A 54586-nucleotide genomic window follows, 5' to 3' on the forward strand; every position below is an offset into this window, starting at 1 on the left:
CGTCCATCGTTGTCCGCCTCCGTGTCCGTCGTGCTGGTGGTGCCGGTCGCGCCGGTCGTGTCCGTCATGTCCGTCGCGTTCCCGCCATCCGTCGGCCAGTGTCGCATTCGCACTGGTGGGGGCGTGTGCGCGGGCTCTTGACGGGGCACGGCGCCTTCACGAGCATGACCAGGCCCGTACCGGCAGCGCAAAGGGGCTGATTACGTGACATCGGTGACCGAGCCGAGAAAGCCGGCGCGCCACGCGCCCGGCACGGACCGGCCGCGGCGCGGCCCCGACCACGGCGCCTGGTTCCTGGTGCTGCCCGCGCTGATCCCCATCCTGGTGCTCAGCGTCGGACCGCTGCTCTACGGCATCCTGCTGGCCTTCACCGACGCCCAGTCCGGCCGGACGGAGCCCACCCGGTGGATCGGCACCCTGAACTTCCAGGACCTGCTGCACGACACCCTGTTCTGGGACTCGTTCCGCATCGGGCTGGTGTGGGCCGTCGGGGTGACGGTGCCGCAGTTCCTGCTCGCGCTCGGCCTCGCCCTGCTGCTCAACCAGAACCTGCGTATGCGTTGGCTGGCCCGCGGGCTGGCGATCATTCCCTGGGCGATGCCCGAGGTCGTGGTCGGCATCATGTGGCGGCTGGTCTACAACCCGGACGCCGGCGTCCTCAACGAGACCCTGCGCGACCTCGGCCTCGGCGACGGCCGCGACTGGCTCAGCGGTCTCGCCACCGCCCTGCCCGCCGTCATCGTCGTCGGCGTCTGGGCCGGCATGCCGCAGACGACGGTCGCCCTGCTCGCCGGACTGCAGAACACCCCGCGCGAGCTGCACGAGGCCGCCGCGGTCGACGGCGCCGGAGCCTGGCGCCGCTTCCGCACGGTCACCTGGCCCGCCCTCAGACCGGTCGCGCTCGCCATCACCGCGCTCAATCTCATCTGGAACTTCAACTCCTTCGCCCTGGTCTACGTGCTGACCAACGGAGGACCCGGCGGCCGGACCCGGCTGCCCATGCTCTTCGCCTACGAAGAGGCCTTCCGATACGGGCAGTTCGGCTACGCGGCCGCGATGGGCTGCGTCATGGTCGCCGTCATCTCGATCCTGCTGGCCGTCTTCCTCGCCGGCCGGCTCAGGGGCGGACTCAAGGGAGGTGTCGAGGCATGAGGACCTCGAAAGGGGCCCGCGTGGGCCAGTACGCCGCGCTGCTCGCGTATCTCGTCTTCCTGGCCTTCCCGTTCCTCTGGCTGATCTCCACCGCGTTCAAGCCGCCGCAGGAGCTGGCCAGTCTCCACCCCACCTGGATCCCGGAGAACCCCACCCTCGACAACTTCCGGCAGGCCTTCGACGAACAGCCGCTGCTGCGGGCCGCCCTGAACTCCCTCCTCGCCGCGCTCGGCGCCGCGGTGATCGCCGTGGTGATCGCGACGCCGATGGCGTACGTCATGGCCCGGCACCGCGGCCGGCTCAGCAGGGCGGCCACCGGGTGGGTCGTGGTCAGCCAGGCCTTCCCCTTCGTACTGCTGATCATCCCGCTGTTCCTGGTCCTGAAGAACCTCCGGCTGATCAACTCCGTGCCGGGCCTGGTGATGGTCTACGTCGTGTGGTCGCTGCCGTTCGCGCTGTGGATGCTCGCCGGGTACGTCCGGGCCGTGCCGGCCGAGCTGGAGGAGGCGGCGGCGGTCGACGGAGCCGGGCGGCTGCGGACACTGGTGTCGGTGACCGCGCCGCTGCTCGCGCCGGGGATCGTGGCGACGGCGCTGTTCGCGTTCATCACCGCGTGGAACGAGTTCTTCTTCGCGCTCGTGCTGCTGAAGACACCGGAGAAACAGACCCTGCCGGTGATCCTCACCCACTTCATCGGCGCCGAGGGCGTCGCGGACCTCGGCCCGCTCGCGGCGGCGGCCTTCCTCGCGACGCTGCCCTCGCTGGTGGTCTTCGCACTCATCCAGCGGCGGATCACGGGCGGCATGCTCGCCGGGGCGGTGAAGAGCTGATGCGCACGAGAATCACGACCCTGGTCGTCTCCCTCACCCTCCTGCTCGCGGGCTGCTCGGGCGGGGGCGACGACGGGGACGGCCGGATCACCCTGCGCTTCCAGTCCCTGGCCTGGCAGGAGGAGTCCGTGACGGCCAACAGGGAACTGGTCCGGGAGTGGAACGCCACCCACCCGGACGTGCGCGTCGAGTACGTCCAGGGAAGCTGGGACAGCGTCCACGACCAGCTCCTCACCTCCTTCGAGGGCGGTGAGGCGCCCGACATCATCCACGACGCCTCCGACGACCTCGCGGACTTCGCCTACGGCGGCTACCTCGCCGATCTGACCGGCCTGCTGTCCGAGCGGCTGAAGTCGGACATCCCGGAGCGCAGCTGGGAGACGGTCACCTTCGGCGACGGCGTCTACGGGGTGCCGTTCCTCCAGGAACCGCGTGTACTGATCGCCAACGCCGACCTGCTGGAGAAGTCGGGCGTCCGGATTCCGACGCCCGAACGGCCGTGGTCGTGGGGCGAGTTCCGGCAGGTGACGAAGCGGCTGAGCGGGGACGGGAAGTACGGGGTGGCCTGGCCACTGAAGGAGCCCGTGTCCGCCACGCTCAACCTGTCGCTGTCCACGGGAGGGAAGCTCTTCCATCGAGGGGCGGACGGGAAGGTCACCGTCCGGTTCGAGGCGGGCGACCAGACGGTGCCCCGCACCATCCGCGACCAGGTCAACACGGACCACAGCGCATCCTCGAGCACGCTCGGCAGCGGCGGATCCGACACCCTGCCCGGCTTCTTCGCGGGCAAGTACGCGATGGTGCCGCTCGGCTTCTCCTACCGCCAGCAGATCGAACAGCAGGCACCCGAGGGCTTCGACTGGCAGGTGCTGCCCGCCCCGGCCGGTGCCGAAGGCCCCGCCCAGGGCGTCAGCCCGCAGACGCTGTCGATCGCCGAGGACAGCCCGCACAAGGAGGAGGCCGCCGCGTTCGTCGACTTCCTCCTCCAGCCGGACAACATGGTGCGCCTCGCTCTCGGCGACTGGATGCTGCCGACCGGCGGCGAGGCGCTGAAGGACCCGGCCCTGCGCACGGCCGAGCACGGCTGGGCCACGGGTACCGCCCTCGCCGGCCATCTGCGCCCGGCGCCCGCGCAGTCCGTCCGGGGCTACCCCGAGTGGAAGGACAAGGTGGCCACCCCCGCCCTCCAGGAGTACTACAGCGGAGCGATCGACACGGAGGAGCTGCGCAGCCGCCTGGAGAAGGACGGAAACCTCGTCCTCGCCCGTTACCAGCGCTGACGGCAGCCGACGACGGCCCGCCGCGCACGTCCCTGCGGCGGGCCGGCTCCGGCCGCGCGAGGAGCCGGCGGCATGAGGAGGAACCTGCGGGAATTAAGTTGCACGAGACGTCTCGTCTCGCATACATTGTTTCGCATGACCAGTCCCGCTCACATCGCCATGTTCTCCATCGCCGCGCACGGCCACGTGAACCCCAGCCTGGAGGTGATCCGAGAGCTCGTAGCACGGGGGCACCGGGTGACGTACGCGATCCCGCCGCTCTTCGCGGAGAAGGTCGCCGAGACGGGCGCCGAACCCAAGCTGTGGAACAGCACGCTGCCCGGCCCTGACGCCGACCCCGAGGCGTGGGGGGCCACGCTGCTGGACAACGTCGAGCCTTTCCTCGCCGACGCGATCCAGGCGCTTCCGCAGCTCATCGAGGCCTACGAGGGCGACGAGCCGGACCTGATCCTGCACGACATCACCTCCTACCCGGCCCGCGTCCTCGGCCACCGCTGGAACGTGCCCGTGATCTCCCTCTCGCCGAACCTGGTCGCCTGGGAGGGCTACGAGCAGGAGGTCGGCGAGCCGATGTGGGAGGAGCCGCTGAAGACCGAGCGCGGCCAGGCGTACTACGCCCGTTTCCACGCCTGGCTGGAGGAGAACGGGATCACCCAGCACCCCGACCCGTTCTCCGGCCGCCCCGACCGGTCCCTGGTGCTGATCCCCAAGGCGCTCCAGCCCAACGCCGACCGGGTCGACGAGAAGACGTACACCTTCGTCGGCGCCTGCCAGGGCGACCGCTCCGCCGAGGGGGAGTGGCAGCGGCCCGTCGGTGCCGAGAAGGTCGTCCTCGTCTCCCTGGGGTCGTCCTTCACCAAGCAGCCGGCCTTCTACCGGGAGTGCGTCGATGCCTTCCGCGAGCTGCCCGGCTGGCACGTGGTGCTGCAGGTCGGCAAGCACGTCGACGCCGCCGAGCTGGGCGACGTACCGGACAACGTGGAAGTGCGCTCGTGGGTGCCGCAGCTGGCGATCCTCAAGCAGGCCGACCTGTTCGTCACCCACGCGGGCGCGGGCGGCAGTCAGGAGGGCCTGGCCACCGCCACGCCGATGATCGCCGTGCCGCAGGCCGTGGACCAGTTCGGCAACGCGGACATGCTGCAGGCGCTCGGCGTCGCACGCCACCTCCCCACCGAGGAGGCCACCGCCGAGGCGCTGCGCACCGCCGCCCTCGCGCTGGTCGACGACCCGGAGGTGGCAGGGCGCCTGGAGGAGCTCCAGGCGCAGATGGCCAAGGAGGGCGGCACCCGGCGGGCCGCCGACCTGATCGAGGCGGAGCTGCCCGCGGCGCGGGCCTGACCGCGCCGAAGCGGAGGACGCGGACGTGACCGCGCCGAAGCGGACGCCGCGGAGCTGACCGCGCCGAAGCGGCAGACGCCGAAGGGCCCGCCGGTTCCCGGAGGACTTCCCGGAACCGACGGGCCCTTCGGCTCTCAGCCGTGGCGGCTTCCGCTCACACCCCGACCCGCTCGCCCTCGTCGTCCCGGGCCGCCGGCGCTACCGCCTCGGGCGACTCGTCGTGGGTGAGGTCGGGCAGCCGGTGCAGCCACTTCGGCAGATACCAGTTGCGCTCGCCGAGCAGCGACATCACGGCCGGCAGCAGCACGCCCCGGATGACCGTCGCGTCGATCAGCACCGCCGCCGCCAGGCCCACGCCCATCTGCTTCATGGACTGCATGGACAGTGTGCCGAAGATGGCGAAGACAGCGACCATGATGACGGCGGCGCTCGTGACGACACCCGCCGTGGTGACCACGCCGTGCTGGATCGCGTCCCTCGTGGACCGCCCCCGAAGCCGCGCCTCGCGGATCCGCGAGACCACGAACACGTGGTAGTCCATGGACAGGCCGAACAGGATCACGAAGAGGAACAGCGGCAGCCAGGTGATGATGGCGCCCACACCCTCGGCGCCCACCAGCGAGGCACCCCAGCCGTGCTGGAAGACGGCGACCAGGATGCCGTACGCCGCACCCACCGACAGCAGGTTCAGCACGATCGAGGTGAGCGCGATCGTCACCGAGCGGAACGACAGCAGCATCAGCAGGAAGGCGAAGACCACCACGAACACGAAGACCGGGAGCACCGACCCGACGAGCTGGTCGTTGAAGTCCTTCGAACCGGCGACCTGCCCGGTGATCGGGGCCTCGACGCCGTCGACCTTGCCCAGCGTCGCCGGCCGCACGTCGTCGCGCAGCTTGTCCAGGCTCTCGCCCGCCTTGTCCTGGTCGGAGCCGCCGACCAGCGGGACGTAGACCAGGGCGATGTTCTGCTCGTCGTGCATCGTGATGTCGACGGGCCCGTGCGAGGCACCGGAGCTGACCGCCCGCTCCCGGAAGTCGGCGAGCGCGGCCCGCACCTCGGGGGCGTTGATGTCGTCGGCCCTCACGACCACCTCGGCCGGGTCGGAGCCGCCCGGGAAGGCCTCGTTGACCCGGTTGTACGTCTGCACGATCGGCAGCGAGTCGCCGAACTCCTTGTCCAGCGTGAGGTTCTCCGTCTTCATGCCGATGGCGGGCGCGGCGACGGCCAGCAGCGCGCCGGTCGCCACCGCGGCGGCGAGCAGCGGCTTGGCGAGCACCCGCCGAAGGACGGCCGTCCAGAACCGGCTGCCCTCGGAGCCGCCGCTCTTCCCGCGCCGGCGCAGGAACGGCAGTCGGCCCTTCTCGACCCGCTCGCCCAGCAGGGACAGCAGCGCGGGCAGCACCGTCACGGAGCCGACCATGGCGACCGCGACCACCATCAGCGAGGCCAGGCCCATCGCCTCGAACTCGGCGATGCCGGTGAACAGCATGCCCGCCATCGCCACGCACACGGTGACACCCGAGACGACGATCGCCCGGCCACTGGTGGCGGCGGCGATCCGGAGCGCCGTCTGGGCGTCCCGACCGGCGGCGCGCTCCTCGCGCTCGCGGCGCAGGTAGAACAGGCAGTAGTCGACGCCGACGGCCAGACCGACCAGCAGCATCACGGAGTTGGCGGTCTCGCTCATCGGCTGGAAGTGGCTGACCAGGCCCATCAGGCCCATCGTCGCCATGATCGCGGTGATCGCCAGGGCCACCGGAACCAGCGCCGCCACCAGCGCGCCGAACGCGACGAGCAGGATGCCGAGGGCCACCGGCACCGCGGAGTACTCGGCCTTCTTGAAGTCGTCGCCGAACGCGTCGTCGAACGTCTTCATCATGCTGGCGCCGCCGATCTCCTCGATCCGCAGCGACTCGTGCTTCTCCTGGACGCCCTCGACGGCCTTCAGCACCGGCCCGACCCGCTCGCCCGCGGTGTCCGCCTCGCCGCGCATGTCGAACTGCACCAGCGCGCTGCGGCCGTCCTCGGAGATGGTCCGGGCCTCGTACGGCGTGGTCACCCCCGTGACCTCCCCGGTCCCCTCCACCGCCGTGACGACCGCGGCGACGGCGGCGCGGAACTCGGCGTCCGTGGCCTTCAGGGAACCGTCCTTCGCCTGGATCAGGACGGTCTCACTGGCCGGCTCGTCGATCCCGGCGTCCTCGACGATCCTGGCGGCGGTGTGCGTCTCGCCCCCCATCTGGTCGCTGTCCTTGACGTCGACCCGGCCGGCCGCGGAGCCGAGCCCCATCGCCAGGACGACGAACAGTACCCAGATGCCGACGGCAGCCCATCGGTGCCGGGCACTCCAGCCGCCGGCCCGGGCGGCTATGCCCCGCACCCGTATGTCTCCGTTCCCCATGACGGGCTTGCCCCCTCGAAAACGGTGGCAGCCCCCTGCCGCCACCTTTCGTAACTGAAGGTATGGCCCGGATAAAGCCATCTCGTCGGCCTCTCCGGTGACCTGGGGCGGCGTCGGCTCATCCCCCCGTATCGCCGCTTCTCACCGCTGAGGAGGACCCGGGCCCCTTACATCTACCGGGGTTACTCACGGGTAATGATCGGAGTGCGGATCCCGTACGGAACCCTTCCGCAGAGTTGTTGAATAAGTCACAGGTGTGCGTAGTGGTTGAACCGCGCACACCGCATCCGCGAGAGTGGCGCGCACGTCCGCCGGGCGCGCGGACGCGGCCGTCGTGCCCACCCCCACGGGGCACGACGGCCGCCCTATGGTGTGGGCATGACGACGATGTACGCGGCGCTGCTGCGCGGGATCAACGTGGGCGGCGCGAGGAAGCTCCCGATGGCCGACCTGCGGGCGCTCCTGGAGGGCCTCGGCCACGACGCCGTACGCACCCATCTCCAGAGCGGTCAGGCCGTGTTCGCGTCCGGCCACGGGGACGAGGACTCCCTGGCCGCCGAGTTGACGGGCGCGATCGAGAAGCGGTTCGGTTTCGCGGTGGACGTGATCGTGCGCGACCACGCCTATCTGAAGGCGGTCGCCGAGCAGTGCCCGTTCCCGGCCGCCGACCTGGAGGCCAAGCAGTTGCACGTCACCTACTTCTCCGCGCCGGTCGACGCGGAGCGCTTCGAGACGGTCGACCGATCGGCCTGCCTCCCGGAGGAGTTCCGCCTCGGCGACCGGTCCCTCTACCTCTACGCACCGGACGGCCTCGGCCGCTCGAAGCTCGCCGAGGCCCTGGCCAGGCCGCGCGTGACCAAGGGCCTGATCGCCACCACCCGCAACTGGAACACCGTCACCAAGCTCGTGGAGCTGACCGCCCCCTGACCACGCACGCCAGGGACCGGAGCAGTGACCGGACTCCGGCGGCCGACGTCAGGCCCCGACCGCCGCCAGCACCGGCACCCGCGCCTCGTCGTACCGCTCCAGCAGCACCCGGGCCACCTCCGGCGAGGCACCGAGGACGTCCGCCAGTACGTCCGCCTCGGCCGCACCCCGCGCGATACGGTCCGGCAGGAAGCCCGGGGCCAGGACGTACGGCGCCACGGCGACGCGTGCGCAGCCCAGCTCCCGCAGCTCGCGCACCGCGTCCTCGGTGCGCGGAAGGGATGCGGAGGCGAACGCGGGCCGCACGGCGCACCAACCGGTGTGCCGCCACTCCCGCGCGATTTCTGCGATCACCGCGATCGCCTCCGGGTCGGTGGACCCCGCCGAGGCCAGTACGACCCCGGTCGAGGACTTGTCGGCGAGCGCCAGACCCGCCTCGTACAGGCGCCGTTCCAGCGCGGAGCGCAGCAGCGGGGAGGGGCCGAGCACCTCTGCCTGCCGGATCCGCAGCCGCGGGGGCGCGTCCGCGAGGACCGCCGGGATGTCCGCCTTGGCGTGGAAGGCACGGGTCAGCAGCAGCGGCAGCGCCACGACGTCCCGCACTCCCTCCGTCTCCAGGGATTCCAGTACCCCCTGCACCGAGGGGACGTTGAAGTCCAGGAAGCCGGTCTCCACCCGTACGTCAGGGCGCAGCGACCTGACCCGGCGGACCAGGGCGTGCACGGTGGCGGCGTGCCGCGGGTCGCGGCTGCCGTGGGCGATGACCAGGAGGACCGGCGCGGACATGATGGCTGTCAGCTCCTCACCAGCAGACCGCGGCTGCGCAGCACCCACCGCTCCAGCGGACTGAAGATCAGCAGGTCGATGGCGATGCCGACGAACAGGATCAGCAGGATGGCCTCGAACACCATGGCCATGTCGCTGGCGTTGCGGCCGTTCTCCAGCAGCTGGCCGAGGCCCACCCCGAGGTCGGGGAAGGAGGCGATGATCTCGGCGGCCATCAGGGACCGCCAGGAGAACGCCCAGCCCTGCTTCAGACCCGCCACGTAGCCGGGCAGCGCGGCCGGCAGCACGATGTGCCAGGTGCCCTTCAGCCCCGTCGCGCCCAGCGTGCGGCCCGCGCGGAGGAAGATCGGGGACACCTGGTCGACGCCGGAGACCAGGCCGTTGGCGATGGACGGCACCGCGCCGAGCAGGATGACGGCGTACATCATGGAGTTGTTCAGGCCGAGCCAGATCACGGCCGGCGGCACCCAGGCCACCGACGGCAGCGACTGGAGGCCGGACAGGATCGGGCCGATCGCCGCGCGCACGAACTTCACCCGCGCCACCAGCAGCCCGAGCGGGGTGCCGATCAGCAGGGCGAAGCAGAAGCCGAGCAGGCCGCGCGAGACGCTGGTCCAGATGTAGCCGAGCAGTTCGCCCTGGAGCCAGGCCTGGCGGACCACGTCCCACACGTCGGACGGGGCGGGCAGCTTGGTCGGGTCGTCGACTATCCCGAAGGAGACGAGCCCCTGCCACACCGCGATCACCAGGAGAACGGCGACGGTGGGCGGCAGGATCTTCTCCACGAACGTCTGCCGGAAGGGCCTGCGGCTCTGCTGCACCGTCTCCAGTGCGTCCAGGCCCGCCTCCAGACCGGCGAGATCGCCGCCGTCCTTCGCGGCGCGCGTCGTGTCAGTGCTGGCCATGGCGGCGGATCTCCCCACGCAGTTCTTCGGTGATCTCGACGGACAGCTCCGCCACGGCGGTGTCCTCGATGCGGCGCGGCTGCGGGATGCCGACCGTCCACTCGCGCGCCACGCGCCCGGGACGGGAGGACAGCAGCACCACGCGCTCGGCGAGCCGGACGGCCTCGCGCACGTTGTGCGTGACGAACAGGACGGACAGCTTCGTCTCGCGCCAGATCCGCGTCAGCTCGTCGTGCAGCACGTCCCGCGTGATGGCGTCCAGCGCCGCGAACGGCTCGTCCATCAGCAGCAGCCTGCTCTCCTGGGCGAGCGCCCGGGCCATCGCGACCCGCTGGCGCATACCGCCCGACAGCTCGTGCACCCGCTTGCCGTACGCGCCCTTCAGGCGTACGAGCTCCAGCAGCTCCTCGGCCTTGTCGCGGCGCTCGGACTTGGGCACGCCCCGCAGCTTCAGGGCGAGTTCGATGTTCTTGCCCGCCGTCAGCCACGGGAACAGGGCGTGCTCCTGGAACATCAGGGCCGGCCGCCCGTCCGTGGTGATCGTGCCGGCGCTCGGCCTGTCCAGGCCCGCAACTAGGTTGAGCAGCGTGGACTTGCCGCAGCCGGAGGCACCCAGGAGGGTGACGAACTCGCCGGGCGCCACATCGAGGGTGATGTCGTCCAGTACGAGTTGCTGCCCGGCGGGGCCCGTGAACGACTTCGAGACGTGCTCGATCCGGGCGGCGTGCGTGACCGCCTCGGTGCCCTCGTCGGCCTTGGCGAGGGTCGTGGTCGTGGCCATGGTCGTCACCTCCTGGGAAATGGGTCGGGGCCCGCGCCTACTTGACGCCGAGACCGGCGTCGTCGACCGCGGGTTCACCCTTGGCCTTGAGGACCTTGTTGAGCAGCGTGAGGTCGTAGATGCCCTCGAGATCGGGCTGTTCCAGCAGGCCCGCCTCGACGGCGTGCTCCGCCTGCGCGTCGAGGGTGGCGGCCAGCGGGTCGTCGGTGAGCCGGATCGACTCCCACGCCGGGTCCAGGACGTCGGCCGGCAGCGCCTTGCCGGTGTCCTTCTCCAGCTGCCTGTTCGCCGCGGCTCTGGCTTCGTCGGGGTTGGCCCCGATCCACTCGTTGGTGTCGACGGAGGCCCTCAGGACCGCCTCGACAGCCTCGGGGTGCTCCTCGAGGAACTCCTGCCGCACGATGATGTTCGTGATCACGAACCTCTCGTCCGGCCACAGCGTCGACTCGTCCAGCAGCACCTTGCCGCCCTGGGCGACCAGCCGGGACGCGGTGGGCTCCGGCACCCAGGCGCCGTCGACGGACCCGGACCCGAACGCGTTCGGGGTCACCTTGTTGTCGCTGCGGACGACCGTCACGTCGCCCTTGCCGCTCTGCGCGTCGACCTTCCAGCCCTGCTCGGCGATCCAGTTGAGGAACGCCACGTCCTGCGTGTTGCCCAGCTGCGGCGTGGCGATGCGCTTGCCCTTGACGTCCCTCAGCGACTTGACCTTGTCCGGGTTCACCACCAGCTTCACCCCGCCGGAGGCCGAACCGCCGATGATCCGCAGGTTCTTGCCGTCCGACTTGGCGTAGCCGTTGATCGCGGGGGACGGGCCGATCCAGCCGATGTCGATGGAGCCGGAGTTCAGCGCCTCGATCTCGGACGGGCCCGCGTTGAAGACCGCGTACTTCGCCTCGGTGCCGCCCAGCTCCTTCTGGAAGAAGCCCTTCTGGTTGCCGACCAGGGGAGTGGCGTGCGTGACGTTGCCGAAGTAGCCGATCCGGACGGAGTCGAGCCCGTCGATCTTCTCGGCGCCCGCCGCGACCTTCGCGGTGTCGTCGTCCTTGGCCTGCGAGCCGTACCCGCAGCCGGCGAGGGCCAGCAGCGGGAGGGCGGCGAGGGCCGCGAGGGTGCGGCGCAGGGCGGTGGTGGCAGGCACGGGAGGTGTTCCTCTCGTTGGTCCGGCTCGCACGCCTGTCGGTTCGTCCGATGCGTCAGGTCGTGGCCGGGAAGGCGGCAGGTCTTCGGCTGTGCGGGTGGGGGGTGTGGGCGCGCGTGCGGTGCGCGTACGTCAGCGCGTACATCGCGCCACTCCGCCCTGCCCGCTCCCGAGGGCGCCTCCCCCGGACTTCGTCCGGGGGGACCCCCAGCCGACGCGGCCGCCCTCCTTCGCGAACGTGGAGCAGAAGTCGGGGGAGCCCATGCTCAGAAGTCCCACCCGTCGTCGTCCGCCTCGCCCTTGACCGGCTCCGGCGTGGCGAAGGACTCGCCGGCCATGCCGGCGGTGAGCGTGGTGCCGTCGCTCGGGTCGATCAGGATGAACGAACCCGTGCGCCGCGAGTCGGCGTAGGAGTCCGCGGGCAGCGGTTCCGCCGTACGGATCTTCACCCGGCCGATGTCGTTGGCGGCGAGCTGCCCCGGGTGCGGGTGCAGGGACAGGTCGTCCAGCGTGAGCCGGGCCGGGATGTCCTTGACGATCGCCTTGACCGTGCGGGTGCCGTGCTTGAGCAGGACCCGGTGGCCGACGGTGAGCGGGGCGTCCGCGACGTGGCAGACCGTGGCCTCCACGTCCTGGGTGGTGGCCGGCGCGTCCTTGCTGGGCACGATCAGGTCGCCGCGCGAGACGTCGATGTCGTCCTCCAGCAGCAGCGTCACCGACTGCGGCGTCCAGGCGACGTCGACCGGTTCGCCCAGCAGGTCGATGCCGGCCACCAGCGTCGTGCGACCGGACGGCAGGACCTTCACCTCGTCCCCGACCCGGAAGGTGCCGGCGGCGATCTGGCCCGCGTAGCCGCGGTAGTCGGGGTGCTCGGCGGACTGCGGCCGGATCACGTACTGCACGGGCAGCCGGGCGTGGCAGTGGGCCAGGTCGTGGCTGACCGGGACGGTCTCCAGGTGCTCCAGCACGGTCGGCCCGCCGTACCAGTCCATCGTCGCGGACGGCTCCACCACGTTGTCCCCGGCGAGCGCCGAGATCGGGATCGCGGTGACCTCCGGGACGCCCAGCTCGGTGGCGTACGCCGTGAACTCCTCGGCGATGGCCGCGAACACGGGCTCCGCGTAGTCGACCAGGTCCATCTTGTTGACGGCGAGGACGACGTGCGGGACCCGCAGCAGGGCGGCGATCGCGGCGTGCCTGCGGGTCTGCTCGACGACGCCGTTGCGGGCGTCGACCAGGATCACCGTGAGTTCGGCCGTGGAGGCGCCGGTGACCATGTTCCGGGTGTACTGCACGTGCCCGGGGGTGTCGGCCAGGATGAACCGGCGGCGCGGGGTGGCGAAGTAGCGGTAGGCCACGTCGATGGTGATGCCCTGCTCGCGCTCGGCCCGCAGGCCGTCGGTGAGCAGCGCGAGGTCCGGGGCCTCCTGGCCGCGGCTCGCGGAGGCGCGCTCCACGGCTTCCAGCTGGTCGACGAGGACCGACTTGGAGTCGTGCAGCAGACGGCCGACCAGGGTGGACTTGCCGTCGTCGACGGACCCGGCGGTGGCGAACCGCAGCAGGGTGGTCTCCGACAGCTGCCAGGCCGCCGGCGGCTCGGTGGGTTCGGTGGTGCTGGTCATCTCTAGAAGTACCCCTCGCGCTTGCGGTCTTCCATCGCGGCCTCGGACATCTTGTCGTCGGCACGCGTCGCGCCGCGCTCGGTGAGCCGGGAGGCGGCGATCTCGGCGATCACCTTCTCGATGCTGTCGGCGTCCGAGTCGACGGCGCCGGTGCAGGACATGTCGCCGACGGTGCGGTAGCGGACCCGCCGCTTGACCACCGTCTCGTCGTCCTTCGGTCCGCCCCACTCGCCGGCGGTCAGCCACATCCCGCCGCGCCCGAAGACCTCGCGCTCGTGGGCGTAGTAGATCGCCGGCAGTTCGATGCCCTCACGGGCGATGTACTGCCACACGTCCAGCTCGGTCCAGTTGGAGAGCGGGAAGACCCGGACGTGCTCGCCCGGGGCGTGCCGGCCGTTGTACAGGTTCCACAGTTCGGGGCGCTGGCGGCGCGGGTCCCACTGGGAGAACTCGTCCCGCAGCGAGAACACCCGCTCCTTCGCCCGAGCCTTCTCCTCGTCGCGGCGCCCGCCGCCGAAGACGGCGTCGAACTTCTCCGCCTGGATCTTCTCGGTCAGCGGAAGCGTCTGCAGCGGGTTGCGGGTGCCGTCCGGGCGCTCCTTGAGCACTCCCCGGTCGATGTAGTCCTGCACGGAGGCGACGTGCAGGCGCAGCCCGTGCTTCTCGACCGTGCGGTCGCGGTAGTCGAGGACCTCGGGGAAGTTGTGCCCGGTGTCGACGTGCAGCAGGGAGAACGGTACCGCCGCGGGGGCGAACGCCTTCAGCGCCAGGTGCAGCATGAGGATGGAGTCCTTGCCGCCGGAGAAGAGGATCACCGGCCGCTCGAACTCGCCCGCCACCTCGCGGAAGATGTGCACCGCCTCGGACTCGAGGGCGTCGAGGTGAGAGAGGGCGTACGGACCGGCCGTACCCTCCTCCACCGTGGCCACGGACGTCGTCATGCCAGTCCCCTTTCGGTGAGCAGGGCGTGGACCGCCGCGGCGGACTCCTGAACGGTCTGGTCCTGCGACTCGATGCGCAGGTCGGGCTTGACGGGCTCCTCGTACGGGTCGTCCACCCCGGTGAGCCCCGTCAGTTCACCCGCGGCCTGCTTGGCGTACAGGCCCTTCACGTCGCGCACCGAGCACACGTCGACCGGGGTGGCCACGTGCACCTCCACGTACGCCGTGCCGTTCGCCTCGTGCCGCTCGCGCACCGCGTCCCGGCTGTCCGCGTACGGCGCGATCACCGGGACCAGCGCGGTGACGCCGTTGCGGGCGAGCAGTTCGGCGACGAAGCCGATGCGCTGCACGTTGGTGTGCCGGTCCGCGCGGCCGAAGCCGAGGCCCGCCGAGAGGAACTCGCGGATCTCGTCGCCGTCGAGCAGCTCGACGCGCCGGCCCTCCTCGCGCAGCCGGCCGGCCAGTTCGCGGGCGATGGTGGTCTTGCCGGCACTGGGCAGACCCGTGAGCCAGACGGTGGCTCCGGTCGTCACGTGGTTCTCCCTGTTTCTCGATGGTCCGGTGGTCGTCGTCATGTCAGCCGTGCAGTCCGCACTCGGTCTTGGAGCGGCCCGCCCAGCGGCCGGCGCGGGCGTCCTCGCCCTCCAGCACACGGCGGGTGCAGGGCGCACAGCCCACGGAGGCATAGCCGTCCATCAGCAGCGGGTTGGTGAGGACACCGTGCTCGGCGACGTACGTTTGCACATCTTCCTGTGACCACCGTGCGATGGGGGAGATCTTCACCTTCTGCCGCTTCTCGTCCCAGCCGACCACGGGGGTGTTCGCCCGGGTCTCGGACTCGTCGCGGCGCAGACCGGTCGCCCAGGCCTGATAGCCCTTCAGGCCCTCCTCCAGCGGCCTCACCTTGCGCAGCGCGCAGCACAGGTCGGGGTCGCGGTCGTGCAGCCTCGGGCCGTACTCGGCGTCCTGCTCGGCGACGGTCTGGCGCGGGGTGAGCGTGATGACGTTCACGTCCATCACGGCCTCGACCGCGTCCCGGGTGCCGATGGTCTCCGGGAAGTGGTAGCCGGTGTCGAGGAACACCACGTCCACGCCGGGCAGGGCGCGGGAGGCGAGGTGGGCGACGACCGCGTCCTCCATGGAGGACGTCACGCAGAAGCGGCTGCCGAACGTCTCGGCGGCCCACCGGAGGATCTCCAGCGCGGAGGCGTCCTCCAGCTCGCGGCCCGCCCGCTCGGCAAGCGCCTTGAGCTCCTCGGCCGTACGTGCTTCCTGAAGCGCCGTCATATCGGTTCGCCTCCCGTGGAGTCGGTCTGAAGACCCCGGGCGAGAAGCCCGAGGAACTTCAACTGGAATGCGCGGTTGCACGCCCCGCATTCCCAGGCCCCGTGACCCTGCTCGCCCGGACGCAGGTCCTCGTCGCCGCAGTAGGGGCAGTAGAAGGGGGCGGCGCGCTCGCTCACGACAGGGCCTCCTCGGAGGCACGGGCCGCCCAGGTCGCGAAGCGCTCGCCGTCCTCGCGCTCGGCCTGGTAGCGCTTCAGCACGCGCTCCACGTAGTCCGGCAGCTCCTCGGCCGTGACCTTCAGGCCGCGTACCTTGCGGCCGAAGCCGGGCTCCAGGCCGAGCGCGCCGCCCAGGTGCACCTGGTAGCCCTCGACCTGCTCGCCCCGGTCGTCGAGGACCAGCTGGCCCTTGAGGCCGATGTCCGCGGTCTGGATGCGGGCGCAGGCGTTCGGGCAGCCGTTGAGGTTGATGGTGAGGGGCTCGTCGAACTCCGGGAGCCGGCGCTCCAGCTCGTCGATGAGCGAGGCGCCGCGCGCCTTCGTCTCGACGATGGCGAGCTTGCAGAACTCGATGCCGGTGCAGGCCATGGTGCCGCGCCGGAAGGTGGAGGGCCGCGCGGTGAGGTCCAGCGCCTCCAGGGACTCGACCAGGGAGTCGACCTGCCCCTCCTCGACGTCGAGGACGATCATCTTCTGCTCGACCGTGGTGCGCACCCGGCCCGAGCCGTGCGACTCCGCCAGGTCGGCGACCTTGGTCAGGATCGTGCCGTCGACGCGGCCGACGCGGGGGGCGAAGCCGACGTAGAAGCGGCCGTCCTTCTGCCGGTGCACGCCGATGTGGTCGCGCCAGCGGCTGGTCGGGTCGGCGGGCGCCGGGCCGTCGGTCAGCTTCCGCTTCAGGTACTCGTCCTCCAGCACCTGGCGGAACTTCTCCGCGCCCCAGTCGGCGACCAGGAACTTCAGGCGGGCGCGGTTGCGCAGCCGACGGTAGCCGTAGTCGCGGAAGATGGAGATGACGCCTTCGTAGACGTCGGGGACGTCCTCGATCGGCACCCAGGCGCCGAGGCGCACGCCCAGCTTGGGGTTGGTGGACAGGCCGCCGCCGACCCACAGGTCGAAGCCCGGCCCGTGCTCGGGGTGCTCCACGCCGACGAAGGCCACGTCGTTGATCTCGTGCACCACGTCCAGCACCGGCGACCCGGAGATCGCGGTCTTGAACTTCCGCGGGAGGTTCGAGTACGCCGGGTTGTTCAGGACCCGGCGCTTCATCTCCTCCAGGGCGGGCGTGCCGTCGATGATCTCGTCCTCGGCGATGCCCGCGACCGGGGATCCGATCATCACGCGGGGCGTGTCGCCGCAGGCGGTGACCGTGGACAGGCCGACGGCCTCCAGGCGGTTCCAGATCTCGGGCACGTCCTCGATCCGGATCCAGTGGTACTGGACGTTCTGCCGGTCGGTGATGTCGGCCGTGCCGCGCGCGAACTCCTGCGAGATCTCGCCGATGACCCGCAGCTGGGCCGTGGTCAGCGCACCGCCGTCGATGCGGACGCGCAGCATGAAGTAGCTGTCGTCCAGCTCCTCCGGCTCCAGGATGGCCGTTTTTCCACCGTCGATGCCCTGCTTGCGCTGGGTGTAGAGCCCCCACCAGCGCATCCGTCCGCGCAGGTCACTGGGGTCGATCGAGTCGAAACCCCTCTTGGAGTAGATCGTCTCAATACGTGTCCGTACGTTGAGACCGTCGTCGTCCTTCTTGACTTGCTCGTTGCCGTTGAGCGGGGTGAAGTGACCCACGGCCCACTGGCCCTCGCCACGGTGACGGCTCACCTTGCGGCGGGGGGTCGCGGCAGCAGGCTTCGGCGGGGTGGCGGTCATGGCGTGACACGTCCTTCGGGACAGGCGGAAAGCGGCTCTTACCTGCGCGTACGGGCGCATGGGCAGGCATGCGCGTCATTGCGCGGGGGGAGGCGAATGCGGGGAATCCGGTAGTGCTGGAGGGGACTCTCAGCGGACCGGACAGATGGCGCTGGACATGCGGCCGAGGTCGACGTGCCGCCGACTCACCAAGGCAATTCCAGTTCCAGGCATGGCGGAAGCCTGGCACGGAGATCTGGACACAGTCCAGCTTCTTCCGGAATGTGGACACCCCTGTCTCGTGAAGTGAGACAGGGGTGGGGCAGGGGTGTCGCGGACCGCCGGGCCGCCCCCCGCTGGAGAGGTGTCCGGTCAGGCGGGGAACGCTCCGGGCCAGGGTCCTGGAGTGGCCACCTCCGCTTCCTCCTCGACCTTGGTGTCGAACAGGCGGAAGCCGCGGCGCTGGTAGTTGTCCATCGCGTATGCGCCATCCTTGCTGCACGTGTGCAGCCACACCCGCTTGGTCGTGGCCAGCCCCGGCCACCGGTCCGCCAGGTCCCAGGCGCGGGCGGTGCCGTGCGAGAGCAGGTGGCCGCCGATGCGCCGGCCCCGGAAGGCCGGGATCAGGCCGAAGTACTCGATCTCCACGACCCCGTCGTCCCCCGGTGTCAGCTCCACGTATCCGGCCGGCGTGCCGTGATCGTAGGCGACCCAGGTCTCCACGCCGGGCCGCTCCAGGTGCTCCCGCCAGCGGGCGTGGCTCCAGCCGAGCCGGTCCGTCCAGCGGATGTCGCCGCCGACCGAGGCGTACAGGAAGCGGCTGAACTCGGGGGAGGGCACCTCGGCGCGGCCGATCCGGACGTCCCCTTCCGGTGCGGCGGCCGGCAGCAGATCGGTCGGCGCCGTCTGCTCCAGGGACCAGGTGGTCACGGCGATGTTGGTCATGCCGGTCAGGGAATCATCCGGTCCGCGGATCTGTCGATCCCCGCCCGCGCACGGCCCGCGTGCCCCGGGGCACCGTGGCCGTCAGCCGAGGGCGTCCTCGACCGAGGTCAGCGGCAGCGCGAAGAGCATGCGGTCCGACTGCGACCAGATCTCACCGGTCTGCGCCCAGTAGGACAGGGAGCCCACCTGCCCGCTCCAGCACTGCTGGGAGCGGTCCGCTCCGCACTCCGAGGTCCGGGCGCCCTCCGAGTCCTGGTGCCACAGGGTCCCGCGCCCGTCCTGTCCGCCGGCCGCGCGCCCCAGGTACCAGTCGGTCCGTGCCGCGCCGGCCGGGCGGTACGACAGCACACCTCTCACCTCGGCCGCCCCGGTCTCGTACGCCTCCACCGCGTCGACGTGTCCGGCGGAGTCGGCGGCCGGCAGCCCGGTGCGGGCCGGGTCCGTGCTGAACGCGTAGCGCCACAGCCGGGTGGGGCGGTCACTGTCCGCGGGCACCCGCTCGCTCGCCACCAGGCTGGCCGGGGACGTGCCGGGGTCCAGGGAGATCGCGCCGGGACGCGCCGCCCCGGAGGCGTCGGAGAGCCGGTACGAGGCGACGGCGGGAAGCACGTACGGGTGGCCGTCCGCCGCCCAGCCCCCCGGCACCCGCCCGACGGTGCCCGCGTCGGTGGTGGCGCGCTGGACCCGGTCCACGTCGTACACGTACAGCGCTTCGCGGCCCCCGGACCCGGTGGTGACCAGCAGTTTGTCCTGGTACCAGACCATGCCGGAGACGGGGGAGGCGAGCCCCCGGTAGTCGTGGCCGCCGTCGACCGGGACGGCGAGGAGGGCTGAGGTGTAGCCGAGGCGGTCGGGGTCGTCGGCGTCGACGAAGGAAACCCGGGCGAGACCGCCGTCGGGCGTGCCGTCGTCGCGGCTCCATGCGGAGAGGACGACGCGGTGGGCGCCCCAGCGGCCGTCCTCGTCGGCGCCCGAGGAGGTGGTGACCGCGCCGGGGCGCCAGCCCTCGGTGTCGTGGTCCCAGCAGTAGGCGCGGGTCGCCGCGGGGGAGACCGGCAGGGCCTCCCGCTCCCCGGCTGTGCAGTCGGCGGCTTCGCGCAGCGTGTGGTCGGCGGAGCCGAGGACGGTGTCGACGCCCACCGGTTCGCCCATCGCGGCGGAGAGCCGGTCGAGCCAGGGCCGTGGCACGCGGTGCTCCGTCAGTCGCAGCGCGTCGGTCTCGGCGGCCGAGGTGAGGGGCTTCAGGGCGCCGGGGTCGTCGGCGACCGTGGCCTGGGAGGCGCTGATCAGCGTGGCGGCGCCCGTCAGCGCGAGGGCCGCCCCGGTCAGGGCGGCGCGCAGCGCCCTGCCCCGCCTGCGTCGGCGGTGTCTGCCGCGATGCTTCATCGAACCTCCACGGGCGCCGGGCCAACCTGGCTCGACGGTGGTCACGTTGACCGAGGAGCGGATGGAGCGGTCCGTAGGGGATGCTACGACAGGCGGGCGGGTCAGCGGACGCGGACGATGCAAATATGCGAAAACAAACCGCCTTTCCGGCCATCCGGGAAAGGGTGCTCAGAGTGTCGGCAACGACGCCCTGCGTGCCGCCACCGCCGGTGCCGTCGAGTGGGGGAGCAGGTCGCGCGGGTCTTCCGGGAGGACCACCTCGACCTCCGCGTCCTCGCAGAAACGATACGGCCGGTGTTCCAGGTAAGCCCCGAGGTACCTCCGCACCCGCGACATCTCGGCCCGTACCGTCACCGTGCGGGCCGGGTCGCCGAACATGTCCTCGGCCAGCCCCGCCGCGCTGCGGCCGGCGCGGTGGTCGGCCAGCAGATACAGCAACTCCGCGTGCCGGGGACTCAGTTCCCTGACCCAGGCCTCCGCGCCGCCCAGCACCCGGACCGACCGGCGGCGCGGCTGCCCGAGGTCCAGCACGATCCGGGTGGCGCCCTGCGGTACCGGCGCCTCGGCCGCCCGTACCAGCCAGCCCTCACCCAGCGGCTCCACGGTGCACGCACCGAACGCCGGCAGCCACCTCGGCCCCGCCACGGGAGGCTTGGGCAGTACCACCCGGTCCAGGTACGGCATGCCCGTCACCGCCGCCGTCCAGCCGTCCCGGTCCGTCACGACGGCCCGCCCGCCGAGCCGGGCCAGCACCGGCGCGGCCACCGCCCGCAGCCGCTCCAGCGACAGCACGTGCAGCTCGCGCAGCCGGGCCTCGGCGAGCTTGGCCACCGAGTCGACCCAGGCGAGCGTCGCCGGGTGCATCGTCTCCAGCGGCCCGCTCACGTCGACCACGCCGAGCAGCCGGCCGCTGCGCGGGTCGGTGATGGGCGCACCGGCGCAGGTCCAGGTCGCCTGGGACCGGACGAAGTGCTCGGAGGCGAAGACCTGTACGGGCCGCCGGGTGACCGCCGGCGTGCCCACCCCGTTGGTGCCGACCACCTCCTCGCGCCAGTCCGCCCCCAGTTCGAAGCCGAGGCCGTCGGCCTTGCGCAGCACTCGCGCGCTGCCCTCCCGCCACAGCACCCGGCCCTCCTCGTCGGCGACCACCATGATGTGGTGCGCGACGTCCGCGACCGACAACAGGCCCTCCCGGAGCACCGGCAGCACGTGCCGCAGCGCTGAGGTCTCCCGCCGCCGCCGCACCTCCTCGGGGGCCAGCAGCCCGGCGCGGAAGTCGTGCTCGGGATCGACACCGCTGCGCAGCACCCGGTCCCAGGACTGCTCGATCACCGGCCGCGGCGCCACCGGAGCCCGCCCGCCCGAGAGCCTGGCGGAGCGGACCTCGTTGAGCATCCGCGCCGCACGCGCCGTGTCGACGGCGGCGAACTGCGTCACGTCCATCGGCGAGAGCGCCACTGATCCCCGTCCTCCCGGAAGCCGGATGTTCGGATACTCGGATGTTCGTCTGATGCCGACCGCTTGCCCGGGACACGCGGACACAGTCCGCGCACAGCCCGCAGCAAGTTGCAACCCCCTGCAACCCTGGTGGACGGCCCTGGCCGGTGTCCAAACTTGAACCACGTCGCCCCGAGCGGCGTACGCGGCCTGAACGGGCCAGTGTGGCGGGGGTGGTGCCGTGTCGGCGCAGCACCACCCCCGTACCACCCGGCCGGATCAGGACACCGGCCGGGCCCGCTCCACCACCGACGCCAGATCCAGTGTGGGCGGCAGCGTGCCGAAGGCCGCGCCCCCGTCACCGCCCAGCCGCGCGGCGCAGAACGCGTCGGCGACCTCCGGCGGCGCGTACCGGACCAGCAGCGAACCCTGGAGCACCAGCGCCAGCCGCTCCACCAGCCGCCGCGCCCGCCCCTCGGCGGCCCCCAGATCGGCCAGCTCCGCCAGCAAACCCCTGATCGCCGCGTCGAGACGGTGATCGGCGCCACGCGCCGCGCCCACCTCGGTCAGATACGCGTCCATCGCGAGCGGCTCCCGCCCGAGCGCCCGCAGCACGTCCAGCGCCTGCACGTTGCCGGCGCCCTCCCAGATCGAGTTCAGCGGCGACTCGCGCACCAGCCGGGGCATCCCCGACTCCTCGACGTACCCGTTGCCGCCCAGACACTCGGCGGCCTCCACCGCCACCGGCGCACACCGCTTGGTCACCCAGTACTTGGCCGTCGGCACCGCCAGCCGCAGCAGCGCCCGCTCCCGCTCGTCACCGCCTTCGGCGGCGTCGTAGGCCGCCGCCAGCCGCAGCGCGAGCGTGGTGGCCGCCTCCGACTCGATCGCGAGATCCGCGAGGACGTTGCGCATCAGCGGCTGGTCGACCAGCTTCGCGCCGAACGCCTCCCGGTACGCGCAGTGGTGCACCGCCTGCGCGACGGCCTGCCGCATCAGGCCCGCCGAACCCAGGACGCAGTCGAGCCGGGTCGCCGCGACCATGCCGATGATGGTGCGCACCCCGCGCCCCTCCTCGCCGACCCGGCGCGCCCAGGTCCCGGCGAACTCGACCTCGGCGGAGGCGTTGGACCGGTTGCCCAGCTTGTCCTTCAGCCGCTGGATCAGGAACACGTTGCGGGTGCCGTCCGCCAGCACGCGCGGCACCAGGAAGCAGGTCAGCCCTCCCGGGGCCTGCGCCAGCACCAGGAACCCGTCCGACATCGGCGCCGAGCAGAACCACTTGTGCCCGGTCAGCTCGTACGTGCCCTCCTCGGCGAGCGGTCGCGCCGAGGTGGTGTTCGCCCGTACGTCGCTGCCGCCCTGCTTCTCCGTCATGCCCATCCCGAACAGCGCACCGGCCTTCAGGTGGGCCGGCCGCAGCTCCCGGTCGTACACCCGGGAGGTCAGCCGCGGCTCCCACTCCGCGGCGAGCCGCGGGTCGGCGCGCAGGGCCGGCACCGCCGCGTGGGTCATCGACAGCGGGCAGCCGTTGCCCGCCTCGACCTGGGTCCACATGAGGAAACCGGCGGCGCGCCGCACATGGCCGCCCGGCCGGGACCAGGCCGCGGTCAGGCCCGCCGAGACCCCCTTGCCCAGCAGCCGGTGCCAGGACGGGTGGAAGCCGACCTCGTCGACGCGGTGGCCGTAACGGTCGTGGGTGCGCGGCACCGGCGGGTTCTCGTTGGCCTGCGCGCCCCATTCCTGGGTCTGGGCCGACCCGCAGCTGCGGCCCAGACCCGACAGCTCCGCCACCGCCTCCTCGCGCAGCTCCGGTGCCAGGTGCCGCTCGACCGCGGCCGTCAGGGCCCGGTCGGCGGTGAAGACGTCGTAGCCGACCAGCGGCGGGGCCTGATTCGTCACGGTGTGGGTACTGCCTGCCATGACCGTGAACCTACCGTGCCCGGGACCGGCGGGGGGCCGGCACCGTGCGACAGGCGTCCGCGGATGAGTGCGACCCCCGGCGGCGGATACCTTTAGGTCGTGCAGCCAGCAAGTGAATCCCCCGAACGGCCCTCCGGCCGGCTCCATCGCGCCCGGGTTCTGTACCGGAACGTATCCAAACGCAGGACCACCTGGCTGCTGCTCAAGGACACGGTCAACTCGTGCATGGAGTACCGCATCCTCGGCCTGGCCGCCGAGGCCGCGTTCTTCACCCTGCTGTCGGTGCCGCCCCTGCTGCTGAGCGTCATCGGCCTGCTCGGCTACGTCGACCTGTGGATCGGCGCCGACACCACCGACAGCGTGCGCACCAACATCGTCGACGCCTCCCGCGCGGTGCTCTCCGAGCGGGGGGTCGAGCAGATCACCGAGCCGATCCTGGACGACGTGATGAAGGGCGGCCGGCCCGACGTCATCTCCATCGGCTTCCTGTTCGCCCTGTGGTCGGGCTCCCGCGCGGTGAACGTCTTCATCGACACCATCACCGTGATGTACGGCCTCGACGGGGTCCGGGGGATCGTCAAGACCCGCCTGATGGCCTTCCTGCTGTTCCTCGTGGCCCTGCTGATCGGGTCCGTCGCGCTGCCGCTGATGGTGGCCGGTCCGGACGCCGTGGTGCGCGTCGTGCCGTGGTCGACGACGGTCGTACAGGTGCTGTACTGGCCGGTCGTCATCATCCTGTCCGTCGTGTTCCTGACCACGCTGTACCACGTCTCGGTGCCCGTGCGCTCCCCGTGGATCGAGGACGTGCCGGGCGCGCTGGTCGCCCTCGCCATGTGGGTGCTCGGCAGCTTCCTGCTGCGCATCTACCTCACCAACACCGTCGAGGGCCCCACCATCTACGGCTCGCTCGCCGCGCCCGTCGCCGTGCTGCTGTGGATTGGCGTGTCCGCGTTCGCGGTGCTCGTCGGTGCCGCGGTCAACGCGGCCATCGACCGGGTCTGGCCCGCCGCCGCCACCGCAGCCGCCCGCGAGGCCAACGAGCGGCTGCGCCAGGCCCAGGTCGCCGAGTACGTGGCCCGCACCGCCGCGAACGGCGAGGCGGACCCCGACATGCCCTCCGAGTTCCCGGAACGCTGGTCCCGCTTCCTCCCCCCGGAGGACGTCACGTCCCGCCTGCGCACCCAGGTGAGGAACACGCCGCCCGCGAACCACAACAAGCCGGAGGCCTCGTAGGCCCGGCCGGGACGCTCCGCGCGGCCGGTGCGCCCACCGCCGGGGGCGGCTGCCGCGTGGGGGCGGCCGCTGGGCCGGGGGCGGCTGCCGGGCGCCGCGTGCCGGGCCCGGACGCCGCCCGCGCGGAGCGCCGCCGGACGGGCGGGGCCGCTACGGCAGGTCCCCGGCCCGCCACGTCCCCGCTGTCGCGCCTTCCCGTACGAAGTCACCGAAGTCCCTCGGCGCACGGCCCAGCACCTGCTGGACCCCGTCCGACAGGTGGGCGTTGCGGCCGTCGAGCAGGGCGCCGAACAGCTCCACGAGGAACGCGGCCTCCTCCTCCGGCACCCCGAACCCGGCCAGGTTCTCCCCGTACTCGTGCGGCGTCACGGCCCGGTACGCCAGCGCCCGGCCCGTCTCCTTCGCGATCTCGGCGACCGCCTCCCCGAAGGTCAGCAGCCGCGGCCCCGAGACCTCCAGCACCCGCCCGGCGTACCGGTCGCCGGAGGCCAGCGCCGCCACCACCACGTCCGCGACGTCCCGCAGGTCCACGAACGGCTCCCGGGCCGCCTCACCCGCCGGGAACACCAGCTCCCCGCGCCGGCGCAGCTCCTCCACCAGCGGCCCCTCGCTGAAGTTCTGCGCGAACCACGCGGCCCGTACGACCGTCCAGTCGGCGCCCGCCCCGGCCAGCGCCTCCTCGGTGGGCCGTGCCTGCTCCTCGCCCCGCGCCGACAGCAGCACCAGCCGCCGTACGCCGAGCCCGGCCGCCTCCCGCGCCAGCGCCCCGACCGCCCCGGCGGCGTCGGGGGCGCCGACGTCGGTGGGGTAGGCCAGGTAGGCCGCGTCGGCGCCGCGCAGGACGTCCGCCCAGGTCGACCGGTCCCCCCAGTCGAAACCGGTCGCCCGGGACGCCGCCCGTACGGTCAGTCCGGCCGCCCGCGCCGCCTCGGCCACCCGCCGCCCGGTACGACCGGAGGCCCCCGTCACCACTACCGTCAGGTCCGTCTGTGTGCCCGTGTCAGCGATGTCTGTCATGGCTTCAGTCAACCGCCGGGCGCCGTACGTTCCCATCGTCGAACGACTCGCCGGCATGCGCGTGCGTCTACGCTGTCACGCCATGGACGCACTCGCCGGCCTGCTGGAGGGCCCCCGCGCCCGTGGCGCGTTCCTGATCCGCGCCTGTTTCGACCCGCCGTGGGCGGTGCGCGTCGAGGACCGGGCGCCGCTGACGGTGATGCTGCTGGTCCGCGGCGACGCCTGGATCGTGCCGGACACGGGGGAGCGGCTGCGGCTGCGCGCCGGCGACCTCGCCATCGCGCGCGGCCCCGCCCCGTACACCTGCGCCGACGACCCCGCCACCGAGCCGCAGGCGGTGATCCTGCCGGGTGGCGAGTGCAGCTACCCCGACGGACGCCCCCTCAACGGCTCGATGGACCTCGGCGTGCGCACCTGGGGCGACCGGACCGACGGCGGCGCGGTCCTGCTGATCGGCACCTACCTGGTGCGCGGCGAGATAGGCGGCCGGCTGCTGGACGCCCTGCCGCCGCTGCTGTCCCTCACCTCCGACGGGTGGGACAACCCGCTGACGCCCCTGCTGATGACGGAGGTCACGCGGGACGAACCGGGCCAGGAGGTCGTCCTGGACCGGCTCCTCGACCTGCTCGTCATCGCCGCGCTGCGGGCCTGGTTCGCCGGCCCGCGGGCCGAGCCGCCCGCCTGGTACCGGGCCCTGGGCGACCCGGTCGTCGGCCGGGTGCTGCGGCTGGTCCAGGACGACCCGGCGCACCCCTGGACGGTGGCGTCGCTCGCCGCCGAGGCCGGGGTCTCCCGCGCCGCGCTCGCCCGGCGCTTCACCGACCTGGTGGGCGAACCTCCGATGGCGTACCTCACCGGCTGGCGGCTCGCCGTCGCCGCGGACCGGCTGCGCGACACCGACGACACACTCGGCGCGATCGCCCGCCAGGTCGGCTACGGCAGCGCGTTCGCCCTGTCCACGGCCTTCAAACGGGTGTACGGCGTCAGCCCGCAGGAGTACCGCACACCGGCGTAGCGTGGCAGGCGTGTACGTGGAACGGGCGTCCCGGCTGACCGGCGCGGTGGTGTGGACCAACACCCCGACCGCACCCGGCGGCTCGGGGCGCGTCCTGCCCGACGGCTGCATGGACCTGCTCTGGCACGACGGCCGCCTGCTGGTCGCGGGCCCCGACACCCGCGCCCACCTCACCGAGGGCGCCCCGGGCCCCTGGGCGGGCGTCCGCTTCCTCCCCGGCACCGCGCCCGTCCTCCTCGGCGTCCCCGCCCACGAACTGCGCGACCGGCGCGTCGACCTCACCGACCTCTGGCCGGCCGCCCGGGTGCGGAGCCTGACCGCGCGGGTGAACGCGGCCCCCGACCCGGCGAGCGGCCTGGAGTCGGCGGCGCTGTCCCGGGCGGCCGGCACCGAGCCCCCCGACCCGCTGCTGCGCAGGATCGTGGCCGCCCTCGACGCGGGCCGACCGGTCGCCGCCGTCGCCGACGAACTCGGCGTAAGCGCCCGCCAGTTGCACCGCCGCTCACTGGACGCCTTCGGATACGGACCGAAGACGCTGGCCCGTGTACTGCGGTTGCAGCGCGCCCTCGCCCTTGCCCGCGCCGGCACGCCCCTCGCCGAGACGGCAGCCCGGGCCGGCTACGCGGACCAGGCCCACCTGGCGCGGGATGTGCGGGGCTTGACGGGCATGGCGCCCGGAGAGCTACTGGGCCGGCGCGGATAGCGGCGCGAACAGGTCGACGCCGTGGCCGTCCGGGTCGTTCACGACGGCGTACCGCTGCCCCCACACCGCGTCCCAGGGCTTGCGCTCGCCGTGGCAGCCGGCGCCGGTCAGCTCCTCGTAGAGCGCGTCGACCTCGGCAGGCGAGTCGCACAGCAGGGCGAGCGAGTGCCGTCCGCCACCGGCCGGCGGCTGCCACCCAGGCATGAAGGAGCGGACGGACTCCTCGGTGTCGAGCAGCAGCCGGATCCCGCCCGGCAGCTCGGCCTCGGCGTGCGGCTGGTCCCCGGCGTCCGCGGGGAACGCGAAACCGAGCCGGCGGTAGAAGGTCACGGAGGCGGCCATGTCGGAGACGATGAGACTGATGGCGTTGAATCGTGCGGTCATGGGGCCACCGTAGGCAGGGCGCACGCGACCGGTCTTGAAGGAATCGGACACGCGGGGAACGGGCGTGTGGGAAACGGAGACGCGGGAGACGGGCGTGTGGGAATCGAAGACGCGGGGAACGGGCGTGTGGGAAACGGGCACGCTGGGCTCGCGGGAGGTGGACACGCGGGAAACGGGCGCGGGAGACCGTGGCGCGTTGCGCCCGTGCCTCAGAAGCACCTCAAGGCACTCGAACCGCAAAGGGCCTGCCGTCCCGGCCGCCTCACGGCGGACCGAACGACACCGGGCCCCGCGGTGTGTCCACCGTGCAGCCCAGGCCCGTCGGACCGGTGGTGAGCGGGAGCGCGGTGCCGAGGGCGGACAGCAGCGAGCGGATCCCGGCCGGGTCCGGGGCGGTCGCGGTGAGAGCCCGCAGGGGAGTGGCGGGCAGGCCTGCCGAGGGATGGGGTGTGGTGCCCCAGTCGATGAGGAAGGGCACCACACCGGAAGGGTGGGCGCCGTCGGTCAGCCGCCATTCCAGGAGCGTGCCGTCGGGCCTGCGGCGGCTCATCGGCCGTACCGCGCCGGGGTCGTGACCGCGTGCCCGGGCCGCCGCCACCGCCGCGTCCAGGTCGGGCGGGCGGATCGCCCAGGTCACGATCCGGGGGGCGGTGAGCCGGTCTAGCCGGAAGGGGCGCGGGCCGTCCGGCGGGGGCTGCTCCGGGTCGGGGCCGATGATCTCCAGATAACCGCTGCCGCCCAGCCCCACGAGGTGGTTGCGGGTGCCGAGGCCGAGGTGCCTACCGCCGGGCACGGGGGCGACACCGGTGCGCCGGGTGAAGTCGGCGACCGTCGCCGCGAGATCGGGGGTCGCGAGGACCAGGTGGTCCAGCAGGGCGGGAAGAGCGTTCATCGCGGCCGAGCGTAGGCGGCCCCGCCCCGCTGTGGAACGCCTGTGCGGCAGGATGGCCGCATGACCCGTCCCACGCGCGTCCTGCCGGTGCTGCTGCTGGCCCCGCTGCTGCTCACCGCCTGCGGCTCCGAGAAGGCGGGCGCCGACCCCGCGTCCGGCGCCTCCGCCGGCACTTCCGCCGGCGCGGCCGCGGCCGCCGGCCAGGGCGAACTCGACGCCCGCGCACAGGCTCTGGGCGTCGCGCCCGAGCTGGTGTACGTCACCGAGGCCTCCGGTTTCACCCTGGCCCAGCAGTCCGTCGGCGTCCTCGGCGACGACGGTTTCTCCGCCACCTGGGTCTCCCGCGCGACCGGCGCCCATCTGCGCCTCTCCGTCGACCGGGGCTCGATCACGGCCGCCACCTGCCCCGAGCAGCCGGTCGGCGACATGTCCGGCGAGCGCACGGCCTGCGAGCGCGACGGCGACGCCTGGTACCGCACCGGCGCCGGACGCCACGAGTACGCCGTGCCCGAGAAGGGCCATGTCGTGCGCGTCTCCAGCGAGGCGGACGCCGTACCGCGGGACGCGCTGCGCGAGGCCGCCCTGGCCGCCCACCGCCCCGACGCCGCCGAAGCCACCGCTCTCCTGCCCTCCGCCGAGCCGGCGCCCGGCGCACCGGTGGAGCGCGGCGATCTGCCGCCGGTCGGTGACGGGGCTCCCGACAACAACGTCGGCGTGGGCGGCTGAACCCGCCCCACCGTCCGGCCCGGCGGCCTAGGGTCTGCGGCATGGCACCCCGACTGCTCCTCTACACGCGCACCACCGCCTACCGGCACGACTCCATCCCGGACGCGGTCGACGCCGTCGGCACGCTCGGGGAGTTCGAGGCGGACCACACGGAGGACCCGTCGGTCCTGGAGCGGTCCCTCGACCGGTACGCCGCAGTCGTCTTCCTCTCCACCAGCGGCGAGGTGCTCACCCCGGCCGGGCGCGCGCGGCTCGCCGCGTACGTCGAGGCCGGCGGCGGCTTCGTCGGCGTGCACGCGGCGGCCTGCACCGAGGAGGACTGGCCGTACTACGGCGGACTGCTCGGCGCCCGCTTCGACCGCCACCCCGCGTACCAGCCGGGCCGGGTGGTCGTCGAGGACCGGGACCATCCGGCGACCCGGAACCTGCCCGCCGTCTGGGAGTTCACGGACGAGTGGTACGACTTCCGCGCCAACCCGCGCGGCGCGGTCCGCGTCCTCGCCCGCGCCGACGAGTCGTCGTACGAGGGCGGCGGCATGGGCGACGACCATCCGCTGGTCTGGTGCCGGGACCAGGGCGCGGGCCGCGTCTTCTACACGGCCCTCGGCCACGCCGCCGACGCCTACGCCGACCCGGACTTCCGTGCCCATCTGCGGGGCGGCATCGCGTGGGCGGCACGCCTCGTCGATTCCCCGCTCGAGTGACGAGGCCGCCTACGCGGACACCGCCCCGCTCTGCGCCGCCTTGCTCTGGCGCGCCGACAGGCGTGAGCCGGACTCGCGGCGGGCGGCGCGGCGCAGGAGGGGGACCGCGAGGAGGAAGCCGAGGACGGTCCAGGCGGTCAGTACCAGGGCGACCATGGGCAGCTCCCAGGTGCCGGCCGCCTCCGCGGTCTGTGCGGAGTCCGGCAGCAGCGCCGAACGCAGCCCCTGTGCCATCCACTTGAGCGGGAAGACGGAGGCGACCTGCTGGACCGGCACCGGCAGCGAGGTGATCGGGAACACCGCTCCGGAGGTGACCAGCAGCCCCATCGTGGGCAGCATGATCAACGCCAGTGCCTCGCGCGGGTTGGGCAGCACGGCGCCGATGGCCGCACCGAGCGGTACGACGGCGAGCAGCCCGAGCGTGGTGACCCACAGCAGGGTCAGCCAGTCGCCCGGCCCGTGCGGCAGCGGCCCGTCCACCAGCAGTGCCGCGGCCGCCAGGAGCAGGGCCAGGGTGCCGACCGCCGTGACGACCACCAAGAGACACTTGGCGATGAGGTAGGCCGGTATCCCGCCGGGCGTCGCGCGCAGCCGCAGCAGGGCCCCCTCCTCCCGCTCGGTCACGAGGATCTGCGGGAGACTGATCAGTCCGATCTGGAACAGCAGGTAGGCGGCGAAGCCCGCGAGCACCAGATGGGCCATCGGGGTGTGGGTGCCGGGCACGTCGTCGCTGATGTAGGCGGCGATCAGCAGGGCGACGACCACGTTGCTGAGGTGGCCGGACATCTCCTTCGGGTTGCGCAGGAGGTGCCGCAGCTCGATGCCGCCGCGCTGGAACCCGGCACGCCAGTGGTTCGTCGTCATGTCTGTTCCCCTCACGCGGCCTGCGCCTTTCCGGCCACGGCCTCGTCGGTGCCGCCGGCCTCCCGGTGCACCATGTGCAGATAGGTGTCCTCCAGCGTCGGGCGGCGGACCTCCAGGCCGGCGATGGGGCCGCCCGCGTCCCGGTGGAGTTCCCAGACCAGCCGTGAGGGGTCCTCGGTGCGTTCGCGGCGCGACGTCCCGTCGTCGGCCGTCCAGCGGACCTCTGCCTGCGCGGCGGCCTCCCGGGCCAGTTCCGAGGGGGTGCCGCAGGCCCGGATCCGGCCGCCGACCAGCATGGCGATGCGGTCGGCGAGCCGCTCGGCCTCCACCAGGTCGTGTGTGGTGAGCAGGACGGTGACACCTTCCTCACGGGCCAGGCGTTCGACCAGGAGGTGGAACTCGCGCCGCGCCTCCGGGTCGAAGCCGGTGGTCGGCTCGTCCAGGAAGAGGAGTTCGGGGCGGCCGACGATGCCGAGCGCGACGTCCAGCCGCCGGCGCTGGCCGCCGGACAGCCGGTTCACCTGCCGGCCGGCCTGACCGGTGAGACCGACCAGGGCCAGCAGTTCGGCCGCATCACGGGGGTCGGGGTAGTAGGTCGCGAAGTGCGTCAGCAGCTCGGCGACCCGCCAGCGCGGATGGTCGCGCCAGGACTGCAGGACCAGTCCGATGCGTCCGCGCCAGGCGTCGTCGCCCCGCTCCGGGTCCGCGCCGAGGACGCGGACCTCGCCGGCGGAGCGGTGCCGGAAGCCCTCCAGGATCTCGACGGTGGTGGTCTTCCCCGCGCCGTTGGGCCCGAGGAGGGCGAAGACCTCGCCCCGGTGGACGTCCAGATCGATGCCGTGCAGGACGTCGGTGTCGCCGTACGCCATGGTCAGCCCGCGTGCCTGGATCACCGACCGGGCGGGGGTGTGTTCGTGCCGCGTCATCGTCCTGCCTCCGAGTGGTGCTGCTGCCGTGGTGCCACCCCGGTCGCCGCCGCTGGCCGGGCGCCCTCGACGATCGCCCGGAGCGCCGCCACATGCCCCTCGAAGGCGCCGCGGCCGCGGTCCGTCAGCCGCACCTTGGTGCGCCGCTTGCGCCCGCCGCCCTCCTTGCGGATCTCCAGGTAGCCGGCCTCCTCCAGGGTGTGCAGTTGTTTGGAGAGCGCGGAGTCGCTGAGTGAGAGGCTGTCGCGGATGAAGGCGAAGTCCGCCCATTCGGTGGCGGCGAGCAGCGAGACCACCGACAACCTTGTGGCGGGGTGGATCAGCTCGTCGAAGCCGGCGGGAACGCTCACCGGCCCGCCCCCTCGCCGGCCACCCGTTCGCCGTGCCCGCGCAACGAGCCGGCCGACCAGCGGCTCACCGGCCGGACGAACAGCACGAACACGACCGCCGAGACGGTGGCCTGGATCAGAGCGCCCGTCATCGGTCCCAGAGGCTCCACCAGACGGCCGGACAGCAGGATCGTCCCGCCGGTCACCACCGCACCCGCTGCGAAGCTCGCGAACATCCGCCAGTTGCAGCGGGAGCGGTGCAGCCGCACCCGGCTCCTGCGATGGTCGGCGCGGGCCAGCGCGCCCAGCACCGCGACATACGCGGCGAGCGCCAGCCAGACACCCCACGTGGGCAGCTCCAGGCCCATGCCGGCCAGGAAGACCCACATGATCGCGGCCGTCGCGTAGGTCGTGCCGGGGCCGCCGGACGCCGACCGCTCGACCTCGTCGTAGACCCGCTCCTGCGGCACCCGGATGCGCTGCAGGTCCCGCCATGCCTGTTCGGCATCCACCGGTGTGCTCACGGCCGCCGCCTTCCTGTCCCGCTTCGCTTCCCACTTGACTTTCCTGATGGGAAAGCTATCGCCGACTTTCCGTACGGGCAAGTCGGCTCTGCGGGCGGCCGGGCCGGCCGTGGTGTGGGCCGGCGGCCCTACGGGGTGCGCGGCGGTGCCGTACTCGCGCGCTCCACCAGGCGGGTCGAGAGTTCCGTGCGCGTGCTCTCGGGGTGGTGGCCGTCCATCATGCGCAGCAGCAGGCGCAAGGCGGTGGCCGCCATCTCGGAGAGCGGCTGGCGGACCGTGGTCAGGGCCGGGGTGACCCAGCGGGCCTCGGGCAGGTCGTCGAAACCGACCACGCTCATGTCGTCCGGCACCGTCAGCCCCCGCTCGGCCAGGGCCTCGTACACGCCGAGGGCCATGGCGTCCGAGCAGACGAACACGGCGGTCGGCGGGACGGGCAGGTCGAGCAGCTCCCGCATGCGGCGGCGGGCCGTGACCCGGTCGAACCCGGCGTGGCGGACGTACTCGGGGTGATGGCGCACACCCGCCGCGGCGAGGGCGGAACGGTAGCCGGCGACCCGCGCGGCGCTGCACATCCTGCGCCGCTGACCGGCGACGACGGCGATCCGTTCGTGCCCGAGGCGCAGCAGGTGCTCGGTCGCCGTGACCCCGCCCTGCCAGTTCGCCGCGCCCACGGAGACCACGCCCGGCGGCGGCTCCACCGCCGGGTCGATCATCACGAACGGGATGCGGTGGTGCTCCAGCCAGGCGTACTGGGCGGCGGTGAGCTCGGCGAGGTTGAACAGCACCCCGGACGAACCGTGCGCGACGAGCCTTTCCAGCCCGCCCCGCTCGGGCCGGAGCTCCTCCCCGGGACCGGACCTGGGCCGGTTCAGGCCCGCCGAGACCACCATCTCCAGCCCCGCGTCGTACGCCGCCTCCTCCGCCCCGTGCAGTACCGCGCCCGACCAGGAGCTCTCCAGGGAGTGCACGACGAGGTCGACCAGCCGGGGCGCGCGCGTGGTGTCGAAGCGGGGTCTGCGTACGTAGCCGAGCCGGTCCAGTGCCTCCGCGACGCGGCGGCGGGTCTCGGGTGCCACGTCCTCGCGGCCGTTGACCACCTTGGACGCGGTAGGCACCGAGACCCCCGCCTCCCGGGCCACGACCGCCAGCGTCGGCCCGGCCGACGTGCTCGCACTCGCCGTACGGACCATCGGTCAACCACCTCTCCGGCCCGCCCGGGGCCCAGGGTAGAAAGCGCTTCCTATACTAGGTTCGCCGTACCCTCGCGGGAAGACCGAGGGTGGCCCCGGGGGAACATCGGCGCAACGGTCGGCGCCGGGCCGGTGATCATGCGACAGCCGAGGCGGGCGAGCCTTCTCGCGTCCGGTCCACTGCCCGGCGGAACCGTCGGACCGCTGACTCGTTGAGCCGGCCGAGTGAAGCGGCGAGGGGGCGGGCGAGGGGGGCGCTGCGAGGCGAGTGCGGGCGGGTGCCGGTCGCACGGGGAACGCCGCGTGAGCCCGCGCCCCTGCCGGCCGGACGTACCCGGCCAAACCTCACGCACGTCCACCCAGAACATTCCCGGAACATCCGTCAGAAACGTCAACAACCTTTACTCTGGGTGAGTTGACAGTGACGAAGCAGCGCATCAGAGGCCATCGACGGGGGCGTCCATGACCGGTCTTCCTGAAATCTCCGCAGAACTCGCCACCTACTTCTCGCTGGCGGCCGAAACCCTGGGCGTCGCCATGGTGGCGAGTGCCGCACAGCGCATCACGGACGGGTCGATCGACGCGGGCCAGGGCTACTTCCGCCGGCTCTTCCGCCGCGGCGGCGAGGACACCCCGCTCGCCCTCCCCGAGGGCCGCAGCGAACAGCGCGCCGACCGGCTGCTCGGCGCGCTCTCCCCCGAGGACAGGCAGCGGCTGGCCGCGGCCCTGACGGCGTGGCTCGGCGAACAGCGGGACCGCCGTCCGGACGAGGCCCGCCTCGCGGAACTCCTGGCCGCCGCACCGGCGCCCACCCGCACCTACCACGTCACGGCCCACGGCCCGAACTCCGCCGCCATCGGCTCGGTGGGGGACGGCGCCACCTTCCACTTCGGCGGCCGTGGTCACAGGGAAGGAGCGTGAGCTCCGACGGCTCCGGCGCGGGCGGGACCTGCGAGGCCGGCAACGTCAGCGGCAGCGGCGACGGTTCGACGACGTTCGGCCATGTCGGCCAGAACGCCACGTTCACGTGGGAGCTCAAGCGGCCGTGGTCGCACGTCGCATGGCTCCCCGTGTCCGCCATCCTCGTCATCGCCGCGACCGTCGTCTTCGCCGTCCACGCCGTAGCCCACTGGCCCGGCGGCCCGCAGACCCAGTACACGTGGTTCTACGTCCTCGCGCCCCTCGCCCCGCTGATCGCCGGTGCAGCCGCCCTGTACCCGGCCGACCGGACCGGGCAGACCCGCGACGCCGTGCAGCAGGCCGCCGACAGACGGCGGCGCGGTATCGTCCGCGCCGTCCTCGTGGGCGCCGCCGCGCTCTGCTCCAGTGGCGGCGCGCTCGCCTGGGTGGACGTCGACCGCACCGGCGAGGTCGGCGTGGAAATGTCCATCAGCGGCACGCAGCCCGTGGGCGACGCCGGCGGCACACTCACGGTGGAGATGGCACGGCCGGCCTCCGGTGACGTACGGGACAAGCTGCGTCTGACGCTGACCGTCGTCGACGACGATCCGAGCACCCCCACCTGCGTCGGCAGGACCACGGCGACGATCACCGCCGTCACCTCGGGCGTCGCCCCGAACACGCGTGAGGTGCCCGCGCAGTCGACCGTCGATTTCGACCTCGGCGGGCGCGAGGGGGAGCTCCGGTTCGAGGTCGCCGTACATCCGGAGACGGGCTGCTCCATGCGCCTCGCGCAGGCCCGCGGAACGCTGCACAACGACTGAAACCGCGACGCGATGACCAGGAGGACCGTCCATGGGTACAACGGGGCGCCGTTCCCGCACGATCCGCTTCGGGGCCGCTGCGGCGGCCCTCGCGGGAGCCGCCCTCGCCGGCTGCTCCTCGGAGCCCCCCTCGCTGTTCGCCGAAGGGAAGATCGAGGTCGGCGCCAAGGGCGACCAGCCGGGCACGAGCTACTCACCTCACGACGGCGAGTTCAACGGGTTCGACATCACGGTCGCCCGGGAAGTGCTCGACAGAGTGGGGATCGAGTCCGTCGATTTCGAAGGCGTCCTGTCCAAGAACCGGGCTCGCGCGCTGCACGAGGGGGACGTCCAGCTCATCGCGGCCACCTACTCGATCACGAAGGACAGGATGACGCCGAAGACGGAGTCGGGAGACGGTGAGGGGCTCGACTTCGTGGGCCCCTACGCCTCCACCCAACAGGGCGTCCTCGTACGGACCGAGGACGCCGGACGCTACAACCGCCTCAGCGACCTCAACGGAGAGCTGGTCTGCGCCTGGGAAGGCACCACCTCCGCAGCGGAGTTGAAGAGAAAGGCGTACGGCGACATCCGCACCGTCACGGAGACGGACGCGCGGGACTGCGTCAGGAGACTGCTGGAGGGCACGGTCGACGCCGTCTCCACCGACCAGCTGATCCTCTACGGATTCATGGAGGACGACCCCAGGCTCACCGTCCAGAAAGGGCTGTCGTTCGGCCCGTTCAACGACTACGGCATCGCCATGGCCAAGGGCCACCGCGACGACTGCGAGAAACTCCAGCAGGCCCTCATGGACTACGCGCGCAGCAACGACTGGGACCAGGACTTCCAGAACAACCTGCCCCAGGTCCCCAAGGCCATCCGCGACAAGGCCAGGCCCAACGACGACGACATCGACACCTACTCCTGCCGCGACAAGCCCGGCAACGCGCAGTTGGGCGGCTGACCGCCGCCCCAGCGCCGGACGACAGACTTCCGACGGTCCCGGGGGTGGGAACCGAGCCCGGTCTCCTGGTGAGCTCAGGTCACCGCTGCGCGATCAGCGGGTACGAGCCACGCCGGGCTCAGCCCCAGGTCTGGCCGGCCGGTTCCCTGATCCCCTGTCACTGGGACCGCCTCGCCCACCGTCCCGTCGCTCAAACCGCCTTGGGTACCCGGCCCAGCGTCGGCCGTAGGAGCGGTGCGTGGCGGGCCAGGAAGTCCCACAACTGGTCGGCGACCGGCCCGTGCGGCCGGTCGCGCCGGCGAGCCGCCGAGAGTTCCTCGACCACACCGGGAAAGTGCCGTCCGGCGATGGAGAGCAGGCTCCCGTCACGCAACTCGGTCTCGATCATGAAGCGCGGAACGTGTCCCCACGCCATGCCGTGCAGGATCAGCTCCTTCTTCATGAGGTGGTCCGGAACGGAACTCCGGGGCGCGCCCTCGACCAGGAAATGGCCTTGCTCGGACGGCTGCCGCGCCGAATCCCGGACCACGCATTGGGTGAACGCCTGCATCCGCTGCGGTGTGATGTCGGAGTCCGGAGGGAAGGGCAGGAAACCGGGCGCCACGACGGGCACCAGCGCGACGCGGCCGAGATCGATCCACTCCATCCGCACGTCGCTTTTGGGGACGCGGTGCACGACGAGGTCGGCTTCGTCCTCCAGCAGCCGCTCCCAGGGGCCGGTGACCGCTTCGAACTGCAGGTGCAGTCGTGTCTGCGGGCGCTGCGCGAAGAAGCGGCTGAGCATCTGCAACACCGGTGGGAGGGGGCACAGGTCTCCCAGCACCACGCGCAGTTCGGCCTCTTCGCCCATCGCCAGCTGTGTGGCGTAGGTCTGCAGTTCCTCGGCCTCGTGCAGCAGGAGGCGCACCTTGCGGTGGAAGGCGTGCCCCGCCTCGGTGAGCCGAACCCGATAGCCGGAGCGGTCCAGCAGGTCCAGGCCCAGCTGGCGCTCCAGCTTGGCGACTGCCGCGAACACAGAAGGATGCGAGCGGTGCAGCCGCTCGGCGGCAGCCTGGAAACCACCGTCGAGCACAACGGCGTTGAAGCACTGCAACTCGTGGAGCGTGAAGTTCGACATTGTCCGGATAATCTACAGAGCTCTCTCGATCTTTGTAATAGAAATGCGCAGGAAGCGTTCTTAGGCTGAGCACATAACCGCTGGATCACTGGAGCTGACATGACTTCTCAGGCCCTTACCGCCATCACCACCGGCGATGGCGTCCGCATCGCCTATCGCTTCGACGGTGACGAGAGCAAGCCGGTGCTGCTGCTCTCGAACTCCATCGGTACCGACCTCCACATGTGGGACGGGCAGGTGCCGGCTCTGACCGAGCACTTCCGGCTGCTGCGCTACGACGCGCGCGGCCACGGCGCCTCCGATGTCCCGAGCGGCCCGTATTCCCTGGACCGGCTGGGGCGCGACGTGGTGGAGCTGCTGGACGCCCTGGGCCTGCGGCGGGTGCACGTGCTGGGTCTGTCTCTGGGGGGAATCGTCGCGCAGTGGCTGGGGATCCACGTTCCGGAGCGCGTCGACCGCCTGGTGCTCTCCAACACCGCCGCGTACCTCGGCCCGGCGAACCAGTGGGACCGGCCGATCGCCGAACTGCTGGAAGCCCCCGACATGCAGGCGACCGCGGAGATGTTCCTGCACAACTGGTTCCCCGCCCGCATGCTGCAGGGCGACGACGAGGTCGTCGAGGGCTTCCGCCGCACCCTGCTCGCCACGCGGCGCGAGGGCGTGGCCGGGAGCTGGGCCGCGGTGCGCGACTACGACCTGCGCCGCACGGCCGCACTCATCGACCGGCCGACACTGGTCATCGCGGGTGAGCACGACACCGTCACGTCCGCCGGCCACGGGAAGGAGCTCGCCGCGACCGTCCCCGGCGCGCGGTTCACCCTGCTGCCCACGGTGCACATGGCGAACGTCGAAGCACAGGCGGAGTTCCTGGCCACTGTGGTGGCCTTCCTCACGGAACAGCCCTGACGGCGACCGCGTCGCCGTCAGGACGGCCCCTTCCGGGCCGTGGCCGGCCCAGCGGCCCGCCGAGTCCGGTCCCCCTCGGCGCACGGACCGGCAGGGATGTTCCCCGGTTTCCGGGCACGGTCAGCCCGGGGCGACACGGCTCAGGCGTTCCCACGCCCGGTACAGATCCGCTTGGGCCCGGTCCATCTCCAAGACGTGGTCGAAGGACTGGCTGCCGACGATCAGCCGCCGGGGCGGGTCCGGCAGCGCGGCGAGTTCCATGATGACCGGGGCGGCGGTGTCCGGCTCCGGGGCGACGGCATCGCCCCACATCGCCTCCATCTCGGTGCGCAGCGGCTGATATTGGTCCATGGGTTCGGTGTTCGTGGTGCCGGCGGTGAACAGGCCGGTGTTGTAGCCGCCCATCTGCACGATGGTGACCTTGACGCCGAACGCCTCGACCTCCATCGCCAGTGCCTCGCTGACCGAGTCCAGGGCCGCCTTGCCCGCGCCGTAGAAACCGACCGTGGCCATGCCGCCGCCGCTGCCCATCGAGGTGACCTGGAGGAGCCGTCCCCCGCCTTGGGCGCGCAGATGAGGAAGGACCGCCTGGGCCACCCACACGGCGCCGAAGAAGTTCACATCCATATGCGCCCGGATCTGCTCCTCGGTGGCTTCCTCCACCATGCCGTAGAGCATTCCGCCGGCGTTGTTGACGACGACGTCCAGCTTGCCGAACGCGGCTGCCGCCCGCTCCACCCCGTCGAACACGCCCCGGCGGTCGGTGACGTCCAACGAGAGCGGGAACAGGTGGTCGGGGTATTTCTCGGTCAGTTCCTCCAGGGGGCCGACGTCGCGGGCGGCGGCCACCACCCGGTCACCGCCTGCCAGGGCGGCCTCCGCGAAGGCCCTGCCCAGGCCGCGGGAGGCGCCGGTGATGAGCCAGACTCTCGGCTGCGTCACGGTATCTCACTCTCAGTAAAGGAAACGGTCCGTCTCGATTCCTTTGGACTGTAGGGCATCTGCCCGATCTCTGCAATACGGATCGTCTCGTTTTCGTTCGGGGATAGGGTGGACGCATGTCCAATGAGAAGGGCCCGGACCACTCCCGTCGTAAGGAGCGGTCCCGGCAGGCGATCCTCGAAGCCACCCGCGCCCTGGTCGCGGAGGAGGCGTACGAGAAGGTCACGGTCGGGGCCATCGCGGCCCGTGCCGGCGTCGGCAAGCAGACGATCTACCGGCGGTGGCCGTCGAAGAGCGCGGTCGTCTTCGCCGCCTTTCTGGCTCTGAGCGAGGACGCGGACGGGCAGTCGGTGGCGCTGCCGGACACGGGCGACCTCGAGGCGGACCTCAAGCTCGTCATGCGGGCCACGGCGCAGGAGTTCGCCGACCCGTCCTTCGACCGGCTGATCCGCGCCCTCAACACCGAGATCGCCAACGACGCCGCGCTGGCGGCCGAGTACCGCGAGAAACTGGCCCGGCCGCTGGAGGAAGCGAAGAAGGCACGCCTGCGCAGTGCCCAGGAAGCCGGCCAGCTCGACGCCGAGGCCGACCTCGACCTGGCCCTCGAAGTGCTGTACGCCCCCCTCTTCCAGCGGTGGCTGCACCGCAGCGGGCCGTTGACCGCCGCATACGCCGACTCACTCGTCGACGCGACCCTCAGAGCTTTCGGCCCCTGAAACGGGAGTGGGTCCCCACCTTCGAAGTCACCCCTCGAAGGCGGCGACGGTGTCGAGGCCGGCGTGCCGCAGAGTCCGGTGAACGGCCGGGCGGGCCCCGCGGACGGTGACGGCGGCCGGCTCGGGGGCCCGGGTGACCGTGCGCAGGAGCGCGTAGGCGCAGGCCAGGTCGATGTGCTCCAGGTCGCTCATCTCCAGGATCCACGTGCCGGGCTGCCGCAGACGGTGGTCGAGGAGGAGTTCCTCCAGCAGGCGCAGCGCGCCGGCGTCCAGGTGACCCGAGAAGGCGAGGACGGCCTGCCGCCCGTCGGTCTGCGCGATCCGCACGGGTGGGGACAGGTCCGGGCGATGAGGGTCGACGGTCACGACGGCCTCCTCAGCGGCGCATGGCGGGCGTGCGTGCCTTCCATTGTCTCTCAGTGGCGTCGAGGCGGCGTCGAGGCGGCCGTCGGCGCGGTACGTCCGGAATAGATCCGCTCGCCGTGACGCTCTGGCATGAGCAGTCCATCAGTGCGGCGAAGGGCTGGTGAGCGCGTGATGACAGGCCGGACACACCCCGTGGTCAGTACGCCGTACGGGGCCGTACGGGGCAGGTACGAGCGCGGCATCGCCGGGTTCCGGGGCATCCCGTACGCGGCGCCGCCCTTCGGATCGCGCCGGTTCCGCCCGCCGGTTCCGCCCGAACCGTGGGACGGCGTGCGCGACGCGGGCTCCTTCGGCCCGACGGCGCCGAAACCGCCGTACTCCGACGCCTTCGCCCAGTACCTCTCCGACCCGGCGATCCCCGGCGACGACTGCCTCAACCTCAGCGTCTGGACCCCCGAGCCGGGTCCCGGAGCCCGCCTGCCCGTCCTGATCTGGCTGCACGGCGGCGCCCTGACCAGGGGCTCCTCCGCCGTACCCGTCTACGACGGCCGCACCTTCGCCCGGGACGGCGTGGTCTGCGTGTCGATCAACTACCGGCTGGGCATCGAGGGCTACGGACTGTTCCCGGACGCTCCCGCGAACGCCGGACTGCGCGACCAGCTCGCCGCCCTGGAGTGGGTGCGGGAGTCGATCGAAGCCTTCGGCGGCGATCCCGACCGGGTGACCGTCGCCGGTCAGTCGGCCGGTGCGATCAGCGCCGGCGCGCTGCTCGCCGCGCCGCAGGCCCAGGGGCTGTTCCGACGGGCCGTGCTGCAGAGCGGGGCACCGGAGGCCTCCGACCGCGACAAGGTACGGCGGATGGTCCGCCGCATCGCCTCCCGCCTCAGGATCCCCGCCACCGCCGAGTCCTTCGCCGCCGCCGACCGGGACCAGCTGCTGCGCGCCCAGGCCGACGTGGGCAGGTTCAGCAGCCCCGTGCTCGGCGGGCCCGCCTTCGGGATCGTCGTCGACGGGGACGTCGTTCCCCGCGACCCCATGGATGCGCTCGTCGAGGGCCGGGCCGCGCCCGGCACCGATCTGTTGATGGGCTGGACGCGCGACGAGTACCGGCTCTGGCTGGTCCCCGGCGGCCTCCTCGAACGCGTCGACCGGCTCGGCGCCGTAGCCCTGGCCGGTGCGCGCGCCCGCGTCCACTGCGGCAACGAGGTCGTACGCGGCTACCGTGCCCTGCGTCCCGACGCCGGTGCCGCCGAGACCGTCGGCCAGCTCGTCACCGACCACCTGCTCCGCATCCCGATGCACCGCCTGGCCGACGCGCGGCCGGGGTCGTCGTACGTCTACGAGTTCGCCTGGCCGTCCAGCCTGCCCGACCTCGGCGCCTGCCACGCCCTGGAACTGGGCTTCGTCTTCGACTCGGGGGACACACCCGACTCCCGCAGACTCGCCGGCGAGGGTGCTCCGCAGGAGCTGGCCGACGCGATGCACGGGGCGTGGGTGCGGTTCGCCGAGACCGGGGACCCGGGCTGGGCGGCGTGGGACGCCACACACCCCGTGCGGTTCTTCGGCGACGGCGCCCCGCACACGGTGTACGGCCCGCGTGATGCCGAGTTCGACCTGTGGAAGGCCGACGTCACCACGCGAGGAACGCGGACCAGGCGGCCGGTCCGACGGTGATGTGTGTGGGCGGTGGTCTTGGAGTCGCGGATGTGGACGGTGGTGGGTTCGGGGGCGACTTTCCGCGCGCTCGCGCGGATTCCGCGTTGTGACGGGCTCGGTGGCGATGCCGAAGAGCGGCTTCCCCGCCCTGGCGGGGATCGGCGGCCTCCTGTTGCGAAGGTCGCTGCGTGGCTAGGCTCTGCTTCTCCGATCGGCGTCTGACGCTGGCCGGCGGTGGCTAGGACGCGTGCGAGCGTACGAGGCGGGCGAGTTGCCGGCCCGCCACTTGTAGCGGTTCCTCGCTGCGGTTGACCTGGGCGGTGACTTCGGCTCCTTCCAGGGCGGAGATGACGGTGGTCGCCAGTTCCCGGGCGCTCTGGGAGGGGAAGCCGCAGCGCAGCAGCTTGTCGCGGACCAACTGCTCCCAGCTGCGCAGTGCGTCGGCGCAGGCCTGCTGGATCTCCGAGTCGGTGCCGAGCGTCTCCAGGGCTGCCGCCGTGACGGGGCAGCCGTCGATCCAGCCCGACTCGCGCAGTTCATCGGCGAGTTGCCGGGCGCAGGCCGTCACGGCCTCTGCCGGGTCGTCGTCGCTGTCCAGGGCCTTCCGCAGGAGCGTCGCGAATTCCTCGGTGCTGTGCTTGATCGCGGCGACGGCGACGGCCTCCTTGCCGCCCGGGAAGAAGTGGTAGACGGAGCCGAGGGTGGCTTGCGCCTCCTGGGCGATCTGTTTGATTCCCGTGCCGACGTAGCCCTGCCGCTGTAGGAGGCGTGATGCGGCGACGACGATCCGGTCCCGTGTGCTGGTCTGCATGCGGCCACAGTAGCGGCCCATTGGGTAGAGCGTTCGTTCTAGAGCTGTGGTACGTTCTCACCACGCTCTAAATAGAGCGCTCGTTTTAGTGAGGGTGGGGATCTCGTCATGAGCAGCATCAAGCAGTCGGTCACCGTCATCGGCCTCGGCCCCATGGGGCAGGCCATGGCCGGCGCCTTCCTCGACCGCGGATACGACGTCACCGTCTGGAACCGCACCGCGTCGCGCGCGGACGCCCTGGTCGCCCGTGGGGCGGTGCTCGCGCCGAACGTGAAGGAGGCCCTCGCCTCCAACGAGCTGGTGATCCTCAGCCTCACGGACTACGACGCCATGTACGCCACACTCGAGCCCGCCTCGGCCGCACTGACCGGCCGGACCCTGGTGAACCTCAGCTCGGACACACCGGAAAAGGCCCGTGCCGCGGCCCGTTGGGCAGCAGAGCGGGGCGCTGTCCAGCTGACCGGCGGCGTCACCGTGCCCCCCTCCGGGATCGGGCAGGCCGAATCGTCGACCTTCTACAGCGGCCCGCGTCAGGTCTTCGACCAGCACCGGCCTGCCCTCGAGGTCATCACGGGGCGGACCGACCACCGGGGAGAGGACCCCGGGCTCGCCGCGCTCATGTACCAGATCGGCATGGTCATGTTCTGGACCTCCATGCTGAGCTACTGGCAGGCCGTCACCCTCGCCGACGCCAACGGCCTGAGAGCGGCGGATATCCTGCCGCACGCCGTGGAGACCGCGAACTCGCTGCCGGGATTCTTCTCCTTCTACGCCGAGCGCATCGACGCCGGCCGGCACGTCGGCGACGTGGACCGCCTCGCCATGGGGGCGGCCAGCGTCGACCATGTCCTGCACACCATTGCGGACGCGGGAGTCGACACCACGCTTCCGGCCGCGGTCGCCGAGCTCTTCCGGCGCGGTATGGACGCCGGCCACGCCGCAGACAGCTTCTCCACCCTGGTGGAGCTGATGAAGAAGACCGAGGCGTGACTGCGCCTGCCCGACGGGTGAGGCACCGCGCGGGACATGATCAACGGAGGTGGTCCGACCGGCGAAGAGCGGGCCATGTTGTTGCCGGCCGCGACGCTCGTGCGTCTGGCGGGTCTTCGGCGCCCTCGATCAGGGGGCGTCCGCACGGGTCACCGGAGTACCTCGGCGCTTCGGCCGGCCGCGACCACGGCGCGGAAGGGGAACGCGATGAGCAGGGCGATCGCCACCAGGAGCCCGCTTGCCCACAGGGGCCCGAGGTGTCCGGCCGTGGTGCTGAGGGTGGTTGCCGCGAGGAGGGGACCGGCGGCGGCGCCGACGTTGAGTGCCGCGGTCGCGTACGAGCCGGCCATGGTGGGGGCTTCTGCGGCCTCATGGAGCACCCGGGCGATCAGGGTACTGCCCAGCGCGAACGACAGGGCGCCCTGTACGAACACGAGGGCGAACAGGGTGACGGGCTCGTCGGCCAGCACCGCCAGGGTCGGCCAGCCGATGAGCAGGAGCGGGCCGCCGACCGCGATGACCGGGCCGGGGCGTCTGTCGGACAGCCGTCCGGCGACGGTGACGCCGGCGAAGGAGCCGGCGCCGAAAAGCACCAGAACGACGGAGATCCACAACCCGCCCAGCCCGGCGGTGTCGGTCACGACGGGGGCGAGGAAGGTGAAGCTGCCGAACGTCGCCGCGTTCACCAGCGCGCCGAGCAGCATCACCAGAAGCAGCGGCGGCCTTGTCAGCTGGGCGAGCTCCGCCTGCAGAGCCGGTCCGCCGGACGTCTCCTCCTGTACACGTCCCGCCGGGATCGCCTTCAGGATGCCGAGTGCGGCAGGCAGGCAGAGAGCGGCGACGGCCCAGAACGCGGCCCGCCAGCCGAGCACCGTGCCGAGTACCGACCCACCGGGGACACCGGCGATCGTGGCCATCGTCGTACCTGACAGCAGCACGGCCAGCGCACGTCCCTTCCTGTCGGGCGCGACCAGCGTGACGGCAGCCGTCAGAGCGACGGCGAGGAACCCCGCGTTCGAGAGGGCGGCGACGATCCGGGTGGCGAACAGGACCGGGTAGCTGGTGGTGAGGGCGCCCACGGCGTGGGCTGCCGCGAAAGCGAGGGTGAATCCGAGAAGGCTGGAGCGCCTGGGCCAGTTGCGGGCGAGCGCGGCCACCAGGGGGGCGCCTACGGCCATGCCGACCGCGAAGGCCGAGGTGAGCGTGCCCGCTGTTCCGACGGTGACGTCGAGATCCGAGGCGATGTCCGGCAGGAGGCCGGCGAGCATGAACTCCGAGGTGCCCATGGCGAAGAGCGCCACGGCAAGCAGATACAGCGGGAGAGGCATCGAGTGGCTCCGAGGTGAGGAGAAGCGCGAGAAGGTCATCTCGTCACCGCGGCCAGCCCCAGGGGCACACTCGCCCGGCCGCGGAACGCGGCGCGACGAGGGGGCTACGAACTCAGTGGTTCAGGGGGCTGACGGCGTGACCGAAAGCCCCCACCTCGTCTGACTCAGGACTCGACATGGCCCGTACGGTACCCGACCGGCACCCGCCGGGGCAGCTCGGTTCCCTCGGCGTCGGCCCGGGGCACCGTCTGCACCTCCGGCCCCGTCCAGGGCGGTGACCGTGGGGGTTCGCCGTAGCAGCGTGTGCCGGTACGGGATGAACGACCGCCGCAGCCCCTTGCGTGTTCCGTGGTCCACTCCATAAGTTACCGGTAGGTAGCAACCTCGGTGGCAGTTCGGTGGGCCGCCTTCCCGCGAGGGGAGTCGGTGGGCGGGCGCGGCAGCGGGCGGAGGACGCGGTGGAGGCCGTCGAGACCGACGACGACGCGCCGCAGCCGGCCGGCCGGCCGGCCAACCCGCTCCGCCGCCGCTTCCACGCCCCACGTCAGCTCGTCCGAAGGAGTCACCATGCCCTCGCTCGACCGTCAGGACAACGTCTTCGTCCTTGACCTCGGGGACGGAGAGAACCGTTTCCACCCCGACTGGATCACCGCAGTCGGTGCCGCGCTGGACGAGGTGGAGAAGGCGGAAGGGCCCCGTGCCCTGGTCACCGCCGCCACGGGGAAGTTCTACTCCAACGGGCTCGACCTGGAGTGGCTGTTCGCCCACGCCGACCAGCACCAGGACTACGTCGTCTCCGTCCATGAGCTGTTCGCGCGGATGCTGTCGATGCCGGTCGTCACCGTGGCCGCGCTGCAGGGGCACACCTTCGCCGCCGGCGCGATGTTCTCCCTCGCCCACGACTTCCGCGTCATGCGCGCCGACCGGGGCTACTGGTGCCTGCCCGAAGCGGACATCAACATCCCCTTCACCCCCGGCATGGCCGCGCTCATCCAGTCCCGCCTGGCGCCGCGGACCGCGCACGAGGCCATGCTCACCGCCCGCCGCTACGGCGGCGCCGACGCCGCGGCCGCCGGCCTCGTCGACCGGGCCGTCGGCGAGGACGCCGTGCGCTCCACCGCGATCGAGATCGCGCAGGCGCAGGTGAACAAGGCCGGCGACACCCTGGGCACCATCAAGGCCCGCATGTACGCCCCGGCGCTGGCCACCCTGCGCGACACCGCCGACCCGCTCGGCTGAGCCGGCACCTCACCGACCTGACCGACCTCACCTCCCGCCCTCTCGGGTCTTCTCCCCGCGGGAGGGCGGGCCACGGAAGCAGCCCCCACCGTCCCCAGTCATGCCGACGGTCACCGGTCACGTCGAAGCCGGCGCCGACGACGACGCGATCGACGTGATCGTGCCGGGGCCCACCCGGCAGCATCCGCCCACCAGCCGGGCCCCGGACGCCCGCCAGCCCCGTACTCGCGCGACGGTGAACGAGGAACGCCCCCGCCACGACCTCGTCTCCGCGTCCCACGCCTCCCCGCTGTTGGGGTAGGCGACGACCGGCTTGCCGGTGACCCGGGCGGCGGTCTCGACCGCGCCCGCCACGTCCTCGGGGGCGCAGCAGTTCACACCCACCGCGATGACGTCCTCAGCGTCCGCCGCCAGGGCGAAGGCGTCCTCCAGCGGCTGACCGGCGCGGGTGCGGTCGCCCACGACCGTGTACGACAGCCAGGCGGGCACGCCGAGTCCGCGCACCGCCCGCAGGAGCGCCGCCGCCTCCTCGGTGTCGGGGACCGTCTCCAGCGCGAGGACGTCGGGCCGGGCGGCGGCCAGGACCTCCAGGCGGGGCCGGTGGAAGCGCTCCAGTTCCCCGGCGGAGAGCCCGTACCGGCCGCGGTACTCGGAGCCGTCCGCGAGCATCGCGCCGTACGGGCCGGCCGATGCCGCCACCCACAGGGGGCGGGCCGTCCGGGCCCGGCGGGCGGCGTCCCGGGCCAGCTCCACGCTGAGGGCGAGCAGTCCGGAGGCGCGCTGCCGGCCGATGCCGCGCCGGGCGAAGCCCTCGAACGTCGCCTGGTAGCTGGAGGTGATCGCCACGTCCGCGCCCGCCTCGAAGTAGGCGAGGTGTGCGTCGGTGATGGCTTCGGGTTGCTCCACGAGCAGCCGGGCCGACCACAGTCCGTCGCTCAGATCGTGTCCGGCCGACTCCAGTTGGTTGGACATCCCGCCGTCGAGCACGAGTGGGCGGCCGCAGGCGAGGGCGTCGGCGAAGTCGCTGGTCATGGCTCGACAGTAGTCACTCCACCGGGTGAGGCCGGAGGTCTTGTCCCCCGTGCGAGCTACGGCGAGGTGTCCACCGGGAGGTGACGATCTTCGGCTGCCGGATCCGTAGCGTCAGGTGCAGTCCGCGGCGCTCCGGCCGCGGCCCGGTCACGGAGTCAAGGAGTTTCCTCGTGAGGTTTGTCTGGCAGTTCCTCGCCGTCATGGCGATCTACGCCATCACCGGCGGAGTCATCACCGCGGTGAAGGACAACGACTGGCTCACTCTCGTCGTCGGTCTCACGTCGGCCGCTCTCACGGTGCTCGTCTACAGGTGGGTGGTGCGGCGCACCGAGCACCGGGAGGTCCTGGAGGTGGCCCGGGAAGGCGCCGTGGCCAAGACCGGGTGGGGGGCGCTGATCGGTGTCGGTATGTTCGGGGCCGTCATCGCGAACCTCTTCGTCGCCGGGCACTACGAGGTCGACGGCCTGGGCTCGGTGACGGGCGCGCTGGGGCTGCTCGGCTTCATGGCCGGCGTGGCCGTGGCGGAGGAAGTGGTGTACCGCGGTGTCCTGTTCAGGATCATCGAGGAGCGCACCGGCACGTACATCGCGTTGACGCTGACCGGCGTCGTGTTCGGTCTCTCGCACCTGCTCAACGAGAACGCGAGCCTGTGGGGCGCCATCGCCATCGCCATCGAGGCGGGCTTCATGCTCGCGGCCGCGTACGCCGCGACCCGCAACCTGTGGGTCCCGATCGGCGTGCACTTCGGCTGGAACTTCGCCGCGGGCGGCATCTTCAGCACCGAGGTGTCGGGCAGCGACACCAGCCAGGGCCTGCTGGACACCGCGATGTCGGGGCCGAAGCTGCTCACCGGCGGCGATTTCGGTCCGGAGGGCAGCGTGTACGCGGTGGGCTTCGGGGCGCTGCTGACGATCGTGTTCCTGTGGCTGGCCCACCGGCGCGGCAACATCGTGCCCCGCTCCCGGCGCGCCGAGCGTGTCAACTCCACCGCTACACTTTCCCGGTGATCGATCGTCGGCGGGCTCTGGAGCGGTGGCACCGGCTCGACGTCACGGTCCGGGATCTACCGCTCGGGGTGCTGCTCCTGCTCGTGTCGCTCATCCCCGGGTTCCGCGGGAACGGCACGGAGGTCGGCGGTCTGCCGACCCAGCCCATCGACGCGCTGGGCTGGGTGGCGGTCGTCCTCCAGTGCCTTCCGCTCGCCCTCCGCCGACGGTGGCCGGTGCTCTGCCTCGCCCTGGTCGCCGCCGGCTTCGCTGTCGACCAGCTGAACGGCTACCACCTGATCGCGGGTACCGCGCTGCCCCTCGCGCTGCTGAGCGCGGGCTCCTATCTGGTGCGGTACCGGCACGTCACCCTGCTCGTCCTGACCGCCGCGTACGTGCCGCTGGCGGTCGGGCTCCACCGGCGCGGTCCGGGCGAACCGCCGAGCGAGTTCGTGACGTTCTACCTGGCGCTCGCGCTGGCGTGGGGTGTCGGCGTGTGGATGCGCTCCGCCCGGGCCGCGGAGGCCGAACGCCGGGGCCGCGTCGCCGCCGACGCCCGCGCCGCCGAACGCACCCGCATCGCACGCGAGTTGCACGACGTCGTGACCCACCACGTGACGGCGATGGTCGTCCAGGCGGAGGCGGCACGGTATCTGACCGCCGCGCCCGAACGCCTCGACCAGAGCCTGGCCGCCGTCAGTGACACCGGCCGACGGGCCATCACCGACCTGCGGCACCTGCTCGACCTGCTCAACCCCGATCACGGCACCGGCCACGGCACCGACCAGGGCACCGAGGACAGGACGCCGCCCGTCGGCAGGCTGCTCACGCTGGTCGAGCAGACACGACGGGCCGGGCAGCCGGTGGAGTTCACCGAGGAGGGCACGCCGCCGACCTCGACCGGCAGCGCCGACCTCGTGGCCTACCGCGTCGTGCAGGAGGCCCTGACGAACGCCCTCAAGTACGACCACGGCAGTCGTACCTCGGTCCTGGTGCACCATGGCGAAAGGGAGATCACCGTGGAGGTCGGCACGGACGGGTCCGGTTCGCGGGCCGCGTCGCCCGGCGGAAGCGGGCGGGGCCTGGCAGGCCTGCGTGAACGGGTCGACGTCCTGGGCGGCGACTTCAGCGCGGACCGCCGGGCGGGCGGCGGCTTCGTCGTCCGTGCCCGCATCCCCGCAGGGAGCCCCTCATGAGCGCGCCGGTCCGGGTCCTGGTCTGCGACGACCAGGTACTGATCCGCACCGGACTGGCGACGATCATCGACGCCCAGCCCGACCTGGAGGTGGCGGCCGAGTGCGGGGACGGACAGGCCGCGGTCGACCTGGCCCGCGAACTGCGCCCGGACGTCGTGGTGATGGACGTACGCATGCCGGTTCTCGACGGCATCGAGGCCACCCGCCTGCTGGCCGGCGCCGGGGTGACGCATCCCGTCAAGGTGCTCGTGGTGACGACGTTCAACCTGGACGAGTACGTCTACGAGGCGCTGCGCGCCGGCGCGAGCGGGTTCCTGCTCAAGGACGCGCCGCCGGACCGGCTGCTGCACGGCATCCGGACCGTGGCCATGGGCGCGGCACTGCTGGACCCCGACGTGACGCGCCGGCTCGTGGGCCGTTACGCCGCCCGCATCCGGCCCGCCGAGCGCTCCCCGCAGGACACCCCGCTGACCCCCCGGGAGACGGAGGTCCTCCGCCTCATCGCGGACGGCCTGTCCAACAGCGAGATCGCCGCGGCCCTCGTGATCAGCCCCGAGACCGTCAAGACCTTCGTGTCCCGCATCCTCACCAAACTCGGTCTGCGCGACCGCGTCCAGGCAGTCGTCTACGCCTACCGCCACGGCCTGGTGACCTGACGCCGCTCGGTTACCGGCGTCCGACCCGTTGACCTCTCCATGCCACACCCTTACCTTTTCGACGTTCGTAATCACAGATGGCGTTCGATATGACGAACCAGTCGTGTCGTGTGCCCTGTCGAGAGGCAGCCCGCATGAGCCGTGCCGACGATCAGCCCGTTCAGCCCGCCCAGCCTGCCCGCCCCGCGGCCCCCGGCCGACGCCTGCTGTTGAAGGGGGCCGCGGTCGCGGGAGCCCTGGCGGCCGTTCCCGCCACGGCGTCCGCGGTGTCCGCCGAGTCCGCCGCGCCGAGGAAGGCGGCCCCCTACGTGAACCCGCTCGTCCGCAACCGTGCCGACCCGCACATCCGCCGGCACACCGACGGCTTCTACTACTTCACGGCGACCGCCCCCGAGTACGACCGCATCATCCTGCGCCGCTCCCGCACCCTGGGCGGTCTCGCGACCGCCCGCGAGTCCGTGATCTGGCGCAAGCACGCCACCGGCGACATGGGCGCGCACATCTGGGCGCCGGAGATGCACCGCGTCGGCGGCAAGTGGTACATCTACTTCGCCGCCGCGCCCGCCGAGCGCGTCTGGGACATCCGCATCTGGGTCCTGGAGAACTCCCACCCCGACCCCTTCCGGGGCACCTGGGTGGAGCGCGGCCAGGTGAAGACGGCGTGGGAGACCTTCTCCCTGGACGCCACGACCTTCACCCACCGCGGCACCCGTTACCTCGCCTGGGCCCAGTACGAGCCCGGCATGGACAACAACACCGCCCTGTGGCTTTCGGAGATGGAGAACCCCTGGACGCTGAGGGGCCCTCAGGTCCGGCTCTCCACGCCCGAGTACGACTGGGAGTGCGTCGGCTTCAAGGTCAACGAGGGCGCGTCGGTCATCGCCCGCAACGGCCGCCTGTTCATGACCTACTCGGCCAGCGCCACCGACGCCAACTACTGCATGGGGTTGCTGACCGCCGACGAGGACGCCGACCTGATGGACCCCGCGAACTGGTCGAAGTCGCCGACGCCCGTCTTCACCAGCAACGACACCACCGGCCAGTACGGCCCCGGCCACAACTGCTTCACCGTCGACCGGGACGGCCGCACCGACGTCCTCGTCTACCACGCCCGCCAGTACAAGGAGATCGACGGCGACCCGCTCCACGACCCCAACCGGCACACCCGCATCCAGAAGCTGGGCTGGAAGGCCGACGGCACACCGGACTTCGGCGTCCCGGTCGCCGACGCGGTGCGGGGGCGGGCGTGAGACGTCCGGCCGCCGCCGCACTGGTGGCCGTCACGCTGGCCGCCGGAGCCCTGACGGCCGTACCCGCCCAGGCCCGCACTCAGGCACAGGACGGTCAGGGCAGTCCTTACGGCATGGCCGACTGCACCGCCACCGCCTGCCACTTCGACGTCCCGCCGGGCACCTACGACGTGAAGGTGCTGCTCGGTGGCGAGGGCGCCGCCAGTACCGCCATCGGCGGTGAGACGAGGCGGTCGCTGCTCGCGGAGACGGCCACCGCGGCCGGTGAGCGGGTCGCCCGCGGTTTCACCGTGGACGTGCGCACGCCCGAGGGCGAGCCCACCGGACCCCACGGCAGGCCGGGTCTGGACCTGGTGATCGGCGGGTCGGCGCCCGCCCTCGCCGGTATCAGGGTGACACCGGCCCGGCACGCGCGGCAGATCCTCCTCGTCGGGGACTCCACGGTCTGCGACCAGCCGGGGGAGCCGTACTCCGGCTGGGGCCAGCAGCTGCCGCGGTACCTCCGCAAGGGCCTGTCCGTCGCCAACCACGCCGACTCCGGTGAGAGCACGGTCAGTTACCTGGCCGACCAGCGGCTGTGGGACACCGTCCGGACGCGGATCCGCCCCGGGGACCTGGTGCTCGTCCAGCTCGCGCACAACGACAAGACGACCGACGGGGCGACCTACCGCGCCAACCTGGAGACACTGGTGGCGGGCGTCCGGGAGCGCGGCGGCCGTCCCGTCCTCGTGACGCCGGTCGTGCGCCGCTGGTTCAACACCGACGGCACCCTGAACAACGGCACCGCCCTCCTCGTCAACGGACTCGGCGTCGACCACCCGGCCGTCGTCCGCTCGGTCGCCGCCGCCGAGGACGTGCCGCTGATCGACCTGACCGCCAGGACGAAGGCGCTCGTGGAGTCCCTGGGCGTGGAGGGCTCCAAGGCCCTCTACCTCTACGACGAGAAGCGGGACAACACCCACACCTCCGCGTACGGCGCCACCGTCTACGCGGGCCTGGTACGGGACGAACTAGTCGCCCGGCACCTGGTACCGCGCGGCGCGGTACGGGCGGGTCTCAGCCCTGCAGACGGCTCCGCATCCGCGACAGACGCCGGTCGAAACGGAGGTTGAACCAGGTCAGCCACCCCATTCCCGCGACCGCGAGGGCAAGGGTCAGGCTCCCCGCGGTGACCGAGCCGGAGACGAACCACAGGGCCGACGTACCGAAGAGGACGAGGGCCAGGAGCGGGAACGCCCACCAGCGGTTGCGCCGCAGCTTTCGCTGACGGGAGTCGACCAGCGCCGCCATGGACCGCCGGCGTCGCGGATCCTCGGGGGGCGGCCCGCCCTTGAGGATCCGCCGTTCCATGGCGGGCACGTCGTCCGGCTCCGCACCGGCGTCCCGCGCGTCGTGCCGACGGCGACGACGCACCAGGAACACGACCCAGACACTCATCAGGGCGGCCCCGACGAGGGCCGACGGCCACGAGTCGGCCCCGTTGGCGATCAGACGGACCACCAGGCCCGCGGCCAGGGCGATCAGGCCGATGACCGACAGCCTGTCCTGCCATCGCCGTTCGGAGAAGTCGTCGCGCCGCGCTCGTCCCTTCACGTCCCGTCGCTTCATGTCCACCTCTCGGGAAGTCGGACCTCGTTGTGACGTCGGGTGACCGTCCGGGTACCCGCCCGGAGGTCGGGAACACTTCGGCCGTCACCGAAACAACCGGCCCGTAGCGTGCGGGACATGAACGACACGAACACCGCCACCCCCGTCACCCTCACGCCCGCCGCCGCGGTCACCGGCATGGTCGACCACGTCCTCGCCCTGGCCGCCGGCTGGACCCGCTGGGACGGGCGGCCCGCGCACGTCGACGGCCGCGTCTACACCCCGCACAAGGCGATCCGGCGGGTCGCCGACCACATGGTCGACCATCTCGCCGAGCTGGAGGCCCGGTTGGCCGGCGAGGAGACCCAGCCCGACCACTGGCACGCCTCCATGGTCACCACGGACGCCGACCGGGCCCCCTTCACCCAGGAGGACCTGGACGAGGCCCGCAGCCGCCTCACCCGGCTCGCCCGGATCTGGGTCAACCGCCTCGACGCCCTCACCGACGAGCAGCTCGACCACTCGCCCGGCGAGGGCTGGAGTTTCCGCGAACTCGCCGTGCACCTCACCGAGTCCGTGTACTACGCCGACGCCGTGGGTGATCTGTCGTGACCGCCTTCGCCGGCCTCCACCGTGCCGGCGAACCCCTGCTGCTGCCGTGCGCCTGGGACCACGCCTCCGCGCTCGCCCTCGCCGGGCAGGGTTTCCGGGCGATCGGCACGACCAGCCTGGGTGTCGCGGCTGCGGGCGGGCTGCCCGACGGGGCGTCGGCGACCCGCGACGAGACGCTGCGGCTGGCCCTCACCCTGGGCTCGGAGCCGTTCCTGCTGTCCGTCGACGCGGAGGACGGCTTCAGCGACGACCCCGACGAGGTGGGGGAGCTGGCGCGGCAGCTGGCGGCGGTCGGCGCCGCCGGCATCAACCTGGAGGACGCCCTGGGCCCCGCCGACCGGCACGCGGCCAAGATCGCCGCGGTCAGGTCGGCAGCCCCCGGCCTGTTCGTCAACGCACGCACGGACACGTACTGGTCGGGGGAGGGGGACGGTGAAGGCCGCCTCGCGGAGACGATGCGGCGTCTGGACGCCTATCGCGAGGCCGGGGCCCACGGCGTCTTCGTCCCGGGCCTCACCGACCCCGGCGGGATCGCGGCCCTGGCCGCGCACTTCGACGTTCCCCTCAACGTCCTCTACTCGCCCACCGGCCCCGCCCTTCCGCACCTCGCCGACCTCGGCGTGGGCCGCGTCAGCCTCGGCTCGCTGCTGTACCGGCGGGCACTGGGCGCGGCCCTGCGGGCGGCGGCCGACATCGGCGCGGGCCGGGTCCCGGACGGTGCGACGCCCACGTACGACGAGGTGCGGGCCCTGGCCGGCCGGCCCTAGGTCTCGTCGTGCCGCTCGCGCGGCCAGTGCTCCAGCGCCACGTGCAGGGCGTCGACCGCCTTCTCCCAGGAGGCCTGTACGGCCCGCGGGGCGCCGAAACCGCCGGTGGCCTCCAGGGCGCAGTAGCCGTGGAAGGTACTGCGCAGCAGGCGTACGGCGTCGGTGAGGTCGGGCTCGGTGAGACCGTAGGCGTGCAGCATGCCGTAGGTGATCTCGGCGGTGCGGCGCAGGGCGGGGGAGTCGGCGACCAGGGACTGGTCGACGCGGATCTGGGTCGCGGCGTAGCGGCCGGGGTGGCGCAGGGCGTACGAGCGGTAG

The 54586-nt window shown here is 72.2% G+C and carries 57 protein-coding genes and 1 pseudogene (2 of these 58 running past the window's edge); 25 read left to right on the forward strand and 33 right to left on the reverse strand.

Annotation, left to right across the window (positions count from 1 at the left end):
• Window positions 1-7, reverse strand: the start of a protein-coding gene (locus ACH4F2_RS21600) for a phosphotransferase enzyme family protein (protein ID WP_398134325.1). 857 nt of this gene lie to the left of the window's left edge; the window shows 7 of its 864 coding nt (coding positions 1-7); the start codon lies at window positions 5-7; its stop codon lies beyond the left edge, outside the window.
• Window positions 8-204: 197 nt separating this feature from the next.
• Here ACH4F2_RS21600 and ACH4F2_RS21605 point away from each other — a divergent pair, with 197 nt between their 5' ends.
• The 4 genes and pseudogenes from ACH4F2_RS21605 to ACH4F2_RS21620 all read left to right on the forward strand — a co-directional run bounded on the left by ACH4F2_RS21605 (window position 205) and on the right by ACH4F2_RS21620 (window position 4600).
• Window positions 205-1152: a carbohydrate ABC transporter permease gene (locus ACH4F2_RS21605; protein ID WP_398134326.1), complete on the forward strand. Its 948-nt coding sequence runs from the start codon at window positions 205-207 to the stop codon at window positions 1150-1152.
• A complete protein-coding gene (locus tag ACH4F2_RS21610) occupies window positions 1149-1982 on the forward strand; it encodes a carbohydrate ABC transporter permease (RefSeq protein ID WP_398134327.1) in 834 nt (277 codons plus the stop codon). The genes ACH4F2_RS21605 and ACH4F2_RS21610 overlap by 4 nt, the downstream gene beginning before the upstream one ends.
• On the forward strand, window positions 1982-3262 hold the full coding sequence (locus ACH4F2_RS21615) for an ABC transporter substrate-binding protein (RefSeq protein ID WP_398134328.1): 1281 nt from the start codon (window positions 1982-1984) through the stop codon (window positions 3260-3262). Before ACH4F2_RS21610 ends, ACH4F2_RS21615 begins: the two co-directional genes overlap by 1 nt.
• Window positions 3263-3354: 92 nt before the next feature.
• Window positions 3355-4600 (forward strand): annotated as a pseudogene (locus ACH4F2_RS21620) (glycosyltransferase).
• A gap of 154 nt (window positions 4601-4754) precedes the next feature.
• Here the strand turns inward: ACH4F2_RS21620 and ACH4F2_RS21625 are convergent.
• The gene (locus tag ACH4F2_RS21625) at window positions 4755-7004 is read right to left on the reverse strand and encodes an MMPL family transporter (protein ID WP_398134329.1); all 2250 of its coding nucleotides are present in this window, start codon (window positions 7002-7004) and stop codon (window positions 4755-4757) included.
• A gap of 378 nt (window positions 7005-7382) precedes the next feature.
• On the opposite strand from ACH4F2_RS21625, the gene ACH4F2_RS21630 reads away from it, so the two are divergent.
• Window positions 7383-7931 (forward strand): DUF1697 domain-containing protein, encoded by a 549-nt coding sequence (locus ACH4F2_RS21630; RefSeq protein WP_398134330.1) that lies wholly within the window; start codon window positions 7383-7385, stop codon window positions 7929-7931.
• A 48-nt stretch (window positions 7932-7979) separates the two neighbouring features.
• Here ACH4F2_RS21630 and ACH4F2_RS21635 read toward each other — a convergent pair whose 3' ends face one another.
• From ACH4F2_RS21635 to ACH4F2_RS21705, 15 genes are all read right to left on the reverse strand, one after another.
• Window positions 7980-8717 carry a sirohydrochlorin chelatase gene (locus ACH4F2_RS21635; protein ID WP_398134331.1) on the reverse strand — a complete coding sequence of 246 codons (738 nt, stop codon included), beginning with the start codon at window positions 8715-8717 and terminating at the stop codon, window positions 7980-7982.
• Between the two features lie 8 nt (window positions 8718-8725).
• Window positions 8726-9622 carry an ABC transporter permease gene (locus ACH4F2_RS21640; RefSeq protein ID WP_398134332.1) on the reverse strand — a complete coding sequence of 299 codons (897 nt, stop codon included), beginning with the start codon at window positions 9620-9622 and terminating at the stop codon, window positions 8726-8728.
• Complete coding sequence (locus ACH4F2_RS21645) at window positions 9609-10403, reverse strand: ABC transporter ATP-binding protein (protein ID WP_398134333.1); 795 nt, start codon at window positions 10401-10403, stop codon at window positions 9609-9611. The genes ACH4F2_RS21640 and ACH4F2_RS21645 overlap by 14 nt, the downstream gene beginning before the upstream one ends.
• Before the next feature lie 37 nt (window positions 10404-10440).
• Complete coding sequence (locus ACH4F2_RS21650) at window positions 10441-11544, reverse strand: aliphatic sulfonate ABC transporter substrate-binding protein (RefSeq protein WP_398134334.1); 1104 nt, start codon at window positions 11542-11544, stop codon at window positions 10441-10443.
• Between the two features lie 266 nt (window positions 11545-11810).
• The gene (locus ACH4F2_RS21655) at window positions 11811-13166 is read right to left on the reverse strand and encodes a sulfate adenylyltransferase subunit 1 (protein WP_398134335.1); all 1356 of its coding nucleotides are present in this window, start codon (window positions 13164-13166) and stop codon (window positions 11811-11813) included.
• Between the two features lie 2 nt (window positions 13167-13168).
• Complete coding sequence (gene cysD / locus ACH4F2_RS21660; RefSeq protein WP_398134336.1) at window positions 13169-14107, reverse strand: sulfate adenylyltransferase subunit CysD; 939 nt, start codon at window positions 14105-14107, stop codon at window positions 13169-13171.
• Entirely contained in the window at window positions 14104-14682 is a 579-nt protein-coding gene (cysC, locus tag ACH4F2_RS21665) for an adenylyl-sulfate kinase (RefSeq protein ID WP_398134337.1), read from the reverse strand. Before cysC ends, cysD begins: the two co-directional genes overlap by 4 nt.
• Window position 14683: 1 nt before the next feature.
• Complete coding sequence (locus ACH4F2_RS21670; protein WP_398134338.1) at window positions 14684-15394, reverse strand: phosphoadenylyl-sulfate reductase; 711 nt, start codon at window positions 15392-15394, stop codon at window positions 14684-14686.
• A complete protein-coding gene (locus tag ACH4F2_RS21675; RefSeq protein WP_398134339.1) occupies window positions 15391-15570 on the reverse strand; it encodes a hypothetical protein in 180 nt (59 codons plus the stop codon). Before ACH4F2_RS21675 ends, ACH4F2_RS21670 begins: the two co-directional genes overlap by 4 nt.
• Window positions 15567-17264: a sulfite reductase SirA gene (gene sirA / locus ACH4F2_RS21680; RefSeq protein ID WP_398134340.1), complete on the reverse strand. Its 1698-nt coding sequence runs from the start codon at window positions 17262-17264 to the stop codon at window positions 15567-15569. The genes ACH4F2_RS21675 and sirA overlap by 4 nt, the downstream gene beginning before the upstream one ends.
• A 129-nt stretch (window positions 17265-17393) precedes the next feature.
• Entirely contained in the window at window positions 17394-17477 is an 84-nt protein-coding gene (locus tag ACH4F2_RS21685; protein ID WP_351391960.1) for a putative leader peptide, read from the reverse strand.
• A 138-nt stretch (window positions 17478-17615) separates the two neighbouring features.
• Window positions 17616-18188 carry a GNAT family N-acetyltransferase gene (locus tag ACH4F2_RS21690; protein ID WP_398134341.1) on the reverse strand — a complete coding sequence of 191 codons (573 nt, stop codon included), beginning with the start codon at window positions 18186-18188 and terminating at the stop codon, window positions 17616-17618.
• A gap of 81 nt (window positions 18189-18269) precedes the next feature.
• Complete coding sequence (locus tag ACH4F2_RS21695; protein WP_398134342.1) at window positions 18270-19574, reverse strand: hypothetical protein; 1305 nt, start codon at window positions 19572-19574, stop codon at window positions 18270-18272.
• Window positions 19575-19742: 168 nt separating this feature from the next.
• Window positions 19743-21032 (reverse strand): GAF domain-containing protein, encoded by a 1290-nt coding sequence (locus ACH4F2_RS21700; RefSeq protein ID WP_398134343.1) that lies wholly within the window; start codon window positions 21030-21032, stop codon window positions 19743-19745.
• A gap of 258 nt (window positions 21033-21290) precedes the next feature.
• Window positions 21291-22934, reverse strand: coding sequence for an acyl-CoA dehydrogenase family protein (locus tag ACH4F2_RS21705; RefSeq protein ID WP_398134344.1), 1644 nt, complete (start codon window positions 22932-22934; stop codon window positions 21291-21293).
• Window positions 22935-23033: 99 nt separating this feature from the next.
• On the opposite strand from ACH4F2_RS21705, the gene ACH4F2_RS21710 reads away from it, so the two are divergent.
• Entirely contained in the window at window positions 23034-24167 is a 1134-nt protein-coding gene (locus ACH4F2_RS21710) for a YihY/virulence factor BrkB family protein (RefSeq protein WP_398134345.1), read from the forward strand.
• Between the two features lie 150 nt (window positions 24168-24317).
• Here the strand turns inward: ACH4F2_RS21710 and ACH4F2_RS21715 are convergent, their stop codons facing one another.
• Window positions 24318-25184: an NmrA family transcriptional regulator gene (locus tag ACH4F2_RS21715; RefSeq protein WP_398134346.1), complete on the reverse strand. Its 867-nt coding sequence runs from the start codon at window positions 25182-25184 to the stop codon at window positions 24318-24320.
• 82 nt (window positions 25185-25266) lie between these two features.
• On the opposite strand from ACH4F2_RS21715, the gene ACH4F2_RS21720 reads away from it, so the two are divergent.
• Window positions 25267-26199, forward strand: coding sequence for an AraC family transcriptional regulator (locus ACH4F2_RS21720; protein ID WP_398134347.1), 933 nt, complete (start codon window positions 25267-25269; stop codon window positions 26197-26199).
• A gap of 10 nt (window positions 26200-26209) precedes the next feature.
• On the forward strand, window positions 26210-26902 hold the full coding sequence (locus ACH4F2_RS21725; RefSeq protein WP_398134348.1) for a helix-turn-helix domain-containing protein: 693 nt from the start codon (window positions 26210-26212) through the stop codon (window positions 26900-26902).
• Here ACH4F2_RS21725 and ACH4F2_RS21730 read toward each other — a convergent pair.
• Window positions 26882-27286 carry a VOC family protein gene (locus tag ACH4F2_RS21730; protein ID WP_398134349.1) on the reverse strand — a complete coding sequence of 135 codons (405 nt, stop codon included), beginning with the start codon at window positions 27284-27286 and terminating at the stop codon, window positions 26882-26884. The genes ACH4F2_RS21725 and ACH4F2_RS21730 overlap by 21 nt on opposite strands.
• A gap of 262 nt (window positions 27287-27548) precedes the next feature.
• Window positions 27549-28178 (reverse strand): VOC family protein, encoded by a 630-nt coding sequence (locus ACH4F2_RS21735; RefSeq protein WP_398134350.1) that lies wholly within the window; start codon window positions 28176-28178, stop codon window positions 27549-27551.
• Between the two features lie 60 nt (window positions 28179-28238).
• Between ACH4F2_RS21735 and ACH4F2_RS21740 the strand changes: the two genes are divergently transcribed.
• Window positions 28239-28904, forward strand: a complete 666-nt coding sequence (locus ACH4F2_RS21740; protein ID WP_398134351.1) for a hypothetical protein — start codon at window positions 28239-28241, stop codon at window positions 28902-28904.
• A 41-nt stretch (window positions 28905-28945) separates the two neighbouring features.
• On the forward strand, window positions 28946-29608 hold the full coding sequence (locus ACH4F2_RS21745) for a ThuA domain-containing protein (RefSeq protein ID WP_398134352.1): 663 nt from the start codon (window positions 28946-28948) through the stop codon (window positions 29606-29608).
• Window positions 29609-29617: 9 nt separating this feature from the next.
• Here ACH4F2_RS21745 and ACH4F2_RS21750 read toward each other — a convergent pair whose 3' ends face one another.
• The 5 genes from ACH4F2_RS21750 to ACH4F2_RS21770 all read right to left on the reverse strand — a co-directional run bounded on the left by ACH4F2_RS21750 (window position 29618) and on the right by ACH4F2_RS21770 (window position 33441).
• The gene (locus ACH4F2_RS21750) at window positions 29618-30472 is read right to left on the reverse strand and encodes an ABC transporter permease (RefSeq protein WP_398134353.1); all 855 of its coding nucleotides are present in this window, start codon (window positions 30470-30472) and stop codon (window positions 29618-29620) included.
• Window positions 30473-30483: 11 nt separating this feature from the next.
• Complete coding sequence (locus ACH4F2_RS21755) at window positions 30484-31398, reverse strand: ABC transporter ATP-binding protein (protein WP_398134354.1); 915 nt, start codon at window positions 31396-31398, stop codon at window positions 30484-30486.
• Window positions 31395-31748, reverse strand: a complete 354-nt coding sequence (locus ACH4F2_RS21760) for a transcriptional regulator (protein ID WP_398134355.1) — start codon at window positions 31746-31748, stop codon at window positions 31395-31397. Before ACH4F2_RS21760 ends, ACH4F2_RS21755 begins: the two co-directional genes overlap by 4 nt.
• Complete coding sequence (locus tag ACH4F2_RS21765; protein WP_398134356.1) at window positions 31745-32251, reverse strand: hypothetical protein; 507 nt, start codon at window positions 32249-32251, stop codon at window positions 31745-31747. Before ACH4F2_RS21765 ends, ACH4F2_RS21760 begins: the two co-directional genes overlap by 4 nt.
• Before the next feature lie 128 nt (window positions 32252-32379).
• Entirely contained in the window at window positions 32380-33441 is a 1062-nt protein-coding gene (locus ACH4F2_RS21770; RefSeq protein WP_398134357.1) for a LacI family DNA-binding transcriptional regulator, read from the reverse strand.
• Between the two features lie 462 nt (window positions 33442-33903).
• On the opposite strand from ACH4F2_RS21770, the gene ACH4F2_RS21775 reads away from it, so the two are divergent.
• From ACH4F2_RS21775 to ACH4F2_RS21785, 3 genes are read left to right on the forward strand one after another with little or no spacing between them, the layout of a single operon-like run.
• Entirely contained in the window at window positions 33904-34362 is a 459-nt protein-coding gene (locus ACH4F2_RS21775; protein WP_398134358.1) for a hypothetical protein, read from the forward strand.
• A complete protein-coding gene (locus ACH4F2_RS21780; protein WP_398134359.1) occupies window positions 34359-35165 on the forward strand; it encodes a hypothetical protein in 807 nt (268 codons plus the stop codon). Before ACH4F2_RS21775 ends, ACH4F2_RS21780 begins: the two co-directional genes overlap by 4 nt.
• Window positions 35166-35196: 31 nt before the next feature.
• Window positions 35197-36111 carry a transporter substrate-binding domain-containing protein gene (locus ACH4F2_RS21785; RefSeq protein WP_398134360.1) on the forward strand — a complete coding sequence of 305 codons (915 nt, stop codon included), beginning with the start codon at window positions 35197-35199 and terminating at the stop codon, window positions 36109-36111.
• A gap of 190 nt (window positions 36112-36301) precedes the next feature.
• On the opposite strand, the gene ACH4F2_RS21790 is transcribed toward ACH4F2_RS21785, so the two are convergent.
• Window positions 36302-37228, reverse strand: coding sequence for a LysR family transcriptional regulator (locus ACH4F2_RS21790; protein ID WP_398134361.1), 927 nt, complete (start codon window positions 37226-37228; stop codon window positions 36302-36304).
• Window positions 37229-37327: 99 nt separating this feature from the next.
• Between ACH4F2_RS21790 and pcaD the strand changes: the two genes are divergently transcribed.
• Complete coding sequence (gene pcaD / locus ACH4F2_RS21795; protein WP_398134362.1) at window positions 37328-38134, forward strand: 3-oxoadipate enol-lactonase; 807 nt, start codon at window positions 37328-37330, stop codon at window positions 38132-38134.
• Window positions 38135-38254: 120 nt separating this feature from the next.
• Here pcaD and ACH4F2_RS21800 read toward each other — a convergent pair whose 3' ends face one another.
• Window positions 38255-39076 carry an SDR family NAD(P)-dependent oxidoreductase gene (locus ACH4F2_RS21800; RefSeq protein ID WP_398134363.1) on the reverse strand — a complete coding sequence of 274 codons (822 nt, stop codon included), beginning with the start codon at window positions 39074-39076 and terminating at the stop codon, window positions 38255-38257.
• 116 nt (window positions 39077-39192) lie between these two features.
• Between ACH4F2_RS21800 and ACH4F2_RS21805 the strand changes: the two genes are divergently transcribed.
• Window positions 39193-39792 (forward strand): TetR/AcrR family transcriptional regulator, encoded by a 600-nt coding sequence (locus ACH4F2_RS21805; protein WP_398134364.1) that lies wholly within the window; start codon window positions 39193-39195, stop codon window positions 39790-39792.
• Window positions 39793-39819: 27 nt separating this feature from the next.
• Here ACH4F2_RS21805 and ACH4F2_RS21810 read toward each other — a convergent pair whose 3' ends face one another.
• The gene (locus ACH4F2_RS21810) at window positions 39820-40158 is read right to left on the reverse strand and encodes an STAS domain-containing protein (RefSeq protein ID WP_398134365.1); all 339 of its coding nucleotides are present in this window, start codon (window positions 40156-40158) and stop codon (window positions 39820-39822) included.
• A 171-nt stretch (window positions 40159-40329) separates the two neighbouring features.
• Here ACH4F2_RS21810 and ACH4F2_RS21815 point away from each other — a divergent pair, with 171 nt between their 5' ends.
• Window positions 40330-41832 (forward strand): carboxylesterase/lipase family protein, encoded by a 1503-nt coding sequence (locus ACH4F2_RS21815; RefSeq protein WP_398134366.1) that lies wholly within the window; start codon window positions 40330-40332, stop codon window positions 41830-41832.
• 220 nt (window positions 41833-42052) lie between these two features.
• Here ACH4F2_RS21815 and ACH4F2_RS21820 read toward each other — a convergent pair whose 3' ends face one another.
• Window positions 42053-42625 (reverse strand): TetR/AcrR family transcriptional regulator, encoded by a 573-nt coding sequence (locus tag ACH4F2_RS21820; protein WP_398134367.1) that lies wholly within the window; start codon window positions 42623-42625, stop codon window positions 42053-42055.
• A 108-nt stretch (window positions 42626-42733) separates the two neighbouring features.
• On the opposite strand from ACH4F2_RS21820, the gene ACH4F2_RS21825 reads away from it, so the two are divergent.
• Entirely contained in the window at window positions 42734-43615 is an 882-nt protein-coding gene (locus tag ACH4F2_RS21825; protein WP_398134368.1) for an NAD(P)-dependent oxidoreductase, read from the forward strand.
• 149 nt (window positions 43616-43764) lie between these two features.
• On the opposite strand, the gene ACH4F2_RS21830 is transcribed toward ACH4F2_RS21825, so the two are convergent.
• Window positions 43765-44943: a Cmx/CmrA family chloramphenicol efflux MFS transporter gene (locus ACH4F2_RS21830; protein ID WP_398134369.1), complete on the reverse strand. Its 1179-nt coding sequence runs from the start codon at window positions 44941-44943 to the stop codon at window positions 43765-43767.
• A gap of 567 nt (window positions 44944-45510) precedes the next feature.
• On the opposite strand from ACH4F2_RS21830, the gene ACH4F2_RS21835 reads away from it, so the two are divergent.
• Window positions 45511-46182, forward strand: a complete 672-nt coding sequence (locus ACH4F2_RS21835; protein ID WP_398134370.1) for an enoyl-CoA hydratase-related protein — start codon at window positions 45511-45513, stop codon at window positions 46180-46182.
• A 117-nt stretch (window positions 46183-46299) separates the two neighbouring features.
• On the opposite strand, the gene mmuM is transcribed toward ACH4F2_RS21835, so the two are convergent.
• Complete coding sequence (gene mmuM, locus ACH4F2_RS21840; protein WP_398134371.1) at window positions 46300-47214, reverse strand: homocysteine S-methyltransferase; 915 nt, start codon at window positions 47212-47214, stop codon at window positions 46300-46302.
• A 170-nt stretch (window positions 47215-47384) separates the two neighbouring features.
• Here mmuM and ACH4F2_RS21845 point away from each other — a divergent pair, with 170 nt between their 5' ends.
• The 5 genes from ACH4F2_RS21845 (at window position 47385) to ACH4F2_RS21865 (ending at window position 52414) form a co-directional block, all read left to right on the forward strand.
• Window positions 47385-48221, forward strand: coding sequence for a lysostaphin resistance A-like protein (locus ACH4F2_RS21845; protein ID WP_398134372.1), 837 nt, complete (start codon window positions 47385-47387; stop codon window positions 48219-48221).
• Complete coding sequence (locus tag ACH4F2_RS21850; protein ID WP_398134373.1) at window positions 48218-49396, forward strand: sensor histidine kinase; 1179 nt, start codon at window positions 48218-48220, stop codon at window positions 49394-49396. Before ACH4F2_RS21845 ends, ACH4F2_RS21850 begins: the two co-directional genes overlap by 4 nt.
• A complete protein-coding gene (locus tag ACH4F2_RS21855) occupies window positions 49393-50052 on the forward strand; it encodes a response regulator (RefSeq protein ID WP_398134374.1) in 660 nt (219 codons plus the stop codon). Before ACH4F2_RS21850 ends, ACH4F2_RS21855 begins: the two co-directional genes overlap by 4 nt.
• 134 nt (window positions 50053-50186) lie before the next feature.
• The gene (locus tag ACH4F2_RS21860; protein WP_398134375.1) at window positions 50187-51302 is read left to right on the forward strand and encodes a family 43 glycosylhydrolase; all 1116 of its coding nucleotides are present in this window, start codon (window positions 50187-50189) and stop codon (window positions 51300-51302) included.
• Window positions 51299-52414 (forward strand): rhamnogalacturonan acetylesterase, encoded by a 1116-nt coding sequence (locus tag ACH4F2_RS21865; RefSeq protein ID WP_398134376.1) that lies wholly within the window; start codon window positions 51299-51301, stop codon window positions 52412-52414. The genes ACH4F2_RS21860 and ACH4F2_RS21865 overlap by 4 nt, the downstream gene beginning before the upstream one ends.
• Here the strand turns inward: ACH4F2_RS21865 and ACH4F2_RS21870 are convergent.
• A complete protein-coding gene (locus ACH4F2_RS21870; RefSeq protein WP_398134377.1) occupies window positions 52359-52910 on the reverse strand; it encodes a hypothetical protein in 552 nt (183 codons plus the stop codon). The genes ACH4F2_RS21865 and ACH4F2_RS21870 overlap by 56 nt on opposite strands.
• 117 nt (window positions 52911-53027) lie before the next feature.
• On the opposite strand from ACH4F2_RS21870, the gene ACH4F2_RS21875 reads away from it, so the two are divergent.
• Window positions 53028-53501: a hypothetical protein gene (locus tag ACH4F2_RS21875; protein WP_398134378.1), complete on the forward strand. Its 474-nt coding sequence runs from the start codon at window positions 53028-53030 to the stop codon at window positions 53499-53501.
• The gene (locus ACH4F2_RS21880) at window positions 53498-54268 is read left to right on the forward strand and encodes an isocitrate lyase/phosphoenolpyruvate mutase family protein (RefSeq protein WP_398134379.1); all 771 of its coding nucleotides are present in this window, start codon (window positions 53498-53500) and stop codon (window positions 54266-54268) included. Before ACH4F2_RS21875 ends, ACH4F2_RS21880 begins: the two co-directional genes overlap by 4 nt.
• Here ACH4F2_RS21880 and ACH4F2_RS21885 read toward each other — a convergent pair.
• Window positions 54265-54586, reverse strand: the 3' portion of a protein-coding gene (locus ACH4F2_RS21885) for a TetR-like C-terminal domain-containing protein (protein ID WP_398134380.1). The gene runs 263 nt beyond the window's last position; 322 of the gene's 585 nt are visible here — the last part of the coding sequence; the start codon falls outside the window, past its right edge; its stop codon occupies window positions 54265-54267. The genes ACH4F2_RS21880 and ACH4F2_RS21885 overlap by 4 nt on opposite strands.

The sequence above is a fragment of the Streptomyces sp. NPDC017890 genome (assembly GCF_044328675.1).
Classification (GTDB): domain Bacteria; phylum Actinomycetota; class Actinomycetes; order Streptomycetales; family Streptomycetaceae; genus Streptomyces.

Bases quoted from the DNA above. Each gene is read 5' to 3' on its own strand.
- ACH4F2_RS21610 (WP_398134327.1), top strand. From the start codon at position 1,149: ATGAGGACCTCGAAAGGGGCCCGCGTGGGCCAGTACGCCGCGCTGCTC.
- ACH4F2_RS21615 (WP_398134328.1), top strand. From the start codon at position 1,982: ATGCGCACGAGAATCACGACCCTGGTCGTCTCCCTCACCCTCCTGCTC.
- ACH4F2_RS21625 (WP_398134329.1), bottom strand. From the start codon at position 7,004: ATGGGGAACGGAGACATACGGGTGCGGGGCATAGCCGCCCGGGCCGGC.
- ACH4F2_RS21630 (WP_398134330.1), top strand. From the start codon at position 7,383: ATGACGACGATGTACGCGGCGCTGCTGCGCGGGATCAACGTGGGCGGC.
- ACH4F2_RS21635 (WP_398134331.1), bottom strand. From the start codon at position 8,717: ATGTCCGCGCCGGTCCTCCTGGTCATCGCCCACGGCAGCCGCGACCCG.
- ACH4F2_RS21640 (WP_398134332.1), bottom strand. From the start codon at position 9,622: ATGGCCAGCACTGACACGACGCGCGCCGCGAAGGACGGCGGCGATCTC.
- ACH4F2_RS21645 (WP_398134333.1), bottom strand. From the start codon at position 10,403: ATGGCCACGACCACGACCCTCGCCAAGGCCGACGAGGGCACCGAGGCG.
- ACH4F2_RS21655 (WP_398134335.1), bottom strand. From the start codon at position 13,166: ATGACCAGCACCACCGAACCCACCGAGCCGCCGGCGGCCTGGCAGCTG.
- cysD (WP_398134336.1), bottom strand. From the start codon at position 14,107: ATGACGACGTCCGTGGCCACGGTGGAGGAGGGTACGGCCGGTCCGTAC.
- cysC (WP_398134337.1), bottom strand. From the start codon at position 14,682: ATGACGACGACCACCGGACCATCGAGAAACAGGGAGAACCACGTGACG.
- ACH4F2_RS21670 (WP_398134338.1), bottom strand. From the start codon at position 15,394: ATGACGGCGCTTCAGGAAGCACGTACGGCCGAGGAGCTCAAGGCGCTT.
- sirA (WP_398134340.1), bottom strand. From the start codon at position 17,264: ATGACCGCCACCCCGCCGAAGCCTGCTGCCGCGACCCCCCGCCGCAAG.
- ACH4F2_RS21685 (WP_351391960.1), bottom strand. From the start codon at position 17,477: ATGCCTGGAACTGGAATTGCCTTGGTGAGTCGGCGGCACGTCGACCTC.
- ACH4F2_RS21690 (WP_398134341.1), bottom strand. From the start codon at position 18,188: ATGACCAACATCGCCGTGACCACCTGGTCCCTGGAGCAGACGGCGCCG.
- ACH4F2_RS21695 (WP_398134342.1), bottom strand. From the start codon at position 19,574: ATGAAGCATCGCGGCAGACACCGCCGACGCAGGCGGGGCAGGGCGCTG.
- ACH4F2_RS21705 (WP_398134344.1), bottom strand. From the start codon at position 22,934: ATGGCAGGCAGTACCCACACCGTGACGAATCAGGCCCCGCCGCTGGTC.
- ACH4F2_RS21715 (WP_398134346.1), bottom strand. From the start codon at position 25,184: ATGACAGACATCGCTGACACGGGCACACAGACGGACCTGACGGTAGTG.
- ACH4F2_RS21720 (WP_398134347.1), top strand. From the start codon at position 25,267: ATGGACGCACTCGCCGGCCTGCTGGAGGGCCCCCGCGCCCGTGGCGCG.
- ACH4F2_RS21730 (WP_398134349.1), bottom strand. From the start codon at position 27,286: ATGACCGCACGATTCAACGCCATCAGTCTCATCGTCTCCGACATGGCC.
- ACH4F2_RS21735 (WP_398134350.1), bottom strand. From the start codon at position 28,178: ATGAACGCTCTTCCCGCCCTGCTGGACCACCTGGTCCTCGCGACCCCC.
- ACH4F2_RS21740 (WP_398134351.1), top strand. From the start codon at position 28,239: ATGACCCGTCCCACGCGCGTCCTGCCGGTGCTGCTGCTGGCCCCGCTG.
- ACH4F2_RS21745 (WP_398134352.1), top strand. From the start codon at position 28,946: ATGGCACCCCGACTGCTCCTCTACACGCGCACCACCGCCTACCGGCAC.
- ACH4F2_RS21750 (WP_398134353.1), bottom strand. From the start codon at position 30,472: ATGACGACGAACCACTGGCGTGCCGGGTTCCAGCGCGGCGGCATCGAG.
- ACH4F2_RS21755 (WP_398134354.1), bottom strand. From the start codon at position 31,398: ATGACGCGGCACGAACACACCCCCGCCCGGTCGGTGATCCAGGCACGC.
- ACH4F2_RS21770 (WP_398134357.1), bottom strand. From the start codon at position 33,441: ATGGTCCGTACGGCGAGTGCGAGCACGTCGGCCGGGCCGACGCTGGCG.
- ACH4F2_RS21775 (WP_398134358.1), top strand. From the start codon at position 33,904: ATGACCGGTCTTCCTGAAATCTCCGCAGAACTCGCCACCTACTTCTCG.
- ACH4F2_RS21785 (WP_398134360.1), top strand. From the start codon at position 35,197: ATGGGTACAACGGGGCGCCGTTCCCGCACGATCCGCTTCGGGGCCGCT.
- ACH4F2_RS21790 (WP_398134361.1), bottom strand. From the start codon at position 37,228: ATGTCGAACTTCACGCTCCACGAGTTGCAGTGCTTCAACGCCGTTGTG.
- pcaD (WP_398134362.1), top strand. From the start codon at position 37,328: ATGACTTCTCAGGCCCTTACCGCCATCACCACCGGCGATGGCGTCCGC.
- ACH4F2_RS21805 (WP_398134364.1), top strand. From the start codon at position 39,193: ATGTCCAATGAGAAGGGCCCGGACCACTCCCGTCGTAAGGAGCGGTCC.
- ACH4F2_RS21815 (WP_398134366.1), top strand. From the start codon at position 40,330: ATGACAGGCCGGACACACCCCGTGGTCAGTACGCCGTACGGGGCCGTA.
- ACH4F2_RS21820 (WP_398134367.1), bottom strand. From the start codon at position 42,625: ATGCAGACCAGCACACGGGACCGGATCGTCGTCGCCGCATCACGCCTC.
- ACH4F2_RS21825 (WP_398134368.1), top strand. From the start codon at position 42,734: ATGAGCAGCATCAAGCAGTCGGTCACCGTCATCGGCCTCGGCCCCATG.
- ACH4F2_RS21830 (WP_398134369.1), bottom strand. From the start codon at position 44,943: ATGCCTCTCCCGCTGTATCTGCTTGCCGTGGCGCTCTTCGCCATGGGC.
- ACH4F2_RS21835 (WP_398134370.1), top strand. From the start codon at position 45,511: ATGCCCTCGCTCGACCGTCAGGACAACGTCTTCGTCCTTGACCTCGGG.
- mmuM (WP_398134371.1), bottom strand. From the start codon at position 47,214: ATGACCAGCGACTTCGCCGACGCCCTCGCCTGCGGCCGCCCACTCGTG.
- ACH4F2_RS21855 (WP_398134374.1), top strand. From the start codon at position 49,393: ATGAGCGCGCCGGTCCGGGTCCTGGTCTGCGACGACCAGGTACTGATC.
- ACH4F2_RS21860 (WP_398134375.1), top strand. From the start codon at position 50,187: ATGAGCCGTGCCGACGATCAGCCCGTTCAGCCCGCCCAGCCTGCCCGC.
- ACH4F2_RS21870 (WP_398134377.1), bottom strand. From the start codon at position 52,910: ATGAAGCGACGGGACGTGAAGGGACGAGCGCGGCGCGACGACTTCTCC.
- ACH4F2_RS21875 (WP_398134378.1), top strand. From the start codon at position 53,028: ATGAACGACACGAACACCGCCACCCCCGTCACCCTCACGCCCGCCGCC.